36 protein-coding genes and 1 pseudogene (1 of these 37 cut by a window edge) are annotated in these 42,152 nt (G+C 71.0%); 18 read left to right on the forward strand and 19 right to left on the reverse strand.

What is annotated here, in order from left to right; all coding sequences use genetic code 11:
- A protein-coding gene (locus ACFC51_RS27735) for a nucleotide disphospho-sugar-binding domain-containing protein (RefSeq protein WP_376531434.1) crosses the window boundary here: on the reverse strand, window positions 1–422 show its 5' portion. The gene continues 742 nt to the left of window position 1, outside the view; only the first 422 of its 1,164 coding nucleotides appear in the window; the start codon lies at window positions 420–422; its stop codon lies beyond the left edge, outside the window.
- A gap of 223 nt (window positions 423–645) precedes the next feature.
- Here ACFC51_RS27735 and ACFC51_RS27740 point away from each other — a divergent pair, with 223 nt between their 5' ends.
- The 4 genes from ACFC51_RS27740 to ACFC51_RS27755 are packed head-to-tail and all read left to right on the forward strand — an operon-like array spanning window position 646 to window position 5,340.
- The gene (locus tag ACFC51_RS27740; protein WP_376531436.1) at window positions 646–1,812 is read left to right on the forward strand and encodes a nucleotide disphospho-sugar-binding domain-containing protein; all 1,167 of its coding nucleotides are present in this window, start codon (window positions 646–648) and stop codon (window positions 1,810–1,812) included.
- A gap of 47 nt (window positions 1,813–1,859) precedes the next feature.
- A complete protein-coding gene (locus ACFC51_RS27745; protein ID WP_376531438.1) occupies window positions 1,860–3,128 on the forward strand; it encodes an acyltransferase family protein in 1,269 nt (422 codons plus the stop codon).
- A gap of 5 nt (window positions 3,129–3,133) precedes the next feature.
- Entirely contained in the window at window positions 3,134–4,327 is a 1,194-nt protein-coding gene (locus ACFC51_RS27750) for a nucleotide disphospho-sugar-binding domain-containing protein (protein ID WP_376370045.1), read from the forward strand.
- A 5-nt stretch (window positions 4,328–4,332) separates the two neighbouring features.
- Window positions 4,333–5,340: an NAD-dependent epimerase/dehydratase family protein gene (locus tag ACFC51_RS27755; protein ID WP_376370026.1), complete on the forward strand. Its 1,008-nt coding sequence runs from the start codon at window positions 4,333–4,335 to the stop codon at window positions 5,338–5,340.
- 28 nt (window positions 5,341–5,368) lie between these two features.
- Here the strand turns inward: ACFC51_RS27755 and ACFC51_RS27760 are convergent, their stop codons facing one another.
- Window positions 5,369–6,595: a methyltransferase domain-containing protein gene (locus tag ACFC51_RS27760; RefSeq protein ID WP_376531440.1), complete on the reverse strand. Its 1,227-nt coding sequence runs from the start codon at window positions 6,593–6,595 to the stop codon at window positions 5,369–5,371.
- Between the two features lie 239 nt (window positions 6,596–6,834).
- On the reverse strand, window positions 6,835–9,312 hold the full coding sequence (locus tag ACFC51_RS27765) for an excinuclease ABC subunit UvrA (protein ID WP_376531442.1): 2,478 nt from the start codon (window positions 9,310–9,312) through the stop codon (window positions 6,835–6,837).
- A 99-nt stretch (window positions 9,313–9,411) separates the two neighbouring features.
- On the opposite strand from ACFC51_RS27765, the gene ACFC51_RS27770 reads away from it, so the two are divergent.
- From ACFC51_RS27770 to ACFC51_RS27780, 3 genes are read left to right on the forward strand one after another with little or no spacing between them, the layout of a single operon-like run.
- Window positions 9,412–10,008, forward strand: coding sequence for a PadR family transcriptional regulator (locus ACFC51_RS27770; RefSeq protein WP_376370031.1), 597 nt, complete (start codon window positions 9,412–9,414; stop codon window positions 10,006–10,008).
- Window positions 10,005–10,988, forward strand: a complete 984-nt coding sequence (locus ACFC51_RS27775) for an ATP-binding cassette domain-containing protein (protein WP_376370033.1) — start codon at window positions 10,005–10,007, stop codon at window positions 10,986–10,988. Before ACFC51_RS27770 ends, ACFC51_RS27775 begins: the two co-directional genes overlap by 4 nt.
- A gap of 14 nt (window positions 10,989–11,002) precedes the next feature.
- Window positions 11,003–11,755, forward strand: coding sequence for an ABC transporter permease (locus ACFC51_RS27780; protein WP_277330622.1), 753 nt, complete (start codon window positions 11,003–11,005; stop codon window positions 11,753–11,755).
- 148 nt (window positions 11,756–11,903) lie between these two features.
- On the opposite strand, the gene ACFC51_RS27785 is transcribed toward ACFC51_RS27780, so the two are convergent.
- From ACFC51_RS27785 to ACFC51_RS27815, 7 genes are all read right to left on the reverse strand, one after another.
- Complete coding sequence (locus tag ACFC51_RS27785) at window positions 11,904–13,172, reverse strand: AMP-binding protein (protein ID WP_376531444.1); 1,269 nt, start codon at window positions 13,170–13,172, stop codon at window positions 11,904–11,906.
- Window positions 13,165–14,148, reverse strand: a complete 984-nt coding sequence (locus ACFC51_RS27790; protein WP_376373612.1) for an aldo/keto reductase family protein — start codon at window positions 14,146–14,148, stop codon at window positions 13,165–13,167. Before ACFC51_RS27790 ends, ACFC51_RS27785 begins: the two co-directional genes overlap by 8 nt.
- 7 nt (window positions 14,149–14,155) lie before the next feature.
- Entirely contained in the window at window positions 14,156–15,676 is a 1,521-nt protein-coding gene (locus ACFC51_RS27795; RefSeq protein ID WP_376373615.1) for an FAD-dependent monooxygenase, read from the reverse strand.
- Window positions 15,677–15,686: 10 nt separating this feature from the next.
- On the reverse strand, window positions 15,687–16,868 hold the full coding sequence (locus ACFC51_RS27800; protein WP_376373617.1) for a nucleotide disphospho-sugar-binding domain-containing protein: 1,182 nt from the start codon (window positions 16,866–16,868) through the stop codon (window positions 15,687–15,689).
- Window positions 16,869–16,887: 19 nt separating this feature from the next.
- Window positions 16,888–17,952 carry a methyltransferase gene (locus ACFC51_RS27805; RefSeq protein ID WP_376531446.1) on the reverse strand — a complete coding sequence of 355 codons (1,065 nt, stop codon included), beginning with the start codon at window positions 17,950–17,952 and terminating at the stop codon, window positions 16,888–16,890.
- 138 nt (window positions 17,953–18,090) lie between these two features.
- Window positions 18,091–18,840, reverse strand: coding sequence for an NAD-dependent epimerase/dehydratase family protein (locus tag ACFC51_RS27810; protein ID WP_376373623.1), 750 nt, complete (start codon window positions 18,838–18,840; stop codon window positions 18,091–18,093).
- Window positions 18,841–18,848: 8 nt separating this feature from the next.
- Window positions 18,849–19,877, reverse strand: a complete 1,029-nt coding sequence (locus tag ACFC51_RS27815; RefSeq protein WP_376373626.1) for a methyltransferase — start codon at window positions 19,875–19,877, stop codon at window positions 18,849–18,851.
- Between the two features lie 522 nt (window positions 19,878–20,399).
- Between ACFC51_RS27815 and ACFC51_RS27820 the strand changes: the two genes are divergently transcribed.
- A complete protein-coding gene (locus tag ACFC51_RS27820) occupies window positions 20,400–21,245 on the forward strand; it encodes a BTAD domain-containing putative transcriptional regulator (protein ID WP_376373629.1) in 846 nt (281 codons plus the stop codon).
- A gap of 111 nt (window positions 21,246–21,356) precedes the next feature.
- Here the strand turns inward: ACFC51_RS27820 and ACFC51_RS27825 are convergent, their stop codons facing one another.
- Window positions 21,357–22,109: a TylF/MycF family methyltransferase gene (locus ACFC51_RS27825; RefSeq protein ID WP_376531448.1), complete on the reverse strand. Its 753-nt coding sequence runs from the start codon at window positions 22,107–22,109 to the stop codon at window positions 21,357–21,359.
- Between the two features lie 195 nt (window positions 22,110–22,304).
- On the opposite strand from ACFC51_RS27825, the gene ACFC51_RS27830 reads away from it, so the two are divergent.
- The 4 genes from ACFC51_RS27830 to ACFC51_RS27845 are packed head-to-tail and all read left to right on the forward strand — an operon-like array spanning window position 22,305 to window position 26,882.
- Window positions 22,305–23,372: a glucose-1-phosphate thymidylyltransferase gene (locus tag ACFC51_RS27830; RefSeq protein WP_376373634.1), complete on the forward strand. Its 1,068-nt coding sequence runs from the start codon at window positions 22,305–22,307 to the stop codon at window positions 23,370–23,372.
- Entirely contained in the window at window positions 23,369–24,349 is a 981-nt protein-coding gene (gene rfbB, locus ACFC51_RS27835; protein WP_376373636.1) for a dTDP-glucose 4,6-dehydratase, read from the forward strand. The genes ACFC51_RS27830 and rfbB overlap by 4 nt, the downstream gene beginning before the upstream one ends.
- Entirely contained in the window at window positions 24,346–25,614 is a 1,269-nt protein-coding gene (locus ACFC51_RS27840; RefSeq protein WP_376373639.1) for a beta-ketoacyl-[acyl-carrier-protein] synthase family protein, read from the forward strand. The genes rfbB and ACFC51_RS27840 overlap by 4 nt, the downstream gene beginning before the upstream one ends.
- A complete protein-coding gene (locus tag ACFC51_RS27845) occupies window positions 25,611–26,882 on the forward strand; it encodes a ketosynthase chain-length factor (protein WP_376531450.1) in 1,272 nt (423 codons plus the stop codon). The genes ACFC51_RS27840 and ACFC51_RS27845 overlap by 4 nt, the downstream gene beginning before the upstream one ends.
- Window positions 26,883–26,978: 96 nt before the next feature.
- Here the strand turns inward: ACFC51_RS27845 and ACFC51_RS27850 are convergent, their stop codons facing one another.
- From ACFC51_RS27850 to ACFC51_RS27885, 8 genes are all read right to left on the reverse strand, one after another.
- Entirely contained in the window at window positions 26,979–27,407 is a 429-nt protein-coding gene (locus tag ACFC51_RS27850; protein ID WP_376373644.1) for a nuclear transport factor 2 family protein, read from the reverse strand.
- A gap of 79 nt (window positions 27,408–27,486) precedes the next feature.
- Window positions 27,487–28,749 (reverse strand): FAD-dependent monooxygenase, encoded by a 1,263-nt coding sequence (locus ACFC51_RS27855; RefSeq protein ID WP_376531452.1) that lies wholly within the window; start codon window positions 28,747–28,749, stop codon window positions 27,487–27,489.
- Window positions 28,746–30,107 carry an acetyl/propionyl/methylcrotonyl-CoA carboxylase subunit alpha gene (locus ACFC51_RS27860; RefSeq protein ID WP_376531468.1) on the reverse strand — a complete coding sequence of 454 codons (1,362 nt, stop codon included), beginning with the start codon at window positions 30,105–30,107 and terminating at the stop codon, window positions 28,746–28,748. The genes ACFC51_RS27855 and ACFC51_RS27860 overlap by 4 nt, the downstream gene beginning before the upstream one ends.
- Window positions 30,108–30,166: 59 nt before the next feature.
- Window positions 30,167–30,697: an acetyl-CoA carboxylase biotin carboxyl carrier protein gene (locus ACFC51_RS27865; RefSeq protein ID WP_376531454.1), complete on the reverse strand. Its 531-nt coding sequence runs from the start codon at window positions 30,695–30,697 to the stop codon at window positions 30,167–30,169.
- A complete protein-coding gene (gene accA, locus ACFC51_RS27870) occupies window positions 30,694–32,385 on the reverse strand; it encodes an acetyl-CoA carboxylase carboxyl transferase subunit alpha (RefSeq protein WP_376373651.1) in 1,692 nt (563 codons plus the stop codon). The genes ACFC51_RS27865 and accA overlap by 4 nt, the downstream gene beginning before the upstream one ends.
- Window positions 32,386–32,420: 35 nt before the next feature.
- Complete coding sequence (locus tag ACFC51_RS27875) at window positions 32,421–33,176, reverse strand: NAD(P)-dependent oxidoreductase (RefSeq protein WP_277330640.1); 756 nt, start codon at window positions 33,174–33,176, stop codon at window positions 32,421–32,423.
- Window positions 33,177–33,185: 9 nt separating this feature from the next.
- Window positions 33,186–34,202 (reverse strand): Gfo/Idh/MocA family protein, encoded by a 1,017-nt coding sequence (locus ACFC51_RS27880; protein ID WP_376373654.1) that lies wholly within the window; start codon window positions 34,200–34,202, stop codon window positions 33,186–33,188.
- A complete protein-coding gene (locus ACFC51_RS27885) occupies window positions 34,187–35,569 on the reverse strand; it encodes an NDP-hexose 2,3-dehydratase family protein (RefSeq protein WP_376531456.1) in 1,383 nt (460 codons plus the stop codon). The genes ACFC51_RS27880 and ACFC51_RS27885 overlap by 16 nt, the downstream gene beginning before the upstream one ends.
- A gap of 228 nt (window positions 35,570–35,797) precedes the next feature.
- On the opposite strand from ACFC51_RS27885, the gene ACFC51_RS27890 reads away from it, so the two are divergent.
- From ACFC51_RS27890 to ACFC51_RS27915, 6 genes and pseudogenes are all read left to right on the forward strand, one after another.
- On the forward strand, window positions 35,798–36,049 hold the full coding sequence (locus ACFC51_RS27890; RefSeq protein ID WP_376373660.1) for an acyl carrier protein: 252 nt from the start codon (window positions 35,798–35,800) through the stop codon (window positions 36,047–36,049).
- A gap of 1 nt (window position 36,050) precedes the next feature.
- Window positions 36,051–36,812 carry an SDR family oxidoreductase gene (locus ACFC51_RS27895; RefSeq protein WP_376531458.1) on the forward strand — a complete coding sequence of 254 codons (762 nt, stop codon included), beginning with the start codon at window positions 36,051–36,053 and terminating at the stop codon, window positions 36,810–36,812.
- A 43-nt stretch (window positions 36,813–36,855) separates the two neighbouring features.
- Entirely contained in the window at window positions 36,856–37,632 is a 777-nt protein-coding gene (locus tag ACFC51_RS27900; RefSeq protein ID WP_376531460.1) for a cyclase family protein, read from the forward strand.
- A gap of 1,433 nt (window positions 37,633–39,065) precedes the next feature.
- The gene (locus tag ACFC51_RS27905) at window positions 39,066–41,240 is read left to right on the forward strand and encodes a discoidin domain-containing protein (protein ID WP_376531462.1); all 2,175 of its coding nucleotides are present in this window, start codon (window positions 39,066–39,068) and stop codon (window positions 41,238–41,240) included.
- 151 nt (window positions 41,241–41,391) lie between these two features.
- Window positions 41,392–41,766, forward strand: a complete 375-nt coding sequence (locus ACFC51_RS27910) for a VOC family protein (RefSeq protein ID WP_376373671.1) — start codon at window positions 41,392–41,394, stop codon at window positions 41,764–41,766.
- 171 nt (window positions 41,767–41,937) lie between these two features.
- A pseudogene (locus ACFC51_RS27915) lies at window positions 41,938–42,152 on the forward strand (GNAT family N-acetyltransferase); the annotation flags it as partial.

The raw sequence follows: 42,152 nt of genomic DNA on the forward strand, positions 1-42,152 counted from the left end.
GCGGCGGCCTCGGCGTAGAGCGGGGAAGGGTGCAGACCCCAGCCGTGCTCCACCCAGGGCACGCCGAGACGGGCGGAGACCATCCGGCCCGCGTACTCGGTGGGCTCACTGACCACCAGGTCGGGCCGCCACCGCTCGGCGATCCGCGAGGTGCCTTCGAGGACACGCACGGCCAGCCTGCCGAATCCGCGTCCGCTGCGGCGCACCTTCGCCTCGGGTGAGGCCGGCCACGGGACAGGGGTGCCGTCCCGCTGCCGTCCGATCATCTCGCTCATCGCCACCGGTTCGGCGTTCCCCACGGCGGGCAGCCCCGCCGCGAGCGCCACCTGAACGGACCCCTCGGGCACGGTGAGCAGCACCTCGTGTCCCGCCGCCCTCAACGCCCACGAAATTGGGACGAGTTGCAGGATGTGCCCGTACATAGGTGCGCTGGTCAGCAAAACCCTCATGACGTCGACCTTGACAGGCGAGAGCTCCGACGGACAGAGCGAAAACCGCTTCTCGATTCAGAGTCGAGCCAGGCTCGACCTGAACTCCAAGTACCACTGGAAGAAATTGGCGTGGGCTGGAATGACCCCGGACCAGGAGGCTCGGAAAATGCGCCTGCTCTTCACTGCTTTCCCTTCGCCGTCCCACCTTTTCCCCATGGTTCCGCTCGCGTGGGCGGCGCGCGCGGCGGGCCACGAGGTGCGCGTCGCCGGCGCGCCTTCGCTCGTGGACGCCATCGCGGCCTCCGGGCTGCCGGCGGTGCGGGTCGGCGCCGAAGTCGATCTCACCGGCACATCCCGCAGCAGGAGCCTTTCCGGCTGGCACGACCACGACCGGTGGCCGGCCGGCTGGCCGGTGGACCCCGGTCTCCTCGACAGCCGGCGCAAGGAACTCCTGGAGGCCCTGGGGCAAAGGCAGTTCGCGATAGCCGCCGGGATGCTCGATGATCTCGTGCAGTTCGGCGGGACCTGGCGGCCCGATGTCGTCGTGCACGATGCCGTCTCCTACGCGGGGCCGGTGGCCGGCTCGGTCCTCGGCGTTCCCAACGTGAGCCATCTGTGGGGCAGCCCGGGGCTGCAGCGCCTGGAGATGAAGGGGCTGGGTCCGGAGCCCCAGGACGGTTTCGTCGCGCTCTTCGACCGGTATCGCGCGGCGGTGCGGACCTGGCCCGACGCATGGGTCGACCCGTGCCCTCCCAGCATGGGCTTCGGCTCCGGGCCGGATGTGCACCCGATGCAGTACGTGCCCTACAACGGCCCGGGCCGGACCCCCGTACGGCTCCTCGACCCGCCGTCGCGGCCGCGGGTCTGTGTCACCTGGGGCGCGACCACGGCCAAGCTGCTCGGCGCCGACATGACGGAACTGCTGCGCCAAGCCGTGGAGGCCGTCGCCGCGCTGCCCGTGGAGGTCGTCCTGGCCACCACCGCCGACCAGCGCGAACTGCTGGGCGACCTGCCGCCGTCCGTCCGTACCGAGATCTCCGTGCCGCTGCACATGCTGCTGCCGGGCTGCGCCGCGGTGGTCCACCACGGCGGCGCGGGAACCACTCTCACCGCCGCCCGTCAGGGCGTCCCCCAGCTGACGATCACCCGCAGGCCCGAGCCGACGCTCAACGGCGAGCGGCAGGCCTCCACCGGTGCGGGCATCAATCTGACGTACGGCGAGGTGAGCCGGGCCGAACGGCCGGTCGAGACCGTACGGGAACAGGTGACGCGGTTACTGGACGACCGCTCCTACCGGGACGCGGCAGAGCGGCTCTCGGCGGAAATCCTCGCCCAGCCCACCCCGGCCGACATGGTCGGCGTCATCGAAAAACTGGCCTGATGCTCCGCCGTTCATCTGCGGAGTTCCTACCGGACGAAAGAGGCAGGATGAGTTCCCCAGCTGTCGGAAATGCGGCGACACCAAATGCGGTGGTCACACATCTCGTGTCCCTCACGGGACTGCGCGGAATTCTCGCATTGATGGTGTTCGGCACGCATTTCTTTCTCGCGTTCGCCATGGCGGGCGGGTCCATGGACTCGTCGTTCGTGCAGGAGGTGTTCCACGTGCTGTTCTCCCGCTCCGGGGGAACAGCGGTCTCCTGCTTCTTCCTGCTCAGCGGGTTCGTCCTGACCTACATCGCACGGCCCGGTGACAGTACCCGCTCCTTCTACCGGCGTCGGGTCGCGAAGGTATACCCGGTCCACCTGATCAGCACCGCCATCGCGTTCGCCCTGGTCTCGGTGCGGTACGAGGTGCCCGGTGTGGAGGTCACGCTGTCCCATCTGTTCTTGGTGCAGAGCTGGGTCCCGAGCCAGTGGTACTACCTCACGATGACGGGCCTCGACTGGTCGCTGAGCTGTGAGGCGTTCTTCTACCTGTGCTTCCCCGTACTGCTCCTGGTGCTGACCAGGGCCAGGACCTGGATGCTCTACGCGGTGTCCGCATGCGCGGTGTTCCTGGTCTTCTTCCTTCCGTACGTCGTCGGACACACCTTCGCGATCCTCTCGCCCGATCCGGTGGAGATGGTGCCGACCGCCGGCTACGGCGGGCCGATCGGCTACTGGTTCGCCTATGTCTTCCCTCCGATGCGCATGGCCGAATTCGTCATCGGGATCTCCCTGGCCGTACTGGTGCGCAGGGGTGCGTGGCGCGGGCCGGGTGTCGCGGTCTGCCTGGTGCTGTGCGCGGTCGGCTGGGGGGTCAATCTCCACCTCGACAGCTATCTGCCGCTCGCGGCGGGCATGCTCATCCCCTTCGCCCTGCTCATCCCCGCGCTCAGCACCGCCGACATCAACTCCACCTGGTCGCCGCTCCGCTGGAAACCGCTGGTGTGGTTCGGCGAGATATCCCTGTCCTTCTACGTCAGTCATCTGCTGGTCCAGGAGGAGCTGTTCACCCGGCTGTGGAACCTCGGCATGCGGGCAGGTCTGCTGCCCGCGCCACTGCCCGTCCTGTCCTGGTGGGTGGGCGTGCTGTCGTTCCTCGCCCAGTTCGCGCTGGCGATACTGGCCGCCTGGCTGCTCTACCGGCTGGTGGAGCTGCCGCTGGTGCGCAAACTGCGGCCGAAGGACGTCCCCCCGGTTCCGGTGACCTCGACGGAGTCTGCGGCCCCTCCCGCACATCAGGCCGGTGCGGCACACATGGCGGACAAGTGAGCGGCATGAAGGTCCTCTTCGCGGCCTCGGGCTGGCCCACGCATTACATGTCGATGGTCCCGCTCGCCTGGGCGCTGCGTGCGGCGGGCCACGAGGTCCGAGTGGCGGCCCAGCCTTCCATGCACGCCACGATCCTGCGCTCGGGCATGCCGGCTGTGCCGGTGGGTTCCGACGTGGACTACGTCGCGGTACGCAAACGGACCCTCTCCCACGAGCGGTCGGACGGGGCCGGTCAGCGCGACCCGGCGGAGCTGCGCGGTGCGGCGGAACGGGATGAGGGCGGTCTGTTCGGCGCCTGGAACGAGGCGACGTCGGCCGCTCTGGACGACACGGTCGCATTCGCCCGCGCGTGGCGGCCCGATCTCGTCGTCGGCGACACGATGGCGCCCGCGGCACTCGTCGCGGCCCATGTGCTGGGGGTGCCGGGGGTGCGGCACCTGTGGGGGCCGGACATCCTGGGCACGTCGGAGGGGGTGAAGATCCTCGACGTCCTTCCGGGTTACCGGGAGCAGTACGAGCGGCACGGCGTCAGCGCGCCGGGGGACCCGGCCCACCGCACCGTCTCCCCCTGTCCGCCGAGCCTCCAGCCACCCGGTCTGCCCGAAAGGCTGTCCTTGCGGTGGGTGCCGTACAACGGCCCGGGGATCACGCCCGGCTGGCTCGGCGTCCCGCCGACCAGGCCGCGGGTGTGCGTCACCTGGGGAACCTCCACGACGGACGTTCTCGGGCACGAGGACAGGACTGTGCCCGACGTGCTCGACGCTCTCGCCGGTCTCGACGTCGAGGTCGTCGTCACGGTGACCGCGGCGGAACGCGAGCGGCTCGGGCCTCCGGCGCCCGGCGTGCGGGTGCTGGAGTCCATGCCGCTGCATCTCCTGATGCCGGGGTGCGACCTGCTGATCCACCAAGGAGGGTTCATGACGGCTCTGACGGCCGCCCATCACGGGGTGCCGCAGCTCCTCGTCCCGCAACTGCCCAACCAGGTCTCCGACGCGCAGGTACTGGAGGGCGCGGGGGTGGCGCGCCATCTGCCGGCCGCGGAGTCGGGCGTCGACTCCCTGCGTGCGGCGGTCGAGGAGGTCCTGGGCGGGGAGGCGTACCGGGTGGCGGCGGCCCGGCTGCGCACAGAGATCCTCGCCCAGCCCAGCCCCGGGGACGTGGCCGCGAACCTCGCCGAGCTGGCCCGGACCGGGCCCTGACCACGGTGGCCGGGGAAAGGGCGAAGCCGCTGGTCGTCGTCCTGGGCGCCGCCGGTTATCTGGGATCGGCCGTCGTGGCGGAGCTCGCCCGCCGGCCGGTCCGGCTGCGCCGGGTGGCCCGGCCCGGCCGACTGCGCGAGGTCCCGGCGGGGGCCCGGGGGGACGCCCTGCCGCAGTCACCACCGTGGGAGGCCGACCTGTCCCGGCCCGGGGCCGTCGCCCAGGCCGTGGCGGGCGCCGACGTGATCGTTCACCTCGTCGCGCACATCGGCGAGGCGTCGGCCTGGCGGGCCGCCGAACACGACCCGGCCACGGCGCGGGTGAACGTGGGGCCGGCACACGACCTCGTGGCCGCGCTCCGGGCGCGGCGGGGCGACGGGCCGCCACCGGTGGTGCTCTTCGCCGGTTCGGCTTCACAGGTGGGACGGGCGGGAGTGATCGACGGCAGCGAACCCGACGAGCCCGTGACGGTGTACGCACGTCAGAAGCTCGCTGCGGAGCGGGCCCTCCTGGCCGCTTCGGCCGAGGGGGTGCTGCGCGGGGTGTCGCTGCGGCTGCCCACGGTGTACGGGGCGGGGCCCGGGCCGCTCGGCAACGGTGTGGTCACCGCGATGGCGCGGCGCGCGCTCGCGGGCGAGCCCCTCCCGGTGTGGAACGCCGGGTCCGTGGAGCGGGACCTGTTGCATGTCACGGACGCGGCCCGCGCGTTCGCGGTGTGCGCGGACGCGGACCGGGTCGGCACGCTGGCCGGACGCCACTGGGTGGTGGGCACCGGCCGGCCGGTGCGGGTGGCCGACCTGTTCGCCGCCGTCGCTCGGAGCGTCGCTGCACACACCGGCGCGCCGCCCGTGCCGGTGGTGTCCGTCGAGCCGCCGGCCACGGCGACGGCCTCCGACGCCCGGGGCACGGTCGTCGACGCCTCGGCCTTCCGGACCGCCACGGGCTGGCGCCCCCGGCAGTCGATGCCGGAGGCGCTGGACGAGCTGGTGGTGGCCCTCGCGCGGCGCGGGTAGGGCCGGGCCGGTGCCGTGATGTGGTTCCTCAGACGATGTGGAGTTCGGGTACGTAGAGGATCCACCGGCCGCCACGGCGCTTGAACTCGGCTTCCTTCCGCATGATCTCCTCGGCGTGGTTCCAGGCGAACAGCAGCGCGTAGTCGGGGTAGGGATCGGCGAACGCCTCGGGCGAGCGCACCGGGATGTGCGATCCGGGGCTGAGTGTGCCCTGCTTGGCCGGGGTGTTGTCCGCGATGAAGGACACCAGGTCGGGGCCGATACCGCAGTAGTTGGTGAGCGTGGCGCTCTTGGCGGTCGCTCCGTAGCCGACCACGCTGCTGCCCTCGTCACGGCAGCGCACCAGCAGTGCGCGCAGCCCGTCGCGCAGCAGGTCTATGTTGGTGGCGAAGCTCTCCAGCGTGGGCCGTTCGGCGAGTCCGAGGATCTTCTCCCGGTCCAGGAAGCGGGCGACCTCGGGAGACGGTGTCCGTGAGCCCGGCCGGGCGAGCGTGTAGCGGATCTCGCCGCCGTGCACGGGCAGGTGCTCCACGTCGACGAGCTCGAATCCGTGGAAGGCCGCCATGTTCTGCACCGACCGCACGGTGAAGAAGTAGAAGTGCTCGTCGTAGATCTGGTCGAACGACGTCCGCTCGACGATGTCACCCATGTAGGGGTCCTCGAAGACGAAGATGCCGTCCTCGTCGAGCAGGATGTCCACCCCGCGGAAGACGGAGTCGACGTAGGAGATGTGCGAGAAGGTGTTGGCGGCGTAGATGACGTTCGCGCGGCCCTCGGTGGCGACGATCTCCGCCGCCGTGGATTCCTCGAAGAAGGCTTCATGGACCCGGATGCCCTTGGCGGCGGCGGCCTCGGCGACACCCGCGCAGGGCTCGACCCCGAGGTGGCGGCGGCCGGCCCGGGCGACGGTGTCGAGCATGATGCCGTCGTTGCTGCCGAACTCGACGACGAAGGAGTCCGGGTCGCGCAGTTCATGGTCGAGGAAGTGCCTGGCGGTGGCACGGAAGTGGTCCTGCATGGCCGAGGACCCTGAGGAGAGGTAGGGGTAGTCGGTGCGGAACATGTGCTCGCGCGGTACGTCCTCCAGGAGCTGGACCATCGTGCAGGAGCCGCACTGGGCGACCGCGAGCCGGTGGAAGTACTCCTGGGCGGGGTGGTTCGGGTCGACGAACGCGTCAGCCAGTGGCTGTCGTCCGAAGTCGAAGAACTCGTGCAGCGTACCGCCGCAGATCCGGCAGTCGAGCGTGTCAGACATATGGTTCCTCAGCTCCTGTCCAGGACTCGGCCTGAGCGGCCGGCCGGGCAACGGCCGTCGTTCCGTGCCGTTCTCGGCTGTCCGACGTGCGGGGATGATCCCTGTGGTCGAGATCGTCCCCGCCGGGCCTCGGCGATCGCTCAAGATGCGCTTGACGCCCTGCCACCGCACCGTCGGCGGCTCGGCCGTCCGGACGCCTTCGGTGCCGGGACGTGTCCCGTGCCGCCGGGAGACACGGCTCAGTCGGCCATGAGAGGCCGCAGGTACCGTGCCGTGACGCCCGGGCCGGCCGCGACGGCCGCCGGGGGGCCCTCGCCGACGACCTTGCCTCCCCGGCCACCGGCGCCCGGCCCCATGTCGATGATCCAGTCGGCGCAGGCGGCAACGTGCAGATCATGCTCGGCGATGACGACGGAGTTGCCGGCCGCGAGGAGGGTGTCGAAGGCGTCGACCATGCGCTGCACGTCGGACGGGTGGAGCCCGGTGACCGGTTCGTCGAGGATCACCAGGCCCCGTCCCCGGCTGCCGCTGCCCATGAGTATGGCGTTGGCGAGCTTGAGGCGCTGCGCCTCACCGCCCGACAACTCGGTTCCGCTCTGCCCGAGTTGCAGGTATCCCAGTCCCGCCTGCTGGGTGGCGCGGAGGGTGGCGGCGAGTGGTGCGGGGCCGGGGAAGAACTCGGCGGCCTCGTCCACCGTCATGGCCAGCACCTCGTCGACCGACTTGCCGCGATAGGTGACGGCGAGCAGTTCGGGGGTGAACCGGCGGCCCTCGCAGACGTCGCACTCGACCCACATGTCGGGCATGAAGTGCATGTCGACCTGGCGCCTTCCGTAGCCCTGACAGGCCTCGCAGCGACCGCCGGGCGAGTTGAAGGAGAACGATCCGGCGCCGTAGCCCAGGTTTCGGGCCTGAGGGGTGGCCGCGTAGAGCTTGCGGATCAGGTCGAAGGCCTTGGTGTAGGTGGCGGGGTTGGAGCGTGGGGTACGGCCGATCGGGTCCTGGTTCACCACGGTCACCCAGCCCACCGCTGCCGCGCCCTCGACCGACCTGACGGCTTCGGGGCGTTCACCGCGCAGCGTGGCGGCCAGGCTCGCACCGAGGGCCTCGTGCAGGAGGCTGCTCTTGCCGCTGCCGCTCACCCCGGTGATACACGTCAGCGAGTTGAGGGGGATGTCCACCCGGTCCAGCCGGACGTTGTGCACGTCGATCCCGACCAGGCCGAGCCGGGGCGCGGCTGCGGCGTCGTAGCGCCGCTCCCGCCGGACCCGGGGGCCGCGCCCGGCGAGGTAGGCGCCGGTGAGCGAGCGCGGGTTGTCGCTGAGCTCCGCCGTGGGCACGGACGCGACGAGGGTGCCGCCCTCGCGTCCGGCGCCGGGCCCCAGATCCACCACCCAGTCGGCCAGTGCGATGAGTTCGGGGTCGTGCTCGACGAGCAGGACCGTGTTGCCCGCGTCCCGCAGCGCGTGCAGGATCTCGCGCAGCGGATGCTTGTCTGCGGGGTGCAGTCCGGCGCTCGGCTCGTCCAGGACGAAGATGATGCCGGTCAGGTCCATGTTCAGCTGGGCCGTGACGCGGGCTCGTTGCAGTTCACCGCCGGACATGGACGGGGCGCTGCGGGTGACCCGCAGGTGCCCCAGTCCCAGCTCGACCATCAGGCGCACCCGCCGGCCGAGGTCGGGCAGCAGGTTGACCGCGACCTCGCGCTGCATGGGGGTGAGGGTGGCGTCGATGGTCGCGACCCAGTCCCGCAGGTCCTCGATGGGCATCTGCACGATCTCGGGGTAGGTCAGCCCGGCGACCTTGAGGGTGCGCGGGACATCGCCGAAGCCGCTGCCCGCGCAGTCCTCGCAGTCCTGGCGGCGCATGAACCGCGCGTAGTTCTCCTTGCTGCTGTCGGAACCCGCGGCCTCGTACAGTCGTGAGACCTCGAAGACAGCGCCCTTGAGTGGAACGCTGCGTTCGATGACGGACTCGGTGCCGGACTTCTTCTGCCTGCTGACGATCTTGTAGGAGATCGCCTCGCCCCCCGTGCCGTGGAGCACGGCGCGGCGGAACGCCTCGGGCAGCTCGCGCCAGGGCCGGTCGAGGTCGGCACCGTGCCGCTCGGCGAGTGCGGGCAGCGCCAGGAACTCACCGGAGTTGGCCCGGTTGAACCACTCCCCCGCCCCGGCCCTCAACGGAAGATCGGGCCGGGTGATGATCCGGTCCTCGGCCGGGGTGACGACGTAGCCCAGGCCGCTGCACCGCTTGCAGCGGCCCTCCATGCTGTAGCGGTCGAAGTAGGCGCTGGTGAGCCCGCGCAGCTCGGGGAACTCCACTGCTTCCGGACCCAGTGCGGGCATGCGCGCGAACAGCAGTCCGAGGAAGTCGTTCAGGCCGGTGATGCTGCCCAGGGTCGAGCGAGGACTGCGGTTCAGCCTCCGCTGGTCCACGGCGAGAGTCACTCCGAGCCCGGCGATCCGGTCCACCTGGGGACGGTCCTTGGGCGAGATGAACTGCCGGAAGAACGGCGAGATGCCGTTGAGGTACCGCAGTTGGGCCTCCGCGTGGATCGTGTCGATGGCGAGGGACGTCTTCCCGCTGCCGCTGACACCGGTGAAGGCGACGATCCTGTTCTTCGGGATGGTGACGCTGACGTTCCGCAGATTGTGAGTGTTCGCTCCGACGACCTCGATGAACTCGCCGCCCGATGTGCCCTCGGTCTGGTGACTCACCCGCTGCTCCTTCTGCTGGACCTGTACGTGGACTTCCCGCTGTCGCTTGACTCTCGATATTACTCTCACGATACTAGCTTCGTGAATCTAACTCGTCTAATGGCTCTCGGGACCCTTCAGAACGTGGGACCACTCCACGGCCACGAGATCCGTCGCATTGCCGAAGTCACCAGCGTCAGCAGTTGGGGAGGCGTCAGCGTCGGCGCTCTCTACCGCGAGCTGCGCACGATGGACGAAGGCGGCCTGGTCGAATCCGTCCGCACGGAACAGGTGGGCAGACGCCCCGCCAGGACCGTCTACCGGATCACCTCCTCGGGAGAGGGCGAACTGCGCGAGCTGCGCGAGCAGGCGGTCACCCAGGTGCACCACGGAACGGACCCGTTCGGCGTCGCACTCCTCTTCACACGCACCAGCGAACTGCCGACCCTTCTCGAGCTGCTGGAGCGACGCCGCGAAGCCGTCCTGACCATGCGCAACGACATCGAGTCGGAGAGCCGGGCGCTGCGCGAGGCCGGCCAGATCGGGCCGCTCGACGCCGCGATGTTCCGGCGCAGGGTGATGCAGCTCGACGCGGACCTGCTCTGGCAGGACGAACTCGACCGGACGATCGCGGAGACGGTCGCAGCCGAACAACTCGTCGGCGAGGAGCTTCCCACCGACGGGACCACCGGACCCACAGCGGAGGTATCACCGTGAACATGATCGAAGTACGCGGCCTGTCCCGCACGTTCCAGGCACCGCAGGGCGAGGTGAACGCCGTCCGCGGTGTCGACTTCACCGTCGCCGCGGGCGAGATCGTCGGTTTCCTCGGTCCCAACGGTGCGGGCAAGACCACCACGATGCGAATGCTCACCACACTGCTGCGCCCCACCTCGGGAACAGCAGTGATCGCGGGCCACGACCTGCTCGGCGACCCGGTCGGCGTCCGCAGGCGGATCGGTTACGTCGCCCAGGGAGGCGGGGCGAATCCCGCGGAGTCCGTGGTCAACGAACTCATGCTCCAGGCCCGGCTGTACGGGCTCTCCAAGAGCGAGGCACGGTCGCGCATCGCCGTCCTGGCGGGCCAGCTGGGTCTCGACGGGCTGGAGGGCCGGCTCGTCAGCAGTCTGTCCGGCGGTCAGCGGCGGCGGCTCGACATCGCGCTCGGCCTGGTGCACCAGCCCCCGCTGATCTTCCTGGACGAACCCAGCACCGGACTCGACCCGACCAGCCGCAACAACCTCTGGGACCACATCCGCAAACTGCGCGACGAGCTCGGCGCCACCGTCTTCCTCAGCACCCACTACCTCGATGAGGCGGACGCGCTGTGTGACCGCATCCTCATCATGGACCGCGGCACCATCCTCGTGGAGGACAGTCCGGAGGAGCTCAAGGGGCGGGTCTCGGGCGACGCGGTGACCGTCGAGGTCGCCCCGGAGGGCGTCGCGGCCGCCACCGCTGTCGTCGAGCGACTGCCGTCGGCCCGTTCGGTGATCCCCGGCGGGAACACCATCCGCTTCCGCACCGAGCACAGCAGCCGGACCATGGTCGACATCATGCACGCGCTGGAGTCGAGCGCGGTCGACATCGTCTCCATCCAGGTCGACCGTCCGAGCCTCGACGACGTCTTCCTCGCCCTCACCGGACAGCCGACCGAAGAACTGCACTCCGCCGCGGCCGCCCCCGCCGGCGCCTGAGGAAGGAAACACCCGTGAAGACCCTCCGTGAGACGTTACTCGTCTTCGACAACCAGATCCGGTTCACCTTCCGGTACAAGATCACGATCGTGCTGGGCATGGTCCAGCCCGTCCTCTATCTGCTGCTCTTCGGCCCGCTGCTGACCAAGCTCGGCGGCATGGGCAGCGGCAACACCTGGCAGACGTTCGTCCCAGGCGTACTCGTGTACCTCGCGCTGTTCGGCGCCGGCTTCTGCGGGTTCGGCATCATCTCCGACGTGCGCTCGGGCGTCATCGAGCGGATGCGTGTCACCCCGGTCAGCCGCTTCGCGCTCCTCATGGGGCGAGTGTCGCGCGAGGTCGCGATCCTCCTCACGCAGTCCTTCATCATCGTCTCCGTGGGCTTCCTCCTCGGACTGCGTGCCGGCTTCCTGGGGATCCTGGGCGCCGTCGTCCTCGTCGTGCTGCTCGGCGTCGCGCTCGCATCGCTCTCGCTGTCGCTGGGTGTCGCGCTGAAGTCGGAGGACCAGTTCGCCCCGCTGCTGACCTCCGCCGCGCTGCCCGTCATGCTGCTGGCCGGCATCCTGCTGCCGATGGACCTGGCGCCGAAGTGGCTGGACTACCTGTCCCACCTCAACCCACTGCGCTACATCGTGGACGCCATCCGGGACCTGTTCGCCGACCAGTTCGCCACCAGGGCGGTCCTGGAGGGAACGTGCGTCGCGGTCGTGCTCGCCGTGGTCTGCGTCGCCCTCGGCATCCGGACCTTCTCCAAGGAGAACGCCTGATACGCGGAGCACCCAGGGACAAGGGCGGAGGGGCGTCCCGCGCGAGCGGGACGCCCCTCCGCCGTGGTTCGGAAGGACCGGCGGAACCCGGCCGGGGGCCGCGACCGCGGGCGGGCGGGCGGGCGGCAGGACGGACTGCCCGCCGCCTTCAAGCTCGGCCTGCGAGATAGAGGTAGCCCTCCTCGTCCAGCCGGCCCCGGTCGCCGGAGTGCAGCCAGCCTCCTTGCAGGACCCGGGCCGTTTCGGCCGGTTCGCGCCAGTAGCCGCTCATCATGTGCGGAGCGCGCAGCCAGACCTCGCCGCACTTGCCGCGGGGAAGCGGCTCGCCCCGGGGCCCGCGGATCCGTATCTCCACCTCGGGCAGCGCCCGTCCGACGGACCGCAGCAGCTCCGGCCGACTCGTCGAGGCGGCCAGATGGTCCTCCTGCCGCAGGAGGGTGATGGCCCGGATCTCGCTGCTGAGGTAGTTCTGTGTCAGGACAGGGCCGAAGACCTCGATCGCCCGCCGCACGGTGTCGGCCGGGACAGGCGCGTTGCCGTACGGCACATAGCGCAGGCTCGACAGGTCCGTCCGGCCGACGTCCGGGTGGGCGAGCAGCCGCTGCAGGTGTTCGGACAGCAGGTACATGCTGGTGATCCGCTCGGCCTCGACGGTGGCGAGCACCCGGCCCGGGTCGAAGTCGTCCATGAGCAGGGCGGTGCAGCCCTGCCTGAGGAGCATGAGCGCGACCTCCCCCGCGTTCCCCGCCAGCGGGCTGATCGCCAGGGTGGTGATCCCGGCGGGAAAATCGCCGAGTGCGCCCTCCTCCGGCCGGCGCCAGTTGACGTCCATCGCGGAGAACCGGTGGACGGCGCCCCGCCGGGGGCCCGTCGTACCGTGCGAATGGACCAGCAGGGCGATGTCCTCCTCGCGGGCACGCGGCGCCAACGGCTCCCCGGACTCCTCGGCGGCCTGGGCCAGCAGGTCGCACCCCGCCTCCGGCACACCCAGCGTCAGCGTCCCGGGGACCGGCTCCCCCAGCACCTCGGCCCCCCGCCGGTCCACCACGAAGACCGCGGGCCGTGTGGCGGCGAGGATCCCGCGCCAGCCCGTCACATCTCCCGGCACGTTGACGTTGAGCGCGGTGAAGCGGCTGCCCAGCAGGTGGGCGGCCAGCCGCAGGGAGACCATCTCCGGCGAGTTGGCCGTGAGGCACACGATGCCCTCGTAGTGGCTGTGCCCCATCCGCTCCAGCGCGCGGGCGATCCGGTAGCTCTGGGCCAGCAGCTCGTCGAACGTCACCTGCCGCTTCCCCGCCCGCAGCGCGATCCGGCCGGACCAGCGGTGGAGCCCGGTGAAGAGCTCGGTCACATAGTGGGCAGGCGGCCTGGCACGCAGCCGGTCCTCCAGGGCACCGGTATCGGTCGGCTCACGCATCGGCCGCCCCGTACTCCGCTACCGGGCCGAGCACCTCGTCGATCCGCTCCACCAGGCCGGGGGCGAGTTCCAGCCCGGAGGCCGCGGCGTTCTCCTTCACCTGCTCCGGCCGGGACGCGCCGATGACGGCTCCCGCCACGCCCCGCTGCCGCAGCACCCAGGCCACGGCGAGCTGCGGGAGCGTCAGCCCTGCTTCCGCGGCCGGCCCCGCCAGCCGCTGGACCCGCTCGAGTACGTCGTCCACGAGGAAGCGCCGCATGAACTTGGCACGGCCGCCGACGAGCTCGGCACCGCCCCGCGAGTCCTCGGGCGCCGGCCTTCCGGGCAGGTACTTTCCGCTCAGCACCCCCTGGGCGAGGGTGAAGTAGGGCACCACCCCGATGCCGAGGCGCTCACAGGCGGGCATCACCCGCGCCTCGGGCTCACGCCAGAGCGCCGAGTACTGGGGCATGTTGTAGACGAGGTGGACACCCAGCTCCTTCGCCAGCGCCGCCGCCTCGCCGATCTGCTCGGGGGTCCATTCCGAGACCCCCATGTAGAGGACCTTGCCGGCGCGCACCAGGTCCGCGAAGGCGAGCATGGTCTCTTCCAGCGGGGTGTTGGGGTCGTAGCGGTGGGCCGTGTAGAGGTCGACGTAGTCGGTGCCCAACCGCCGCAACGAGGCTTCGAGACCTTCGCGGACGTGTTTTCGGGAGAGTCCCGAGCCGTTCGGCCCGTTACCCGCCGGGAAGAAGACCTTGGTGCAGATCACCACCCCGTCACGCGGCTCGCCGGAGAGGGCCCTGCCCAGGAGTTCCTCCGAACGCCCCATCCCGTAGATGTCCGCGGTGTCGAACGTCGTGATGCCCTCGTCCAGCGCCGTGCGCAGACAGGCGAGCACCGTCCCGTCGGGTGTGCTGTCCTGCGGATAGAGCAGATTGCCGAAGACGATCTCGCTGATGCGCAGTCCGCTGCGCCCCAGGTACCGGTGTTCCATCGTCGTCCTACCTCCCGTCCTGGGACCCGAACCACCGGGCCAGCGCCTCGCGCAGCCCGCGTTCGGTCCCGTCGTCCGCCGCCCAGGCCACATGGCCGTCGGGCCGCACGAGCAGCGCCCCGGCGGGCGCTGCCGCCGGGCATCTCGCCCGGACCACGTCGATGCGGTGTTCCCAGGGGCGGGCGGCCTTGGCCGGTGTCCCGCCCTCGGTCAGGTCGAGGAGCACTCCGCGTCCCGTGTGCAGCAGTTCCGCCAGACGGCTGCACCCGTGCTCACCTTCGAGGACGAGGTCCGGGGCGAACAGTCCGTCCAGCGGGTGCCGTGGCGCCGGATCGCCTCCGCCATCAGGCGTCCCGCTTCCCTCCGCCTCACCGCCGTACCGGACGTCGACTCCGTTGAGCGCGGCGGTCAGGAGCCGGTTGGTGTCCTGGAGCCCGAGCAGTTCCTCGAAGACCGCCCGCAGGGCTGTCACATGGTGCTCGTCCGGGTTCATCAGCGCGAGCTGGGCGCGGGTGTACAGCAGCACCCGCTCCCCGGCCCGGTGGCGCTCCTCGTGGTACGAGTCGAGGAGTCCTTCCGGTGCCCATCCGTTGATCTCCGCCGCGAGCTTCCAGCCGAGGTTCATGGCGTCGTGGACGCCGGTGTTGAGGCCCTGTCCTCCGATCGGGAAGTGGATGTGGGCGGCGTCCCCGGCGAGGAGGACCCGCCCGGAGCGGTACCGCTCGGCCTGCCGGGTGGCGTCGCTGAACCGGGACATCCATGACACCGGTTCCGTGAGGCCGAGTTCCCGTCCGTACACCCGGCGGACTCCGGCCCGCAGCTCCTCCAGGGTCACCGGATCCTGTGGGGACGGATGCTCACGGCCGTACTCGATGACCACCACGCGGCCCGTTCCGCCCTCCGGGGGGAAAGCGAGCACGACCACGCCGGTCCGGGTCCGTTGCCAACGGCGGGGGACGTCCTTCTCCGGGAGCGTGACGTAACCGATCATGGCGCTCACCGAGGCTGTGAAGCCGGGGAAGGAGATGCCCGCGAGGCGGCGCACCGTGCTGCGCCCCCCGTCGCACCCCACCAGGTAGCGGGCGCGCACCTCCTCGTCGCCGTCCGCGGTGCGGACGCCGACGCTCACCCCGTCGGGGTCCTGGCGCAGCGCGACGACCTCGTGCCCGCGCCGGATCGGCACGCCGAGCTCGGCCGCGCGGGCGGTGAGCAGTTCCTCGGTACGCGACTGAGGGACCAGGAGGCTGTACGGATGCCCGGTGTCGAGCGTCCCGTGGTCGAGCCCCTTGCTGAAGATCCCGGCGAACGGCAGTCCGGACACCGTGTCCGCGCCCTCCTCGAACCGGTCCAGCAGTCCGCGGATGTCCAGGCATTCCACCGTGCGGGTGTGCAGCACACCGGCCCGGTCGTGGCCCGCCGGCTCCGCGAGCCGGTCGACCACCAGCACCCGGACACCGGCCAGCCGCAGCTCGCAGGCGAGCGTCAGGCCGACCGGCCCGCTGCCCGCCACGACGACGTCGTACTCCATGGGGGTCTCCTCAGTCTCCGGTGTCCACACGCGCACCGCGCAGGACCGTCTCCTCGATGAGGGCGACGGTCTCGGGCGGGGACGGCATGGCCTGGATCTCGTCCCGCAGCCCGCGCGAGGCCGCCGCGTACGGCGCGTCCTGGCGGAGCAGCTCCGTCACCGCGGCCCCGACGGCCTCGGCGTCGGCGTGCGCCGCGGTGAGCTGGACGCAGGCACCGGTCGCCTCCAGCAGGTCCGAGTTGAGGCGTTGCTCGAACAGATGCGGCATGGTCAGCTGGGGCACTCCGAAGCGGGCCGCGGACAGGACGGTCGTCGCGCCGCCGTGGTGGATCACGGCGGAACAGCTGGGCAGCACCGTGTGGATGGGAAGGTCCTGCACGATCCTGGCCCGGCCCCCCACGTCGCCCAGCAGCTCCCGCTCCGCCCCGGTCACCGCGACGACGGGCTCCACGTCCAGGCCGGCGAGCGCGTCGAGCACCGTCGGGACCAGGAACATGTCCGGCTGGTCCGTCGCGGTGGACGTGAAGGTGCCCCACGTGACGCAGACCCTGGGGCGGCTCGGTGCTTCGAGGACCCAGGGCGGCACCACGCCCGGCCCGTTGTAGGGCACGTAACGCAGTGGCAGCGACGGGCCGGGGGCGTCGAGGTGCAGGCTCGGCGGGGTCGGATCGACGGCGAGCCGGTCGAAGGAGTCCGGCGGCCGTACGCCGTACAACTCGTATGTGGGACCGAGCCGTTCCAGGACGTGGTGGGCGAGCCACTTCCCGGGGTCGGTGGCGTACACGTCGGGACCCCACGCGTGCCGCACCAGCGGGGCGCCGGCCACCTCGGCGGCGACGGACGCCGCGAAGGCCACCGGGTCCCGGACGACGAGGTCGGGCTTCCACGACTCGGCGAACCGGACGAGATCGGGTGCCATCATCTCCGCGACCCGGTGAAAGATCGTGATGATGGCGTCCCGGCTCCGGTACTGGGCGGGGTCGGTCTCGGCGACGAACTTGCGGTGCAGCTGGGCGAAGTCGACGTCAGGACCCACGGGTACCGCCGTCAGGCCCGATTTCAGCACGGTCTCCACCACGTGCGGCTGGGCCGCGACCCGCACCTCGTGCCCGGCGGCGCGGAAGGCCCACGCGAGCGGGACCATGAACATGTAGTGCGACGGCCAGGCCGCGGTGGTCAGCAGGACACGCATGGGAAACTCCCTGGGAGGGTCAGGAGGGCTTGGACGCGATGAGGACCCGGTCGCCGGTCAGGCTCTCCACCCTCTCGGCCGACTCGAACCGGAAACCCGCGCGCTCCGCGTATCCCCGGCACTCCGCCACGGTGTACTCGGATCCGCCGTCCCGCATGATCGAGCAGTTGAGGCTCTGCAGGAGCGCGACGGCGTCGTCGCGCTCGTCCGAGAGCATCGCGTCGTAGACGACGACGCTCCCGCCGGGCCGCACGGCGCCGAAGACGCGTGCGAGCAGCCGCTCGCGGGCGGCCGGGGGCCAGTCGTGCAGGACATGTCCGAGGATCACCACGTCGGACTCGGGCAGCGGGTCCTCGAAGAAGTCGCCCGCCGTGAATCCGACCTGCGAGGCCGTACCCAGAGCCGCCATGTGTTCGTCGAACAGGGGGCGGACCGCGGGCAGGTCGAACACGCCTCCGCGCAGATGCCCATGGGTGCGGACCAGGTGTGCGGCGACGTTGCCGCGCGCCCCGCCCACGTCGAGGAACGTTCGGTGCCGGGACCAGTCCACGCACCGGCCGAGCTCGTGGGCGACGAACGTGTTGAAGGCGTCCATGTGCCCCATCAGCCGCCGCACGTTGTCCAGGTTCTCGAAATCCTTGTGGAAGTCCAGCTGGACCTTGCCGGTGTCACCGCCGGCCGTGGCAGGCGGGGTGTCGTCGGCCGGTCCGTTCCTCAGCACATCGGTCAGGGACGCCCAGGACCGGTAATGGCGCCGGGCGTGCTGGGCGATGCTCCCGCCCAGATAGCCCGGTGCGTCCGGAACCAGGAACACGGCCGCCTCCGGCTTGTTGGAGTAACGGCCGTCCTTGCGCTCCAGCAGGCCCAGGCCGACCAGGGCGTCCAGGAAGTCGGCTCCGGGCCGGGCGCGCACGCCCAGCCGGTCGAAGACGGTCTCGGCGGTGGCGGGTTCTTCGGCCAGCAGGGCGAACAGGCCGAGTTCTACGGCGCTCTGCAGCACCTTCGACTGGAAGTAGGCGGTGTTCAGCCGCAGGAGGGTCCGGGCCGCCGATGCCGGATCGGCGATCTGCGTCGGAGTGGTCACGGTCGACATATCGGGCCTTTCGGTGGATGGCGTGAGATCCGTGCCGCGGTGCGGACCGGTGGTGACGGCCCGGCCGTATGGACGGGGGCATGGCCGGCGGGTGGGTCGGCCCTGCCGCGCCGGCAGGACCCCGGGCCGTCAGGCGGGGGCCTCGTTCCGTCCCGCCAGGTACCGGTCGATCACCGTCCGGTAGTAGCCGGGGGCGAACCCCGGGCGGGCTTCGGCGGGCAGGAGGGCGAGCAGCTTCTCGTTCGAGACGGGACGGTCGCCCGTGACGTGCTGGACGTGCTTGTGCGCCACGGTGCCGAGCCGGGCCTCCAGATGGCCGACGATCTCCTCGATCGGTACGGCGTGTCCGGAGGCGACGTTGACCACGTCGTGCGACACCCCCTTGGCGAGCAGGGCGTCGACGACGGTGACGACGTCGGCCACGTGGATCACGTCCCGCCGGGCGCCGTGGTGCACGCGTACCGCCCCCGCACGGATCTGTGCGAGCAGGGACGGGACCAGTTGGTGCGCGCGCTGTCCCCAGCCCACCGTGTAGGCGAGGCGGAGGACGAGCGTCTCCACCCCGGAGGCGCGGAGCACGCCCTCCATCGACAGCTTGTGCCGTCCGTAGGGTGAGCTGGGAAAGACCGGGCCCTCCTCGTCGCCCTGGCCCCCGGCGCCGTACATGCCGCTTCCGCAGGTGGAGAAGTACACCAGCCGCAGGTGGTCCTCGCGGCAGCGCTCCAGCACCTGGTAGAGCAGGTCCGCCTCACGGGCGAACTCCGGCTCGGAGGTGCTGTGGGCGCTCGAGACCCCGGCCGCGAAAACGACGGTCCCGGGGTGCGCGGGCGCCAGGGGCGCGAGCCGGCCGGCGAGGAACCCGTGCCCGACGATCTCCATGACACCTCTCAGACACGGTCGGCGATGAGCACGCGCAGCGGGTTGTGCGGGAGGCCGTGGACCTTCGGTGGTGCGAAACCTGCGGAGGTGACCATCTCCTCGTAGTCGGAGAGGGGATGCACCTGCCCCTCCGAGGTCCAGGCCAGCATCAGCGCCGAGAACAGGTGCGGGACGGGGTCCAGGTGCGGCGGGTCGTCGCTGGTGCTGATGGCGATGGCGACGAGCTGACCGCCGGGCCGGACCGCGTCGGCCATCCTGGCCAGCAGCTCCTTCGCACGCTCGGTGGAGAAGTGGTGCAGGACATTGGCGACGACGACCACGTCGTACGGCCCTCCCAGCGGTACCTCGAACATGTCACCGGGGATGAAGTGCGCGCGGTCGCGCACCCCGAGCTTCTCCGCGTTGGTCTCGGTGACGGCCAGTACGTTGGGCCAGTCCAGGGACCAGATTCGGGCGCGGGGATCGTGACCGGCCAGGGTGTACCCGTAGAGCCCGTGCCCGCAGGCGACGTCGAGTACCTTCACCTCGTCCCGCTCCCCCGTCCCGGGCAGCACGTGGCGGGCGACCAGTTCCGCGATCGGCGGGGTGTTCAGGGTGCCCAGCGCGGCGAAGTCCTCCCAGAACGTGTACGCGGGTGTCTCGGCGTTCACCTCCATCACGGAACCTCCCGAGCGCACCGCGTCGCCGAGGCGCTTGATCGCGTCCCACTCGTAGTCGCTGGCGGCGAGCCGTACTGCGTCGCCGTAGTAGTCGGGGTGGGTGGTGACCAGGGTGCTGTCGGCGCCCGGCGCGAGCGAGAACCGATCACCGTCCTTCACCAGCAGGCCCGTCGCGGCCAGGGCGTTGAGCAGGATGCGCATGCCGCGCCGGTCGGTTCCGCAGAAGGCCGCGACCTCGTCCGGGCCGGCCGGCGCACCGGCCACGGCATCGAACACCCGCAGTTCGACCCCGGCGCGGAGGATGCCCGTCCTGCGTACCGCGGACATCATGGTCAGCAGGGCCTGGCGGGTGACAGTGGGTATGTGGTCCTCGGTCATCGATCTCTCCCGGCGTGAGAAGGCGCGCTGCCCGTTCGCTTCCGGATCCTGTGGCTGGCAGCTGGGAATCCGCTCGAGAGCCGGTGGAGCCGGACGGGTGCCGGAGGTTCGAAGGTGCGGAGTACATCGATTTTCGCCCAGGCCGACCGGGCGATCGAACCGTAACTTCATGTCACAGTTCTGAGCGAAAACATGTCGAACGCTTGACCGATTGCACTGACCACCCGGACCCTCGCCCAGAGGCGCCGCGGCCGGGGCGCTACCGCCCGTGTTCCGCGGCGGACGCCACGCCACCCCCAGGACCGGCGACTTCGAGCCGACCTGGCGGGGACCGGCCATGGAGTGCATACGCCGGAGGAACATTACGGAGGCAATGAAGGCCGACCGGAACTCGCTTGACTCACGAGACTAATCTCATGAAACTAGCCTCAGGCATCAATCTCGACGACCGGAATCGGGGCCATAGTGATCTACGGCTACTGCACGGAACGCATCGAGTTTCAGTTACTTGGTTCTCTCGGCTTGCGGACGTCCGACCACCCCAACCTGGCGGACGAACTCACTGCCCCCAAGCCGCGCAAGATCATCGCCTTGCTGGTCATGCAGGCGAACCACATCGTGCCCACCACGGCGATGGCCCGGGAGCTGTGGGGCGACAACCCGCCCGCCAGTGTCCAGACCACGCTCCAGACATACGTCCTCCAGGCCCGCAGGCTCCTCGGGCGTGCCCTGGGTCTGTCCCCCGCGGACGTCGCCCGGCGGATCCTCGTCACCAAGTTCGGCGGGTACCAGCTGAATCTCAGTCAACGCTCCGTCGACGTCAACGAGTTCGCCCGGTTGGCCGCCGAGGGCCAGCACGCGTTCATCGAGGGTGACGACGAGAGAGCCGTCCGGTTGCTGACCGAGGCCCTCGACCTGTGGAGCGGACCGCCGCTCGTCGACATCCAGGCGGGACCACTGCTGTCCGCGGAGATACGGCGCCTGGAGGAGAACCGGCTCACGGTGCAGATGCAGGTGGTCGACGCCAAGCTCCGTCTCGCCCTGCACGACCAGCTTCCGGGCGAACTGGCAGGGCTGGCCGCCCAGTACCCCAGGAACGAGAACCTGCACGCCCAGTACATGCTCGCGCTGTACCGCTGCGGCCGCTGCCCGGACGCTCTGGACGTGTTCCGGCGGTTGCGCGAGCGGCTCGTCGACGAACTGGGCCTGGAGCCCTCACTCAAGATCCAGGCCCTGCACCGGGCGATGCTCGCAGCCGATCCCGCCCTCGACCACGGGGCGGTCCCCACCGAAGGCAACCTGCTGCTCGACCGGTTCGCCCCCACCACCCCCGGCCGTGAGCCGTGGGTCACCCGGCGGGCCAGCTGACCGCTCCCCACCCACATCCGCCTCTCACCGCTCCGCCTCCCCCCACCCGCACGAGCCGGCCACGACCCTGGTCGCCCGCCCCCATGGGCGCGCTCCGGGGCCGGCCGCTCCTCACCCGGTCCTGCGCCAGTACACCCCGCAGGTGTCGACGGGCTCGATGGGCTCCTCGACCCCGTGCCGACCGCGGTAGTCCCACACCGCCTGCCGGCAGGGCTCGATGTTGTAGTCGTCGACGATGACGAACCCGCCCACCGACAGCTTCGGATACAGGTGGGTCAGCGCGTCCATCGTCGACTCGTAGAGATCTCCGTCCAGGCGCATCACCGCGAGGGAGTCGACGGGTGCGCCGGGCAGACTCTCGTTGAACCACCCCGGCAGGAACTCGACCTGGCCGTCCAGCAGTCCGTAGTGGGAGAAGTTCTCCCGTACCTCCTCCTGGGAGATCTTCAGAACGCCGTTGATGCGATGCAGCGCCATGTCCCGGTCCAGCGGATGACTCGCGGAGTGCACGACGGGCACCCCCTCGAACGAGTCGGCCACCCACACCCGGCGGTCCCGCACTCCGTACGCCTCCAGCACCGCACGCATCAGGATGCAGACCCCGCCACGCCACACCCCCGTCTCGATCAGGTCGCCGGGGACCTTGTCGCGGATCACGCGCTCGACACACGACTGCACGTTGGCCAGACGCTTCAGGCCGACCATCGTGTGCGCCGTCGTGGGCAGGTCGAGTCCTTGTGAGCGGGCGCTCGTGTCGAAACCGTCGAGGTCGCCGTACCACCCCACCGGAGCGTCCTCGTAGATCACGTTCGCGAGCACTCGTTTCATGAGGTCCAGATAGAGCTCGCCACCCCTTGAGAGCATGCTTCCTCCTGCGCGTTCGCCGGCCCTGGTGAAGGGCCCACCGTAGAAACGCTTCCTCAGCACCAGCTCGAAGTCCGCTCGAGATGGGGGGAGCCGGGTGCGTTCGAGTTCCGCTCGACCCGCGCTGTGGGGGCGGCACGTTACCAAGGACCCCATCTGCCCATCCGGACCCGGCGACGGGAAAGAGGGATTCATGTGAAGGCTCTGGTTCTGGCCGGCGGAATGGGGACGCGGCTGCGCCCGCTCACCCACTCCATGCCGAAGCAGCTGGTCCCCCTCGCGAACAAACCGGTGCTGTCCCGCGGCCTGGAGGACATCGCGCGGGCCGGTGTCACGGACGTCGGCATCATCGTGGGGGACTGGCACACGGAGATCGAGGAGGCGGTGGGGGACGGCGGGCGCTTCGGCCTGCGGATCACCTACCTGCCGCAGGAGGCGCCCTTCGGCCTGGCCCACTGCGTCCTGGTCGCGCGGGAGTTCCTGGCGGACGACGACTTCCTGATGTACCTCGGGGACAACGTCTTCGCGGACGGCGTCCACGCGCTCGCCGACGCCTTCCGCCGGGACCGGCCTGCCGCCCAGGTCGCCGTGACCGCCGTGGACAGCCCCCAGGAGTACGGAGTCGCCGTGACCGCCCCGGACGGCCGGGTGTTGGGACTCCAGGAGAAGCCGCGCGAGCCGAGGAGCAACCTCGCCGTGACCGGCGCCTACTTCTTCACTCCGGAGATCCACGACGCCATCGCCCGCATCCGGCCCAGCGCGCGCGGCGAGTGGGAGATCACCGACGCCATCCAGGCCCTGATCGACCGGGGCAGCGAGGTGCGGGCGGTGCGGTTGCCCGACTGGTGGAAGGACACCGGGCGCGTCGAGGACATCCTCGACTGCAATCAGCTCCTGCTCGACGACGTCACGACGTCCGTCCGCGGTTCCGTCGACGCGGCGAGCACCGTGCTCGGTCCGGTGGTCGTGGAGCCCGGCGCCCGCATCATCCGCTCCCACCTGCGCGGACCACTGATCATCGGTGCGGGCTGCGTGATCGAGGACAGCTATGTCGGCCCGCACACCGCAGTCGGCGCGAACTGCGTGCTCACCGACGCGGGGATCTCCCACTCGATCATGCTGCAGGACGCGACCGTCACCGACGTCAACGGCATCCACCGCTCGGTCATCGGCCGTTCGGCCCGGGTGGGCGCTCCCGTGAACGGCACGGGCCGCCACCGTCTCGTGGTGGGCGACCACACCGAACTCGAAGTCGTCGCATGAGGGTCCTCGTCACCGGCGGCGCCGGTTTCATCGGGTCGCACTACGTGCGCAGCCTGCTGTCCGGCGCCTACGCCGGGTACGAGCAGGCCCACGTCACCGTCCTGGACAAGCTCACCTACGCGGGCAGCACCGCCAACCTGCCGATGACCCACCCCCGGCTGACGCTGGTCCGGGGCGACGTCTGCGACCGGCGACCACTGCTCGACCTGCTGCCGGGACACGACGCGGTGGTGCACTTCGCGGCCGAGTCGCACGTGGACCGTTCCATCCACGACGCATCCCTCTTCGCCCGTACGAACGTGGTCGGTACGCAGAACCTGCTCGACTGCTGCGTGCGCACAGGGCCGCGGAAGGTGGTGCACGTGTCGACCGACGAGGTCTACGGCTCCATCGACGAGGGCTCCTGGACGGAGGACCATCCGCTGGAACCCAACTCCCCCTACGCGGCCTCGAAGGCGGGTGCGGACCTCATGGCACGCGCCTACTGGCGCACCCACGGACTCGACGTCTCGGTCACCCGCTGCTCCAACAACTACGGCCCCCACCAGCACCCGGAGAAGCTGCTCCCGCACTTCGTCACCCGTCTTCTGGACGGACTCCAGGTGCCGCTGTACGGGGACGGCCGCCACGTACGCGAATGGATCCACGTGGACGACCACTGCCGCGCCGTCCAGCTCGTTGTGGACGAGGGAGCGCCGGGCGCGGCCTACAACATCGCCGGCGTCGCGCGGTCCAACGAGGACATGACCCGCGACCTGCTGCGCCTGTGCGGCGCCGACTGGAGCCGGGTGAACAGGGTCGAGGACCGCAAGGGCCACGACCGGCGGTACGCAGTGGACGACTCCCTGATCCGGGACACGCTCGGCTTCGCTCCCCGCATCCCGCTCGACGCCGGGCTGGCCGGCCTAGTCGACTGGTACCGCGCCCACCGGGCGTGGTGGCAACCGCTCACCCGCACCGCCCAGGAGGCCCGATGAACAGGCGTGTCGTGCTCACGGGAATGGGTGTGGTGGCCCCCGGCGGCACCGGCACCAAGGCGTTCTGGGAGCTGATCACCTCCGGTCGCACGGCGACCCGTTCCATCTCCCTCTTCGACGCCTCCCCGTTCCGGTCGCGTATCGCCGCCGAGTGCGACTTCGACCCCGTCCCGCACGGACTGACCCACAAGGAGACCCGGCGGATGGACCGGGCCGCCCAGTTCGCAGCCGTCGCCACCGACGAGGCCGTCGCCGACGCCGGCCTGGAGTTCCACCGCACCGACCCCACCCGGGTGGGAGTCACGGTCGGCAGCGCAGTCGGCTGTACCACCAGCCTGGAGCGCGAGTACACCGCGGTCAGCGACGGCGGCAGGGACTGGCTCGTCGACCACACCTACGCCGTACCCCACCTCTACGACCACCTCGTCCCGAGTTCGATGGCCGCCGAGGTGGCCTGGCGGGTACGTGCCGAGGGTCCCGCTTCGGTCGTCTCGACCGGCTGCACCTCCGGGCTCGACGCAGTCGCCCACGCCCGCGGCCTGATCCTGGAGGGCAGCGCCGACGTGATGGTGGCCGGGGCGACCGACGCACCGATCTCCCCGATCACCCTGGCCTGCTTCGACGCCATCAAGGCGACCACCCCGCGCAACGACGACCCGGAGCACGCCTCACGGCCCTTCGACGCCACCCGGAACGGCTTCGTCCTGGGCGAGGGATCCGCGATGTTCGTCCTGGAGGAGTACGAGCACGCGGTACGCCGAGGGGCGCGTCCCTACGCCGAGATCACCGGCTTCGCCTCCCGCTGCAACGCCTTCCACATGACGGGCCTGCGCCCGGACGGCAGGGAGATGGCCGAGGCCATCCGGCGGTCGCTCGCCGAGGCGGGCGCCCGTCCCTCCGACATCGACTACGTGAACGCACACGGCTCGGGCACCAAGCAGAACGACCGTCACGAGACAGCCGCGTTCAAGGCCGCGCTCGGCGAGCACGCGTACGCCGTCCCCGTCAGTTCCATCAAGTCGATGGTGGGGCACTCGCTCGGGGCGATCGGCGCGATCGAGATCGCCGCCTGTGCGCTGGCCCTTCGGCACGGCGTCGTCCCGCCGACCGCCAATCTGCACGAGCCCGACCCCGAGTGCGACCTGGACTACGTGCCGCTGCGCGCCCGGTACCGGGCGCTGGACAGGGTGCTGACCGTGGGCAGCGGATTCGGCGGCTTCCAGAGCGCCATGGTGCTCGCCGCCCCCGAGGAGCGTGCGTCATGAGATCCCCGGCGCTGACCGGAATGGGCGTACTGGCCCCCAACGGGGCGGGCCGGCAGGCCTACTGGGCCGCCACCCTGCGGGGCGAGAACGGAATCGGGCGGGTCACCCGGTTCGACCCGGCGTCCTACCCCGCCCGGCTGGCCGGGCAGATCGGCGGGTTCGACGCGTCGGCCGAGCTGCCCAACCGGCTGATCCCGCAGACCGACGAGGTGACCCGGCTCTCCCTGGTGGCCGCCGGCTGGGCGCTCGCCGACGCCGCACTCGACCCCGCGGCCCTGCCCGAATACGCCATGGGTGTCGTCACCGCCAACACGGCAGGCGGTTTCGAGTTCGGCCAGCGGGAGCTGGAGAACCTGTGGTCCAAGGGTAGTGGCCATGTGAGCGCCTACCAGTCCTTCGCCTGGTTCTACGCCGTCAACACGGGGCAGGTCTCCATCCGGCACGGCCTGCGAGGGCCCGGTTCCGTCGTGGTGGCCGACGGTGCCGGCGGCCTCGATGCCCTCGCCCAGGCCCGCCGGATGATCCGCGGCGGCACCCCCCTGGTCCTGGGTGGTGCGGTGGACGGTTCGCTGTGCCCGTGGAGCTGGACGGCCCAGCTGACGGGTGGGCGCCTCAGCACCCGCGAGGACCCCGCCGACGCCTACCTCCCCTTCGACGCCCGTGCCTGCGGACACGTGCTAGGGGAGGGCGGCGCACTGCTGGTCGTCGAGGACCAGGACTCCGCCCGGGCGCGCGGCGCCCGCGTCCACGGGCTGCTGGACGGCTGTGCGTCCACCTTCGATCCCCCACCGGGGACGGGCCGCCCGCCCGGTCTGGAGCGGGCGGTGCGCCGGGCCCTGGAGGATGCGGCGTGGGACCCGGCGGACGTGGACGTGGTCTTCGCGGACGCGGCCGGCAGCCCCGGTCCCGACCGCGAGGAGGCGGACGCCCTCGCCGCCGTGTTCGGCCCGCACGGCGTGCCCGTCACCGCACCGAAGACGATGACGGGACGGCTGGCGGCAGGGAGCGGCCCGCTCGACGTGGCGACCGCCCTGCTCTCCTTCGCCGACCAGGTGATCCCGCCGACGGTGCATGTGCGCGAGCAGGTCGACGCCTACCGGCTCGACCTCGTCACCGCGCCCCGTCGGGTACCGCTGCGCCGTGCGCTGGTCCTCAGCCGGGGACACGGCGGGTTCAACTCCGCGGTGGCGGTGTCGGCGCCGCCCGGAGCGGGTCCGGTCCCCTCTCCCCCGGAAACACGGGCGGGCCGTACCACGCGCGCGGCCTGAGGAACCGCGCGCGGCGCAGCGGATCCACCGAAGGGTCCGGCCCGTCCCCCCGGGTGGTGCGGGGGGGGGACGGGCCGGACCCTTCGGGTGGATCCGTCAGGCGCCGTCGCGCGAGACTTCCCGGGCGCGCACCTTCCACTCGCCCCCCTCATCAACCAGGACGTCCTCGCAGACACAGGCCCGGTGCAGACGGGGGTCGCCTCCCCGGGGGGTGAGCACGACCAGGGCGTAGCAGCGCACCCGGACCGTGCCGTCGTCCTGCGCCGTTATGTCGAGCATGCCGTGCCAGTGCCGATGGGTCTCGCCGGCGGCACGCTGGGCGGCATGCGCACGGCTCGCCCCCTCGGCCAGTTCGGCACGGCCGCGGCTGGGCTCGGGGCGGCCCGGGAGGGCGAAGGTGCCGTCCTCCGTGAAGGTACGCGCCCATTCCTCGGCACGGCCGGTGTCCAGCAGCTGCATGTGGCGGGCGTAGAACTGCTCGATGCCGGCACGCAGCCGTTCCTGCGGGAGGGTGGCGAGATCCATGCGAAGTCCTCTTTCTCTCGACGGTTCCTGACGGGGCACGGGAGGTGTCCGGTGGATACGCGCACGGCTTGAGCCCGGTCTACGACCGGCCGGACGGACCGGGGACGAACAGATCGGAGCGCACCCGCGCGGCCGGGTTGCCCAGCGCGATGTGCCGGGTGATCTTCGGACCGATGGGCGTGCGCTGGACGAGGCCGGCCAGCCGCGGACGCACCACCCGGGCCACCCGGCCCTGCGAGAGCATCGCCTTGGCCTGCATCGTCTGTGTCTTCATCACCTGGTCGATGTCACGGGAGCGCGGCAGCACGTAGGCGTCCAGCCGTCCGGCCGAGAAGTCGCCGTCGCGCAGCGCCTCGACGAGGACGGGGTGCAGCAGGGCAGCGTCCTGGAGTGCGAGGTTGATGCCCTGGGCGCCGAGCGGGCTGTGGGTGTGCGCGCTGTCCCCGATCAGGACGAGGCCGTCGCGCGCCCACTCCCGCGCGCGTCCGGCGAAGACGTCCAGCAGGGTGAAGTCGGTGAGAGCGTTGAGGTGCCGCGCGAGCCGGTCGGCGTACGCGGGGACCGCGCGGGCGATCTCGGACCTGATGGTGTCGACGCCGAGCGCCGCCAGTTCCGCGTACCCCTTGTGCGGCAGGGTCCAGCCGAGCTGCACGGTGCCGGGGTACGACGGGTAGACGAGCACCGGCCGGCCCGCCGCCCGGAAGACGCGCACCTCTCGGCCGGGCGGCCCCTCCTGCGGCAGTTTGAACCACAGCACGTCGAAGGCGAACACGTCCTGCCTCTCGGCGCCGATCCCGGCGAGCCGCCGCGTCTTGGAGAACCGTCCGTCGGCGCCGACGACCCATCCGGCCCGCACGGTGTGGGTACCGGCCCGGCCCTCGGCGACAGCACCCCGGACGGCTCCGCGCTCCTCGACGAGAGCGCTCAGCCGGTGTCCGTCGAGATAGCGGAAGCCTACGAAGTCCTGGCAGCGGGCGAGCAGTTCCGCCAGTACGTGCCGCTGCGGAACACTGAGCAGGCGGTTGTACGGAGCGGGCAGCCGGCCGTAGGCGATGTCGAGGAGCACCCGCTCGCGTTCCACCAGCTGGAATCTGTCCAGCCAGTACCCGCCGCGCGCGACGGCGGGTTCCAGCACCCCGAGCTGATCGAGCAGGGCCAGCCCGCCGGGCTGGAGTATCTCGCCCCGGTACTCACGCGACATGGAGGTGGCGCGTTCGACGAGGGTGACCCGTACTCCGGAGCGGAGCAGGAGCAGCGCGAGGGTCAGCCCGGCGGGGCCGCCGCCGACGACACAGACGTCCGTGGCGGAGCTGGTGGCGCGGTGGCCTTGGTCGGCGGTCATCCGAGGGTCTCCTGTGAGGTGAGGTCCGCGACGAGCGACGTGGTGTGGGTGCCGTCGGCGAAACGCGGGTCGTCCAGTACGCGGCGCAGGAACGGGATGTTCGTACGCACTCCGGGACCGCTCACATGGAATTCGTCCAGCGCCCGGCGCATCCTCTCCCGTGCCTGCGCGCGGTCGGGGGCCCAAGTGATCACCTTCGCCAGCAACGGGTCGTAGGCCGCCGATATGCGGTGCCCGGGGAAACAGTCCGTGTCCACCCGTACGAACGGTCCCGCCGGAGCGGTGAACTCCTCGATCGGACCGGGCGCCGGCAGGAAGTCGCGCGCGGGGTCCTCGGCGTTGACCCGGCACTCGATCGCGGCACCGCGCGGGGCGACGCCGGACTGGCAGAGTTCCAGCGGCAGTCCGGCCGCGACCCGGAACTGCTCGCGCACCAGGTCCACCCCGGTGACCATCTCGGTCACGGGATGTTCCACCTGGATACGGCAGTTGACCTCCATGAAGTAGAAGTCGCCGGTGTCGTCCACCAGGAACTCGAAGGTGCCCGCCCCCGTGTACTCGGCGGCCTTGGCCCCGAGCAGCGCCGCCTCCCCCATGCGCCGTACGACGTCCGCCGGCAAACCGTGCGCCGGGGACTCTTCGATGATCTTCTGGTTCCGGCGCTGCACGGAGCAGTCCCGCTCCCCCAGGTGGACGACATTGCCCAGCCGGTCACCGAGCACCTGGATCTCGACGTGCCGGGCGGAGGCGAGGTAGCGCTCCAGATAGACCCGGTTGTCCCCGAACAGGGCCTGCGCCTTGCCGCGTGCCTGCCGGTACTTCGCCGCCAGCTCGCCGGGGCCGCGCACCACCTGCATGCCCCGGCCGCCGCCACCGGCCACCGGTTTGATGATGAGCGGGTAGCCGGTCTCCGCGGCGAGGGCGCGGGCCTCCTCCAGGCCGGCCGCCGGTTCGACGCCGCCGGGGAGCAGGGGCAGCCCGGCCTCGGCCATCAGCGCGCGGGCGCTGACCTTGTCGCCCAGCCGGTCGATGACGGTCGCCGACGGGCCGACGAAGGTGATGCCGTGGTCCTCGCAGACCTCGGCGAGGTCGGGGTTCTCGGAGGCGAATCCGTAGCCGGGATGCAGGGCCCGGGCCCCGGTGCGCAGGGCCGCCTCGATGAGGGCCGGGATGTTCAGATAGCTGTGCCGGGCCGGCGCCGGACCGATGTGCACGGTTTCGTCCGCCATGCGGACGAGCGCCGAGTCCCGGTCCTCGGTGGAGTAGACGGCGACCACTCGCATGCCCAGATCCCGGCAGCAGCGGGCCACCCGGAGCCCGATCTCTCCCCGGTTGGCGATGAGCACCTTCTCGAACAGGGGCAGGCCGTCATCCGGCCGCCGGTGCGTGGACTTCTGGAGCATCTGCATGCCTCTCCTCAGGCCGCTTCCGGCGGCCGTACGGCGAAAAGCGGTTCGTCGTACTCGACCGGGGCCGCGTCCGCCTTGAGCACCTCCACGATCCGGCCGTCGGTGACCGCCTCGACCGGTATGAGCAGCTTCATGGCCTCGACGATCCCCAGCTGCCGTCCCGGCGCGACCACGTCGCCCTCGTCGACGAAGCTCTTCCCGCCGGGCTCGGGCGCGCGGTAGAACACCCCGACCGTCGGAGCGCGGATGTACTCCACGTCCTCCTCGGCCCCCGTCCCGTCCGGTGCGGCGTGCACCGGGCCGGGGGCCGCGCCCACGGCCGCGGAGGGATCGGTTCCCGGCGCGGTGGCCCGCTCCGGGTCGGGCCACGTCATCTCCACCGCCACCTCACCGGCCCGGACTCTGAGCTCCGCGGGCGGTGTGCCCGCTGCGGCCAGCAGCCGGGCGGCGGTGCGGTGGACCACCGCGAGGAGGTCCGCGAGACCCTCCTCGCGCTCGCCCTGGCCGTCCCCCGCCTTCGTCTCGTCCCCTGTGCTCATGTCGTCCCTTCCGCTCGTGCGTCGTCCAGGCCGGCGCTGTAGTGCCGAAAACGTGCGTACCGGTGTTCGACCAGTTCGGCCGGGCCCAACCGCGTCAGTGCCGCGAGCCTGGCGACGACGGCCTCACGCAGCCGGGCCGCCGCACGTTCGGGTGCCTTCTGCGCGCCGCCCTCGGGTTCCGGCACCACTCCGTCGACGATCCCCAGCCGCAGCAGGTCGCGCGCGCCCATCCGCAACGCCTCGGCCGCCAGGGGCGCGGCGGTGGAGTCCTTCCAGAGGATGGCCGCACAGCCCTCCGGGCTGATCACCGAGTAGACCGCTCCCGAACACGCCAGGACGCTGTTGGCGACGCCCAGCGCGAGCGCGCCGCCGCTGCCCCCCTCACCCGTCACGACGGCCACCACGGGGACCGGAAGCCGGGACATCAGCCGCAGGTTCTCGGCGATGGCCGCCGCCTGGCCGCCCTTCTCCGCCTCCAGTCCGGGGTGGGCGCCCGGGGTGTCGATGAGGGTGACCACGGGCAGGGCGAGCTTCGCCGCGAGCCGCATCAGCCGGGCCGCCTTCCGGTAGCCCGAGGGGGTCGGCATGCCGTAGTCGTGCGCGACGAGCTCGGTGGTGGTGTGCCCTTTCCGGTGGCCGATGACCACGAGCGGGGTGCCGTCGATGCGGCCGAGGCCGGCGACGATCGCGGGACTGTCCCCGGACAGCCGGTCGCCGTGCAGTTCCTCGAAGTCGTCGAGCATCTGGCCGAGGTAGTCCTGCGTGGTGGGACGGCCGAGGTCCCTGGCACCCCGGACCGCTGTCCACGCGTCCTCCTCCGGCAGCTGCCGGTAGTCCTCTATCAGTGCTCCGTCGCCGCCCACCGGGCCCGGCCGCTCCCCCGACGCGAAGGACAGCAGCCGGGCCAGTTTCGTGCGCAGTCCGGACCGGGGGCAGACGAGGTCCATGAAGCCCCGGGACAGAAGGGATTCCGCGGACTGGAAACCGGGCGGCAGACTCTGCCGGATGGTCTGTTCGATCACCCGGGCACCGGCGAAGCCCATCCGGGCCCCCGGTTCGGCGATGATCACGTCGCTGAGTGAGGCGAAGGAGGCAGCCACCCCGCCGTAGGTGGGATCCGTGACCAGCGACATCGTCAGGATGCCCGCCTCGTCGAGCCGCGCCATCGCCTGACTGGTCGTGGCCATCTGCATCAGGGCGAGGGCCCCTTCCTGCATCCGCGCCCCGCCCGACGCGGTGACGAGCAGGAGCGGTGTCCGTTCCCGCAGCGCGGTGTCCGCCGCATGGGCGATCAGTCCGCCGACGGCGCTGCCGAGGCTCCCGCCCATGAAACGGAAGTCCATCACCGCCACGATCAGCGGCAGTCCCCGGACGGTGCCGCGGGCGCAGAGCACGGCCTCGTCCAGGCCGGTGCGCTCGCGGGCCTCCCGCAGCCGCTCGGGATAGGCCCGCACGTCGACGAACCCCAGCGGGTCCCCGGTCCGTACCGGGTGCACGAGCGGTTCCACACCACCTGGGTCGAGGAGGCCGGCCAGTCGCTCCGGGGCGGTCAGGGAACCGTGCCGCCCGCAGTGGGGGCAGACCCGGTCGTTGCGGACGAACCGCTTGCCGTAGACGGGGGCCCGGCAGCCGGGGCAGAGGACCCAGTCCGGTACATGGGTGTCCGGGGGCGGAGCAGTCGTGGTCATGGCCGCCAGTGTGGCCACCGGCCTTCCAAGTCCGCTCAAGCCGGACTCGAAGGCGCGACGGCTGCCAGATAGGAGTCGATGACCTGCCGGTAGTAGCAGGGTCCGAAGCCCAGCTCCGCGGCCTTCGGGACGAGCCCGTGCATCCGCTCGGTGGACACGGGGCCCTCCGCGGGTACGTCGACGGTGTGGTGCTCGGCCACGACGCCGGTGCGGTGCTCGAGGTGGCCGACGATGTCCTCCACGGCCGCCTCCCAGCCGGAGGCGATGTTGACCACCTGCCGCGAGACGTCCTCATGGAGGAGGCTCTCGAGCAGGGACACGGCGTGGCGGACGTCGATCAGGTCACGGCGCGCTCCCCGGTGGACTCGGACGCGGCCCCGCCGGACCTGTGCGACCAGCGAGGGCAGGAACTGGTGCGGGCGCTGTCCCGGGCCCACCGGGTAGGCGAGACGCAGGATCAGGTGGTCCGCGCCCGAGTTCCTGATGACCTCCTCCATGGCCAGTTTGTGTCTGCCGTACGGGGACGAGGGGCGTACGGGGCCGTCCTCCCGCCCGGCACCATGCCGAAGCCCGTACATACCGGCGGACGAGGTCGAGAAGTACACGAGTCGCCGGCCGTTGCGCAGGCACCGGCCGAGAGTGTCGTACAGCAGTGCGGCCTCGCGGGCGAACTGGTCCTCGGCAACGCCGTCGCCGCTGGACACGCCGGCCGCGAAGGCGACGACACGGGGGTGCGATCCGGCGAGCGGCCGGATGCTGCGCGCCAGGAAACCGTGGCCGATGATGCGCATGTGTGGCTCCTATGCGGCGCGGGGGGCGGGAGCACCCGCCTGTCGGATGCTCTCCACCAGGTCGGCTTGGCGAAGGATCTGCTCTCCGTACCCGGTGAGGTCACCACCGCCCAGGGCGGTGCCGGCGAAGGCGCTGACGATGTTGGCGAAGTGGTCGTCGGCCTCGAGTGTCAGTTCCTCGGTGCCGTCCTTGTCCTCGATGCGCACCACGGGCCGCAGGTCGGGCGGCGGGGTGAACGCCCGGTCCAGTGAGAGGAGGCCCTCGCTGCCGCAGATGCGGTAACGGCACTGGTAGGCATGGGCCATGCCGAAGGTCAGCTGGGCGGTGGTCCGGTCCGAGGAGAGCAGCGCCGCCCCCGCCCGGTCGACCCCCCCGGCCGGACCGGTGTCCAAGGGTGTACCGGTTGCGGGCGCGTCGATCATGAGCACGGCGCCCGCCACGGACAGGCCCGGGCCGCAGAAGTACTGCGCCGCCCGGACGGTGTAGACACCCAGGTCGAGCAGTGCACCGCCGCCGAGGCCGGGACGGTTGCGGATGTCGTCCGCGGGAAGCGGTGGGATGGTGAACTCGGCTGCGAAGGACCGTGGTTCGCCGATGCGTCCCGCGGCGACGAGCTCGGTGACGCTCCGGTGGACGGAGTGGTGGAGGAACATGAAGCTCTCCATCAGCAGCAGTCTCCGTCGTCCGCCGAGGGCGACGAGGTGCCGGGCGTCCGCGGCGGTCGTGGTGAGCGGCTTCTCCCCGAGAACGTGTTTTCCGGCTTCCAGAGCCCGCGCGATCCATGTGGCCCGCAGCGCGGCGGGCAGCGGGATGTACACGGCGTCGACATCGGTACGCCGCAGCAGTTCCTCGTATCCCGTGACCGCCTCGCACCCGTAGGGAGCAGCGAACCGGGCCGCCTTCTCGCCGGTGCGGCTGGCCACCGCCACCAGCCGGACCGACGGGTTCGACGCCAGGGCGGGCAGCATCTTGCGGCGGGCGATGGAGGCGCAGCCGAGCACGCCGACCCTCAGCCTTGGGCCCACAGTGGCTCCTTTCCCCAGAGGGACTGGAGGCAGGCGATCAGGGTACGAGCCTCCACGTCCACGTGATTGCTGTAGCCGGTGAACCGCTTGAGCTGGGACAACCCCAGCCACCGGTAGGCATCGGGCGGGTCGTCGCCGAGGGTCTCGTCGGCCTCGACGACGAGATAGCGGTTGTCGCGGCGGTAGAACCTGCCGCCCTCCTCGGACAGCAGCGCCGAGTAGTGCACGCGGTCGTCGGGTACGGCGAGCACGTAGTCGAGGTAGGGCGGCTTCTCAGGCAGATCGTGCCAGCCGTCCGTCACGCACTGCACGGTCGGCGCAATCTCGGCGACGTCGAAGGTACCGGGCTGGGTGAGTCCCTGGACGAGAACCTGCGGCTCGCCCGCGGTGCGTCGGACGACGAACGCGGCGATGCCCTGGCGCTGGGCGGCCAGCAACGGCTGCGTCCAGCTCGTCACTTCGCGGTTTCCCGCCCGTACGGAGACGGCGAGCACCCGCAGGTGGCGGCCGTCGCTGCGGGCGATCTCCACCGGTGTGCGCCGCCAGTCCTCGATCCGGGCGAGCGGCAAGGTGACGACCTCGCGTTCATGGCGGGTCTTGATCCCGGCGAGCCAGCTCAAGATCTCCGTGTCGCTGTGCGGAGCCGCGTCCTCGTCCCCCGGGGGGAACGGCAGCGACGACAGCACCGTGCGGGCGTCCATGTTGACGAGGTTGTCCACGGCGAGGAGCTGATGGATCTCGCCCAGGGTGAGCCAGCGGTAGTCGTCCCGGACCTCGATGTCCTCGGTGATCTCCACGACCATGTTGCGGTTGCGCTTGCGCAGGAAGCTGTCGCCCTGTTCGGACTGGAGCACGTCCGTGAGCACCTCGCCGCGCCGCTCCCCCACGAAGTACTCGATGTAAGGAGTGGGCCGCCCCCGGTGCACTCCGGTGTAGTTGCTCCGCGTGGCCTGGACGGTGGGGCCGAGCTGGAACAGGCCGATGTTCCCGGGTTCCATCTTGGCCTGCATCAGGAACCGCAGGACTCCGTCGATCTCCTTGACGAGGATGCCGAGCACCCCGGTCTCGGGCTGGTTGATGATCGGCTGGGACCAGGTGGTGCCGGATTCCCCACGGACCGTCAGGCCCTCGACGGAGAAGAAGCGTCCGCTGTCGTGCACCAGGTTCCCGGTGTCCGGGTCGATCCGCCACTTCAGCATCTCGCCGAAGGGGATGCGCCGGACCTCGAACGTGCCAGCTCGCCGGCGTTCGTCCAGCCAGCCGGGTATCCCGCCGACCCGGTCGCCGACCTGTGCCGAATGGGCCAGCCGAGGACCGTGCCGGTGCACGGTCCGGTCCCGGGCTGTCCGTGTAGCTGCCTGAGCCATGACTTCGCCTGTCCGGTCGTAGGGGTCGTGGGCTGGGCCACTCAGGCTGTGCGCACCGGGTCGAACCATGGTCGAACCGGGCTGGAGAGCGGGGCTCCACGCCGGCTCGAGCGGGCCTGGATGCCCGTCGGCGACTCTCGGCCGTGGAGAGCGCGGCCCGGGCACCGGCGCCGAGCCGGGCGGCCCGAAGTGTGCATCGACTCGGAACTTCCAGGAGGAACAACCGTCATGATGACCGCAGAAGACCTGAAGAGGATCATGCGTGAGGGGGCCGGCCAGGACGAGGGCGTCGATCTGGACGGTGACATCACCGACGTGCCCTTCACCGACCTCGGGTACGACTCGCTCGCCCTGCTGGAGACGGTGAGCAGGGTGGAGCGCGAGTTCGGGGGGCCGATCGCCGACGAGATCGTCGGCGTCGCGAGGACGCCGGGCGAGTTCCTGCGCCTCGTCAACCTGAACATGTCGGGGGCGAGCTGACGTGGGGCCGGGTGGGCCCGCCGACGGCAAGGTCGCGCTCGTGGCCGGCGGTACCCGGGGCACGGGGTTCGCCGTCGCCCGTACGCTGATGCGGCGCGGCTGCCACGTGTTCCTCAACTACGCGCACGACGAGGCCGGGGCGAAGGAAGCGGTGACCGCCCTCCAGAGTGAGGAGCTGCCCGGGACCGCCACGGCGCTACGGAGCGACATCACCCGGCCCGACGCCCTGCCCCGGCTGCTGCGCGGGATCCGGCAGCACCACGACCGCCTCGATTTCTTCGTGCACAGCGCCGTCTCGTTCCATCCGATGGACGCGGCGGATCCGGCGCCCGAGGGGGTGGCCACGGACCTGACGGCAGCGCTGGCCCCGCTGGTGTACGGCGTCCGGCCGCTCGCCCGGGCCATGGCGGGCGGCCCGGGACGCGTCGTCGTCGTGTCCAGCACCGGCGCCCGGCGCGTGGTCCCCCGCTACGTCGGCGCCGGGATCGCCAAGGCCGCGTTGGAGGCGCAGGTCCGCTATCTGGCCGTGGAGCTCGCCCCGTTGGGCATCACCGTCAACGGCGTCTCCACCGCGAAGCTCGACAAGGGTCCGGGGAGCGGCGATTCCGACCTGATGCGGGCCCTCGCCGCAAGGACTCCCGCGGGACGGCTGACCACCCCGGACGACATAGCCGCTGTGGTGGCGCTGCTCTGCTCCGACGACGCCCGGTGGATACACGGTCAGGTGATCACGGCCGACGGCGGTCTGACCCTGCGCGCGTGACGAAGCACGTATCCCTGACCTGCGGAACACAGCGGAGGACAGCATGCGGATCATCGATCTCTCCACCCCGATCGACGCGACGGCCTGGGAGCCCGAACCCGTCGAGCACCAGGTGATGAGCGCCGCCGACGGCGCCAAGCACATGAGCGAGGAGATGCGCGCGCACTTCGGCATAGAGTTCGACCCGTCGGTACTGCCCGGTGGGGAGTTGCTGTCGATCGACACACTGAGCCTCACCACGCACACCGGCACACACATCGATGCGCCCTCGCACTACGGCTCGGTGGCGGCCTACGGCGACGGGCGGCCCCGCCACATCGACGAGTTGCCGCTGGAGTGGTTTCACGGCCCGGGAGTGGTCCTCGACCTCTCCGGTGCCGGTCCCGGCACCGTGGACGCCGCGTTCGTGAGCCGGGAGCTGAAACGGATCGGCCACACGGTGAGCGCGGGCGAGATCGTGCTGCTCCGCACCGGCGCGTCCCGGCTCTCCGGCACGCCTGCCTACTTCACGGACTTCACCGGCCTGGACGGGTCGGCCACCCATTACCTCTTGGACCAGGGCGTGCGGGTGATCGGCACGGATGCGTTCAGCCTGGACGCACCTTTCCGCCACATGATCGAGCACTACCAGCGGACCGGCGAAGCCGGCGCTCTGTGGCCCGCCCACTTCGCGGGCCGCGACCGGGAGTACTGCCAAATAGAGCGCCTCGCCCACCTGGAGTCGCTCCCGGCTCCCACCGGATTCGACGTGAGCTGCTTCCCTGTGAAGATCGCGGGAGCGGGCGCGGGCTGGGCCAGGGCCGTGGCACTGCTGCCCTGAGCGCTCCCCGGGCGGTCCGGTCGCCGGCCGGAGGCACGGGCTAGCGTCCGCTGGTCCCCGTACGGCGGCCGGTGTCCCGTTCCCCAGCTGTGCGGTTCACGGTTGATCGCGCGTGCGCGCACGGTCCGCCACCACCCCCTCCCCCGGGCCGTCGTCGTTCGGCCGCTCCTCGCGGTCAGGGTCCCGCGCCGTCCGGACGCCGGTGGTACTGCGGACCGTGATGGGTACGGTGCACGACCGACCGCGGGCAAGACCACCGCCCCACTGAGACCGATCCGGAGGCCGACCCGGCCGTGGGATCACCCGCCCACAACGCCCCGCTCGGGCAACCGCCGCAAAAGGCCAGGGCAGGCGTATCCGAAGTGCGCTGGCAAGAACGGACCCCGTCGACCTGCCCGGCCTGACCCCGCTGCTCTTGTCGCACGTCCGGCCCTGCGGCGAGGATCACCGCGTTCACGCGCTGCTCGGGCGGGTGCCCGGTCCATACCTGCCGTACCTTGCCCACCCGTTGGGGCCGGCCCGGGGATTCCCCGGAATTCGTGTTGATGCCGTACGTCCAGGTCGCGCCGGAGGGCGGCAGTACGGGCAGCACGATCACGGCGAGCACCGAAGCCGCGACGGCGGTTCCGACCATCAGGCCACGCACTTGGTCCGGGCGGGAGTGCTGGCTGTCGTGCAGATGTGCCGCCACCGCGCCCCATCTCCCCGTACGACCCCTTCGGCCCCCTAGAAGTCCCCCCGCAGCTATGGCGGGTGGCAAAACGGCGTCGGGGCCGTCACCCTCGCAGTTCCTCGGCTGCGAGTACCGGTGCTGGTCAGCACACCTCGGCGCCCCCGCGCGAGACGGGATCGGCCCCACTCGCGGCGTCAGCGATGCCGTGCCGGCGCGCAGGGCCGGACGTCCGGGCGCCATCCTCACCGGCGCCGACCTCCCGCACATAAAAATCGACACTTAATAAAAGATGAAAGATAAGCGGTGCACGGTTCTTGACCTCACGAGTGGGCGCGCGCCAAGGTTCGGGAGAGCGCTCTCCCGTCGGTTTGCTTCTCAAGGAGCCCCCAGATGCCAGCAGTTGGTCTACCCCTCGTCGCGGTCCCGCCGCCCGGAGCTGCCCGCAAGGGACTCGCCGGCGCGGTGCGGGCCACCATCCGGAACGGTCGTCCACCTCGGGCATCTCGATGATCCCGTCGACGGTGGTGTCCTCCCCCTGATACACCCCGGTCCGGCCCGCCGGGACGGACCGGGAACAACGCCCTCCGGGCGGGGTTCCAGCCCCGCGCCCCCGCCCGGAGGGGCGGCGCCGGAATGCGCGCCGGCACAGGGACGCCCCGCTCCGCCGAGCGGAGCGGGGCCCCTTCCCCACACGCCGGACGGCTCCAGGAACCCCTGCACGTGTCCCGCCGCCCGGAATCCGAACCTGCCAGGAGCAGACATGTCACCACTCCTCCCCCACCCTCCACGGGCACGGCGCCGCGCCGGCGTGCCCCTCCTCACCCTCGGCGCGCTGATCGCGTCGTCCCTCACCCTCACCGCCTCCCCTCCCGCCGGAGCTGCCGAGACCCTGCTGTCCCAGGGGAGACCCGCCACGGCCTCGTCCCAGGAGGGCGAGGCGTTCGGGGCGTCCGCAGCGGTGGACGGCAATCTCACCGGTACCCGCTGGGCCAGCCAGTGGAGCGACCCCCAGTGGATCCAGGTCGACCTCGGCAGCAAGCAGAACGTGAGCCGTGTCGTACTCACGTGGGAAGCGGCGCACGCCAAGAACTACGAACTCCAGGTCTCCGACAACGGAACCGACTGGCGCTCCCTGAAGACCGTCACCGGAAGTGACGGTGGCACCGACGACGTCGCCGTGTCCGGCGCGGGCCGCTACGTCCGGATGCTCGGTACGGCCCGCCCCGGTGGGTACGGCTACTCGCTGTGGGAGTTCCAGGTCTACGGCGGCGGGGACGGCCCGCCGCCCGCCACCGGGGGCAAGGTCGCCGTGACAGGCTCACAGGGCAACTGGCAGCTCACCGTCGGCGGCAAGCCCTACCAGGTCAAGGGGCTCACCTGGGGGCCGTCCGTCGGGGACGCGGCCCGCTACATGCCGGACCTCAAGTCGATGGGTGTAAACACCATCCGGACCTGGGGCACCGACGGCTCCAGCAAGCCCCTGCTCGACGAGGCCGCCGCCAACGGCATCCGGGTCGTCAGCGGCTTCTGGCTCCAGCCGGGCGGTGGGCCCGGCAGCGGTGGCTGTGTCAACTACGTCACCGACACGGCCTACAAGAGCAGCTCGCTCACCGAGTTCGCCAAGTGGGTCGACGCCTACAAGAGCCACCCCGGTGTCCTGATGTGGAACGTCGGCAACGAGTCGGTGCTCGGCCTCCAGAACTGCTACAGCGGCACCGAGCTGGAGAACCAGCGCAACGCATACACGTCCTTCGTCAACGACGTGGCCAAGAAGATCCACTCCATCGACCCGGACCACCCGGTCACCTCCACCGACGCGTGGACGGGCGCCTGGCCCTACTACAAGCGCAACGCTCCCGACCTCGACCTCTACTCGATGAACTCCTACGGCGACATCTGCAACGTCCGCGGTGCCTGGGAGCAGGGCGGCTACACCAAGCCCTACATCATCACCGAGGGCGGACCGGCCGGCGAGTGGGAGGTCCCGGACGACGCCAACGGCGTACCCGACGAGCCCACCGACGTGCAGAAGGCCGAGGGCTACACCAGGGCGTGGGGCTGCGTCACCGGACACCAGGGGGTCGCGCTCGGTGCCACGCTGTTCCACTACGGGCTGGAGCACGACTTCGGCGGCGTCTGGTTCAACCTGCTGCCCGACGGCCTGAAGCGCCTGTCCTACTACGCGGTGAAGAAGGCCTACGCCGGGTCGACGAGCGGGGACAACACACCGCCCGTCATCACCAACATGGGTGTCACTCCGGCGAACGCGGCTCCGGCGGGCAAGGAGTTCACGGTCCGTGCGGACGTGCGGGACCCGGACGGCGACGCGGTGAAGTACAAGATCTTCCTGAGCGGCAACTACGCCAGCGGCGACAAGGGGCTCGTCGAGGCCCAGTGGCGGTCCACCGGCAACGGCACCTTCGCCGTCACCGCACCCGAGAAGCTCGGCGTGTGGAAGGTGTACATCCAGGCCGAGGACGGCCGCGGCAACGCCGGAATCGACACGAAGTCGGTCAAGGTCGTCGCGCCGCCCGTGGACGGCACCAACGTCGCTCTGAACAAGGCCACCACCGCCTCCTCCTTCCAGGCCTCGTACGGCGACTGCCCGTGCGCTCCCGGCCTCGCCACGGACGGGAAGACGGAGACACGCTGGGCCAGCGACTGGAGCGACCCCCAGTGGATCCAGGTCGACCTCGGGGCACGGACCGCGTTCCGGAAGATCCAGCTGGTCTGGGACCCCGCCTATGCCAAGTCCTACGACGTGCAGGTCTCCGACGACGGCAGCACTTGGCGCACGGTCCACACGACCACCTCGGGCAACGGGGACATCGACACCATCGATGCCTCCACCACCGCCCGGTACGTACGGCTCCAGCTGAAGGCCCGCGGTACGGCCTGGGGCTACTCGCTGCACGAGTTCGGCATCTACAGCTGATCACCGCGAAGCGTGCCGCATGACCGGCAGGGCCCGGCCGTCGCCACCACGGGACGGCCGGGCCCTGCCCTCACGCCGCACGGCCCTCCGGAAGGACCGGAGCGGGCGCGCGCGGATGCGTGGGGCCGGACCCCGGGGGCAGGGTGGGGTCATGACGACGATGCTCGGTGCCTTCGTTCTCGGTACTCCCGATCCGCCCGCCCTGGCCGACTTCTACCGTGCCCTGCTCGGCTGGCAGGAGGTCGACCGGTCGCCCGAGTGGGTGCGGCTGCGCGCTCCCGAGCAGGAGCGCCCCGGCCTCAGCTTCCAGCTGGAGGCCGGTCATGTGCCGCCCGTGTGGCCGCAGCGACCGGGCACCCAGCAGATGCAGGCGCACGTGGACCTGCAGGTCGACGACCTGGAGGCGGAGACCGAGCGTGCCTGCGCCCTGGGCGCGACGCTGGAGGAGCACCAGCCGCAGCAGGACGTGCGGGTCCTCCGTGACCCTCACGGTCACCCCTTCTGCCTCTTCCTTCCGGGCGCCTGAACGCCCGCGTCACAGTGATGAGCAGTCACAGGTGCCTGAGGAGAGTGATCACAGGCAACCGGCGGCGGTGGCGCCGTGCATCCCGCCTCTGCGGCTTCCCGCGGGGCGGGTGGGGAGGTGCTCTCCGAGGCCCGGGGCGGCACGTGGTTCCTGCTGTGTGATGCCGGCAGCATGACTGATCACCCGGGGATCACCGTGGTACGACGCCCCGGCGAGACCTCTCCGGCCTGGGACGGCCTGGCCGCTCTGCCGGCCGCCTACCACCTGCGGACCGAGGCCGAGAAGGGCCGGCCCGTTGCCGGTCCGGACGGACTGCCGCACCGCTACCGGTCGGAGGTCGGCGACCCCCGTACAGCCTTCGTCGGCGATGTCGTGCTGGTCGCCCC

The organism is Streptomyces sp. NPDC055962 (assembly GCF_042270185.1).
In the GTDB taxonomy this organism is placed as follows: domain Bacteria; phylum Actinomycetota; class Actinomycetes; order Streptomycetales; family Streptomycetaceae; genus Streptomyces.

Excerpts from the sequence above, each read along its gene's own strand:
- ACFC51_RS27815 (WP_376373626.1), bottom strand. The coding sequence starts at position 19,877 with ATGACCGAGGACCACATACCCACTGTCACCCGCCAGGCCCTGCTGACC.
- ACFC51_RS27740 (WP_376531436.1), top strand. The coding sequence starts at position 646 with ATGGTTCCGCTCGCGTGGGCGGCGCGCGCGGCGGGCCACGAGGTGCGC.
- ACFC51_RS27885 (WP_376531456.1), bottom strand. The coding sequence starts at position 35,569 with ATGGCTCAGGCAGCTACACGGACAGCCCGGGACCGGACCGTGCACCGG.
- ACFC51_RS27855 (WP_376531452.1), bottom strand. The coding sequence starts at position 28,749 with ATGACCGCCGACCAAGGCCACCGCGCCACCAGCTCCGCCACGGACGTC.
- ACFC51_RS27845 (WP_376531450.1), top strand. The coding sequence starts at position 25,611 with ATGAGATCCCCGGCGCTGACCGGAATGGGCGTACTGGCCCCCAACGGG.
- ACFC51_RS27890 (WP_376373660.1), top strand. The coding sequence starts at position 35,798 with ATGATGACCGCAGAAGACCTGAAGAGGATCATGCGTGAGGGGGCCGGC.
- ACFC51_RS27745 (WP_376531438.1), top strand. The coding sequence starts at position 1,860 with ATGAGTTCCCCAGCTGTCGGAAATGCGGCGACACCAAATGCGGTGGTC.
- ACFC51_RS27790 (WP_376373612.1), bottom strand. The coding sequence starts at position 14,148 with ATGGAACACCGGTACCTGGGGCGCAGCGGACTGCGCATCAGCGAGATC.
- ACFC51_RS27750 (WP_376370045.1), top strand. The coding sequence starts at position 3,134 with ATGAAGGTCCTCTTCGCGGCCTCGGGCTGGCCCACGCATTACATGTCG.
- accA (WP_376373651.1), bottom strand. The coding sequence starts at position 32,385 with ATGACCACGACTGCTCCGCCCCCGGACACCCATGTACCGGACTGGGTC.
- ACFC51_RS27760 (WP_376531440.1), bottom strand. The coding sequence starts at position 6,595 with ATGTCTGACACGCTCGACTGCCGGATCTGCGGCGGTACGCTGCACGAG.
- ACFC51_RS27810 (WP_376373623.1), bottom strand. The coding sequence starts at position 18,840 with ATGGAGATCGTCGGGCACGGGTTCCTCGCCGGCCGGCTCGCGCCCCTG.
- ACFC51_RS27905 (WP_376531462.1), top strand. The coding sequence starts at position 39,066 with ATGTCACCACTCCTCCCCCACCCTCCACGGGCACGGCGCCGCGCCGGC.
- ACFC51_RS27785 (WP_376531444.1), bottom strand. The coding sequence starts at position 13,172 with ATGCGTGAGCCGACCGATACCGGTGCCCTGGAGGACCGGCTGCGTGCC.
- ACFC51_RS27875 (WP_277330640.1), bottom strand. The coding sequence starts at position 33,176 with ATGCGCATCATCGGCCACGGTTTCCTGGCGCGCAGCATCCGGCCGCTC.
- ACFC51_RS27795 (WP_376373615.1), bottom strand. The coding sequence starts at position 15,676 with ATGGAGTACGACGTCGTCGTGGCGGGCAGCGGGCCGGTCGGCCTGACG.
- ACFC51_RS27900 (WP_376531460.1), top strand. The coding sequence starts at position 36,856 with ATGCGGATCATCGATCTCTCCACCCCGATCGACGCGACGGCCTGGGAG.
- ACFC51_RS27770 (WP_376370031.1), top strand. The coding sequence starts at position 9,412 with ATGGCTCTCGGGACCCTTCAGAACGTGGGACCACTCCACGGCCACGAG.
- rfbB (WP_376373636.1), top strand. The coding sequence starts at position 23,369 with ATGAGGGTCCTCGTCACCGGCGGCGCCGGTTTCATCGGGTCGCACTAC.
- ACFC51_RS27800 (WP_376373617.1), bottom strand. The coding sequence starts at position 16,868 with ATGCGTGTCCTGCTGACCACCGCGGCCTGGCCGTCGCACTACATGTTC.
- ACFC51_RS27825 (WP_376531448.1), bottom strand. The coding sequence starts at position 22,109 with ATGCTCTCAAGGGGTGGCGAGCTCTATCTGGACCTCATGAAACGAGTG.
- ACFC51_RS27850 (WP_376373644.1), bottom strand. The coding sequence starts at position 27,407 with ATGGATCTCGCCACCCTCCCGCAGGAACGGCTGCGTGCCGGCATCGAG.
- ACFC51_RS27910 (WP_376373671.1), top strand. The coding sequence starts at position 41,392 with ATGACGACGATGCTCGGTGCCTTCGTTCTCGGTACTCCCGATCCGCCC.
- ACFC51_RS27840 (WP_376373639.1), top strand. The coding sequence starts at position 24,346 with ATGAACAGGCGTGTCGTGCTCACGGGAATGGGTGTGGTGGCCCCCGGC.
- ACFC51_RS27865 (WP_376531454.1), bottom strand. The coding sequence starts at position 30,697 with ATGAGCACAGGGGACGAGACGAAGGCGGGGGACGGCCAGGGCGAGCGC.